We start from the raw sequence: 57,671 nt of genomic DNA, 5'->3' as shown, positions 1-57,671 counted from the left end.
GTGCCCATGAGGCAGGAATTGAAAAATCAATTAATCCGTTCGTTAATACAGACATTTCTAGTTGTGTCTTTTTATCTGCAAATGTTGCGAGAATCGTTGACCCTTGTTCTTGTATCATCCAAAAAGCAACAGATGTAATATACAAGGGTATGTAACTATATACACGTGAACGTTCATCTTTCGTAACGTCTTTATGTAAAATCATATTAATAAACAAGTAGATTGGTAATACGATACCTAAAATGGTAATTAAAAAGCTGAAGTTTTCTAAGCTTAAGGCATTATTTAAATGTAGAATTAATAAATATGCTAAAAATAATACAATAATACCTGAACTAAATAACACGAACTTTTTGATTTCTGGTTTAGTTAAAGGATTCGGCACGTTACGACCAGCCAAACCTAAATTCACCTTACGTTTTAGTGCATATACTACTAAGCCACAGAACATGCCGATAGCAGCTACTAAGAAACCTGCATGGAAACTTACTCTAGTTTGTAAATAACCTGTAAGTAATGGCGCAAACAAACTACCAAAATTAATCCCCATATAGAATAAAGTAAATGCAGCATCTCGTCTTACATCATTACGATCATACAGTTCACCAACAGTTGATGAAATATTTGGTTTTAATAGACCAGTACCTGCAATGATGACTGCGAGCGCAACCATTACTAATGTTAAATTATTAGGTAATGACAATAAAATATGCCCGATCATGATTAGGAATCCACCGTAGAAGACAGCGCTTTGTGTCCCGGTTATCCGATCTGCAATCCATGCCCCAATAACACCTGACATATAAATTAAAGTTCCGTAAATTGCGACAATTTGCATTGCCACGGCTTGGCTTAAACCAAAACCACCCTCAGCCACACTATAATAAAGATAAAATATTAGTATCGCTTTCATACCATAATAACTGAATCTCTCCCAAAATTCAGTGAAAAACAGTGTTCCTAGTCCTTTTGGATGTCCGAAGAACCCCTTTCTCGGAGTACTTTTCATAATTTCCTCGTGCGTGTAACTTATCTGTTTCATAATTTCCCTCCCCTAAATGGTTGGATTTATTTTATAATGTTTTCACATAAATAACAAGTGTATATATCAATAGTACAAAATTATATAAGTAAGCGTTTTAATATCTAAGTGAAATAAATAAAAAAATAATCCACACGAATTATTTTTAGTTCGTGTGGATTATTCATAGTAGGAATGAATTAAAGATTATCTATTTTTTCTGGATAGAGGTCATGATTCATTAAACGATGTTCAGCCATTTTTTCATATTTACTGTCAGGGCGGCCATAATTTGTATAAGGGTCTATAGATATACCACCACGAGGCGTGAATTTGCCCCAAACTTCTATATAATGTGGGTCCATTAAGTCGATGAGATCATTCATAATAATATTCATACAGTCCTCATGAAAGTCGCCATGATTTCTAAAGCTAAATAAATATAGTTTTAATGATTTAGATTCGAGCATTTTAATATTTGGGATATAAGAAATATAAATTGTAGCAAAATCAGGTTGACCTGTAATAGGGCATAAAGATGTGAACTCAGGGCAATTAAATTTAACAAAATAATCACGGCCTGGATGTTTATTATCAAATGATTCTAATACATCTGGTCGATAATCAAAATCATACTTATTGTTTTGGTTTCCTAGTAAAGTAATGTCATTTAAATCTTCTTGTTTACGTCCTTCAGACATTGTAATTGCTCCTTTAATATTTAGATTTTTGTTCCTTTTTCTGAATTGTTAGCGGTTGGCGTCTGGCTTTTTCAAACATATAATAACTTGCACCAATGATAATGATGTAACCTAAAATGGCATAGAAATCTGGTGATTCGCCAAATAAAATAAAACCAAATAACGCAGTGAAAATAATAGATGCGTACGTAAATATTGAAATATCTTTAGCTGGTGCAAAACTATATGCTAAAGTAATACCTATTTGACCAGCAGCTGCAGCTAAGCCAGCACCGATTAAATAAACAACTTGCATGACAGACATTGGTTCGAATGTAAAAATCGTAAATGGAATGAGAACTATTATAGAAAAGAAAGAAAAATAAAAAACAATCGTATAAGGTGCTTCTCTACTACTTAATGCTCTAACACAAGTGTAGGCACTTGCCGCGAAGATACCTGATAACAATCCACCAATCGCTGGTATCATTGATGAGGAAAACTCAGGTTTTACAACGAACAACATACCAAAAATGGCTACAATCATAGCAACAAATTGATAGTTGCGTACTCTTTCATTTAAGAAAATTAAACTAAGTAGTATCGTCCAAAAGGGATTCAATTTCATTAATGTGTCTGCATCACTGAGTATCATATGGTCGATGGCATATATATTTAATAATACGCCAATCAAACCAAGTGCAGAACGAGATATTAATAAAGGCTGACTACTTAATTTACCAAAAAGTGGTTGCTTATATTTAAATATAAAATACAAAGGTATAAACATCGCTACTAGGTTTCTTGCCAATGATTTTTGAAAGACAGGGAGATCTCCAGCTAATCTAAAAAAGACAGACATAAAGCTAAAGCCAACTGCAGAAATTAGAATAGCAATAATACCTTTTATTTTTGGATTCACATACATCGCCTCAATTTTAAAATTTTAACGTATCTATATTAGCATAGTTAATTAGAAAATGTATATATGCTTGAAATTAAAGTAGAAATATATTAAGATAATATACGAACAAACGTTCTGTTTAGGAGCATATAATCGAGAAAATTTAAAAGTAATTTAGAATAGTAATTAGTTCGAAAATATAATATATGAAGCGCAATATATATGAGGGTAGATTAAGTAATGCAGGTATATCAAGGCTTAAAAGAAAATTAAAAAAAGCAAGCATTGAGACTCTAAAAATGACAAAAATATTTTTTAAATTTTTAAAATTGATTTTAAAGTTGAATTGGTGCCATTTTCATACTGTTTTCATCGTTTTGTCATAAATTAAAGACTTTTAATAAGGCGATGAGTTATGTATAATGAAACACATAATATAGTATTTCTGACCAGGACAAAACACAATATATTGTGTTTTGATACGTGGTCAATTTATTTATAATAAATCAAATTTTAAGTAAAATCACACAGTTTTAGGCTTTGAATAATGACAAATAAGGCATTAATACTTAAATGTTGAGTTTTTACATACCTACTTATAGATTTACAAGTTACTATATATAGTGGTTACTTCAATCATTTAAAACACATTCAAATAATAACACCTCGAAAGCCTTACATTTTTTGATTTTCCAACTTACGTATATCTATTAGAAAGAAGGTGATCCAATGAAAGTGGTATATTTTTCGTTTTCCGGCAATGTGCGCAGATTTATAAAAAAAACCGAACTGACAAATGTTATGGAAATCACGCAAAATAATTGTTCAGAGAGAATAGAGGAGCCATTCGTTTTGGTCACTGGAACAATAGGATTTGGTGAGGTACCCCAACCAGTTCAAGCGTTTTTAGATGTGAATGATGATTTGTTAAAAGCTGTTGCAGCGAGCGGAAATCGTAACTGGGGACAAAATTTCGCAAAAGCTGGACGATCAATTTCGGAACGATATCAAGTTCCACTATTATTGAAGTTTGAAGTACAGGGCACTGCAGACGATATAAATGAATTTAAAGATAAGGTGGGAAATTTCAATGAAGATTATGGACGAGAAGAAATACAATCATATTGAATTAAATAATGAGGTTACAAAACGAAAAGATAATGGTTTCTTTAATTTGGAAAAAGACCAAGAAGCGCTAGCAGTTTATTTAGAAGAGATTCAAGATAAGACAATCTATTTTGATACTGAAATTGAACGTTTACGCTATCTTGTAGATAACGATTTTTATTTTGATGTTTTTGAAAAATATTCAGAAGCGGATTTACAAGAAATTACAGATTATGCTAAAAGTATAGACTTTCGTTTTGCCAGTTATATGTCAGCTAGTAAATTCTTTAAAGATTATGCGCTAAAGACAAATGATAAAACACAATTCTTAGAAGATTATAAGCAACATGTTGTGATTGTTGCACTTTATTTAGCAAATGGTCATAAACCGACAGCTAGACAACTTATTTCAGCTATGATTGAACAACGTTACCAACCAGCAACGCCAACGTTTTTAAATGCAGGACGTGCGCGTCGTGGTGAGCTCGTGTCATGTTTCTTATTAGAAGTAGACGACAGTTTGAATTCAATCAATTTTATAGATTCTACAGCGAAACAGTTAAGTAAAATTGGTGGCGGTGTTGCTATTAACCTATCTAAATTGCGTGCAAGAGGAGAAGCGATTAAAGGCATTAAAGGTGTAGCAAAAGGCGTATTACCTGTTGCTAAATCTCTTGAAGGCGGATTTAGCTATGCAGACCAATTAGGACAACGTCCTGGTGCTGGTGCGGTGTACTTAAATATTTTCCATTACGATGTAGAAGAATTTTTAGATACAAAGAAAGTTAACGCAGATGAAGATTTACGTTTATCTACCATTTCTACTGGATTAATTGTACCTTCAAAATTCTTTGAATTGGCGAAAGAGGGTAAAGACTTTTATATGTTTGCACCACATACAGTTTATAATGAATATGGTGTAACGTTAGATGATATTAATTTAGATGAATACTATGAAAGTTTAGTAGCCAATCCAAATGTTGATAAAAAGAAAAAAGACGCTCGTGAAATGCTAAATATGATTGCTCAAACACAACTACAATCTGGTTATCCTTATCTAATGTTTAAAGATAATGCGAATAAAGTACATCCTAACTCTAATATTGGTCAAATTAAAATGAGTAACTTATGTACAGAAATCTTCCAATTACAAGAAACGTCTATTATTAATGACTACGGTACAGAAGACGAAATCAAGCGCGATATATCTTGTAACTTAGGATCTTTAAATATTGTTAATGTTATGGAATCAGGAAAATTCAAAGATTCAGTGCATACAGGTATGGATGCATTGACAGTGGTTAGTGATGAAGCAAATATTCAAAATGCCCCAGGTGTTAGAAAAGCTAATAGTGAGTTACATTCAGTTGGATTAGGCGTTATGAATTTACATGGTTATCTTGCTAAAAATAAAATTGGTTATGAATCTGAAGAAGCAAAAGATTTTGCTAACATATTCTTCATGATGATGAACTACTATTCAATTGAAAGATCCATGGAAATTGCAAAAGATAGACAAGAAACATTTAAAGACTTTGATAAGTCAGATTATGCCAATGGTAAATATTTTGAGTTTTACACTTCGCAAACATTTGCACCAAAATATGAAAAAGTACGTAAATTATTTGAAGGCTTAGAAATTCCTACACCTGAAGATTGGAAAGCATTACAAAAAGAAGTTGAAACTCACGGTTTATTCCATGCATATCGTTTAGCGATCGCACCAACACAAAGTATTTCTTATGTACAAAATGCGACAAGTTCAGTTATGCCGATAGTTGATCAAATTGAACGTCGTACTTATGGTAATGCAGAAACATTTTACCCAATGCCTTTCTTATCACCTGAAACAATGTGGTACTACAAATCTGCATTTAATACTGATCAAATGAAATTAATTGATTTAATAGCTACGATTCAAACACATGTGGACCAAGGTATTTCTACAATTCTTTATGTAAATTCAGAGATATCAACACGTGAATTATCTAGATTATATGTTTATGCACATCATAAAGGATTGAAATCTTTATATTACACTAGAAATAAATTATTAAGTGTTGAAGAATGTACAAGCTGTGCAATATAAAACGAAACTTTTTAATTAATGAAAAAGATATATGAATCTTGAAATAACGCATATGTTTTAAATGCAAAAAGGTGAGGCATTAAGTGAATGTCATTTAAATCAAAGTGTATCGACATTATAGAAATATAGTCACTTATGCAAAGGGATAGAAAATCTAAAAATATATTTAGATTTCTGTCCCACTTTCTGTGTTTTATAAATTAAACAAATATTTACTAGATAGGGGAATTATCTAAATGAAAGCAGTCAATTGGAATACTCAAGAAGATATGACAAATATGTTTTGGCGACAAAATATTTCGCAAATGTGGGTAGAAACTGAATTTAAAGTTTCAAAAGATATTGCAAGTTGGAAAACATTATCTGATGAAGAAAAAAATGCATTTAAAAAGGCATTGGCAGGTTTAACTGGTTTGGATACACACCAAGCAGATGATGGTATGCCATTAATTATGTTACATACAACAGATTTACGTAAAAAAGCGGTATATTCCTTTATGGCGATGATGGAACAAATTCATGCTAAAAGTTATTCTCACATCTTTACAACATTATTACCATCTAGCGAAACAAACTATTTATTAGATAAATGGGTCCTAGAAGAACCACATTTGAAATTTAAATCGGATAAAATTGTAAATAATTATCATAAATTATGGGGTAAAGAAGCATCTATTTATGATCAATATATTGCACGTGTATCAAGTGTTTTTCTAGAAACATTTTTATTCTATTCTGGTTTCTATTATCCTTTATATTTAGCTGGACAAGGTAAAATGACGACTTCAGGAGAAATTATTCGTAAAATTTTATTAGATGAATCTATTCATGGTGTATTTACTGGTATGGACGCACAAAGTTTACGCAATGAATTGTCTGAAAGTGAAAAACAGCAAGCAGACCAAGAAATGTATAAATTATTAGATGAACTATATAAAAACGAAGTTTCTTATACACAATCTTTATATGATGATATCGGTTTAACTGAAGATGTGCTTAACTATGTAAGATATAATGGTAACAAAGCACTATCAAACCTTGGATTTGACCCGTACTTTGAAGAAAGAGAATTTAATCCAATCATCGAAAATGCATTAGACACATCTACAAAAAACCATGATTTCTTCTCTGTTAAAGGCGATGGTTATACTTTAGCGCTAAATGTTGAAGCATTACAAGATGAAGATTTTATTTTTGAAGACTAAATTACAACTGTTTAACTATCATAATGTAAAAGTTGTTGATAGCAGATGTATGAAATATAAGTAAATTTTAAGCACCAACAAACGTCAATTTCTATTGGAATTATATAGAGATTGACGTTTTTTATTTATTAAAGTTTTGTTCGTTGCACTAATATTTTACACATTTTGTGCCAATACAATTAATTTAAGCACGTGCTTAAATTTATTTAGTATTTGCATTAGTTAGCCAACTGAAATGTCAAAAATTTTTATAAATACATAAATTCAAAAGAATACATTTGACTAAAAGGTTTTGTTTTTATTTTGAAAATTTTGACATAAATAGAGAATTGTTTTGATAATCTCTGTTATAGCTATTGAATTTACATGCAAAGATGATAAAATTTAACTTATAGGTATTGATAATGATTATCACATTCAATAAAACATGACGTTTATGAAAGGATTAATTACTCACTATGAAATTTTTACTCAATGGTGTTGTCTTAGCTATTATTTTATTCTTTTTAACTATCCTTTCTTTATTTATAGGCGTTAGCAAAGTATCAATTACTGATATTTTTCATTTAACGCATGAACAATTAAATATCATCGTGTCTAGTAGGATACCCAGAACAATAAGTATATTAATATCTGGAAGTACTTTAGCACTTTCTGGACTAATTATGCAGCAGATGATGCAAAATAAATTTGTGAGCCCAACGACAGCAGGGACTATGGAATGGGCAAAGTTAGGTATTTTAATATCAATGATATTTTTTCCGCAAGAAAACATTATTATTAAATTAATATTTGCGGTGATATTAAGTATTGGTGGCACATTTTTATTTGTTAAATTAGTTCAATACATACGATTCACTGATGTTATTTTTATTCCGCTTTTAGGTATTATGCTTGGTGGTATTGTGTCTAGCTTAGCAACTTTTCTTGCTCTAAGAACCAATACTGTACAAAGTGTAGGCAACTGGCTCAATGGAAACTTTGCCGTCATTACGAGCGGTAGATATGAAATATTATACTTAAGCATTCCTTTATTGATACTTACATATATATTTGCCAATCATTTCACGATTGCAGGGATGGGGAAAGATTTTAGTAATAACTTAGGCGTCAACTATGAAAAAATAATAAATATTGGTTTATTTATAACTGCAACTATAACAGCACTTGTAGTTGTTACAGTAGGAACGCTGCCATTTTTAGGTCTAATTGTTCCGAATATTGTGTCAATATTCAGAGGTGACCACTTAAAGCAAGCATTACCTCACACAGCAATGTTAGGGGCGGTATTTGTTATGTTTTCTGACATAATTGGTAGGATTATTGTCTATCCATATGAAATAAATATTGGTTTAACAATTGGTGTCTTTGGCACGATTATTTTCTTGATCTTATTGATGAAAGGAAGACACAATTATGCAAATTAGTGCTAAATCAAAGTTAATGATATTAATTGCTGTCACTTTAATTGCTGCTTTAATATATCTTTTCATCGGTATTGATTTTGAAATTTTTAGATACCAGTTTATCAGTCGTTTTCGAAAGCTTGTGCTCATGATATTGGTAGGTGGAGCAATTGCAGCTTCAGTAGTCATCTTTCAAGCAATTACAACGAATCGTTTATTGACTCCATCAATTATGGGACTTGATGCTGTATATATGTTTGTGAAAGTATTGCTAGTATTTGTGTTTGGCGTACAGTCTGCATTTGTAACTAATATATATTTAAGTTTTGCTACTTCGCTGTTGGTTATGATTGTATTTTCATTATTATTATTTCAAGGTATCTTTAGAATTGGCGATGTGTCGATATATTTAATTTTACTCATTGGTGTTATATTAGGTACTTTCTTTAGAAGTATAACTGGATTTTTAGAACTGATTATTAATCCTGAAGATTTTTTAGCAGTTCAGAGTTCAATGTTTGCCAATTTTGATGCTTCCAATAGTAAATTGGTAATGTTGTGCGGCATTATATTAATTATTTTAATCATTATTACAGTGATTGCGATACCATATTTAGATGTGCTTTTATTAGGAAAAGACCAAGCAATTAATTTAGGTTTGTCCTATAAAATGATTACAAGATTATTGCTCATACTTGTTGCGATATTAGTATCTGTCTCTACTTCATTGGTAGGTCCGATTACATTTTTAGGATTGTTAACAGTTAATCTAGCGCATGAATTGATGAAAACCTATGAACATAAATATATATTACCCGCAACAATCTGTTTAAGTTGGTTGAGTTTATTTATTGCACAAGGTGTAGTAGAAAATTTATTTGAAGCGACGACGCAAGTAAGTATCATTATTGACTTAGTAGGTGGAACGTACTTTATCTATCTATTAATTAAAAGGAGACATGCGAATTGATACGTGTTCAAGGATTAAATAAAACCATTCAAGATAAAACGATTTTAAATGACATTAATGTAGATATAAGTAAAGGGCGTTTAACTTCAATGATAGGACCAAATGGTGCAGGTAAGAGTACTTTACTTTCAGCAATTACACGACTGATCGATTTTGATAAAGGGACAATTGAGATTGAAGGGAAAGCTATTTCTGAATTTAAGAGTAATGAATTGTCTAAAAAATTATCAATTTTGAAACAGGCTAATCATACTGAGTTAAATATTACTGTTGAGCAACTCGTAAATTTTGGAAGATTCCCATATTCAAAAGGCCGTTTAAATGAAGCAGATCGGGCGCAAGTTGAGTATGCACTTGAGTTATTGAATCTTAAAGAAATAAGACATCGTTACCTAAAAACACTATCAGGTGGCCAACGACAACGTGCATATGTAGCTATGACGATAGCGCAGGACACAGAGTATATATTGCTGGATGAGCCATTAAATAATTTAGATATGAAACATTCAGTTCAAATCATGAAAACGTTACGTCAACTCGCAAAATCACTCAATAAAACAATTGTTGTTGTGATTCATGATATTAATTTTGCTTCGTGTTATTCGGATGACATCATTGCATTGAAAGATGGAGAAATGGTCAAAGCCAGTACTAAAGATGAAGTTATACAAGAAAATACGCTCAAAACATTGTACGATATGGACGTTAAAATTGAAGAAATTCGCGGACAACGCATTTGTGTATATTTTGATGAAGAAACAGCAGATTATGAATTATCTATATTACAATCCGTTTAAAATGGAATGATTTATATTGAAGGGAGTGATGCAGCTGCAACGTTGCTCATTTTAAACGGCATATTGAAATGGTGATTAACTTTAGTATTCCAGGAGGATTAAACATATGAAGAAATTTGCTTTGTTTATGGTAATAGGTTTAATGTTTTTATTAGTAGCATGTAGTAATGGTGGCTCAGACGATAAAAAGTCATCGGATACAAAATCAGATAGCAATGAATCAAATAAAACAGTTAAGATAGAAAATGATTATAAAGCTAATGGAGAAAAACGTGATGGAAGCGATGCTAAATCTGTAAAAGAGACAGTTGAGGTTCCAGTAAATCCTAAAAACGCAGTTGTGTTTGATTATGGTGCATTAGATACATTAAAAGAATTAGGACTTGAAGATAAAGTTAAAGCAGTTCCTAAAGGTGAAGATGCTAAATCATTACCAGATTTTTTAAGTGAATTTAAAAATGATAAGTATTTAAATACTGGTAGTTTAAAAGAAGTTAATTTTGACAAGGTTGCAGAAGCAAAACCAGAAGTGATATTCATATCTGGACGTACAGCAAACCAAAAAAACTTAGATGAATTTAAAAAAGCTGCACCAGATGCTAAAGTTGTTTACATAGGTGTAGATAATAAAGATGAAGTTAAGTCGCTTAAAGCAAATGCTGAAAAAATAGGTAAAATTTATCAAAAAGAAGACAAAGTTAAGTCTCTTAATAAAAAATTAGAAGATAAAATAGCAAGTATGAAAGAAAAAACAAAAGATTTAAAAGACCAAAAAGCGTTATATTTGTTAGTAAATGAAGGTGAATTATCAACATTTGGTCCTGGAGAACGTTTCGGTTCTATGATTTTTAATACAATGGGCTTTACACCAGCAGATAAAGAAATTAAAGAAAGTAATCATGGCCAAAATGTTACAAATGAATATGTTGCAGAAAAAAATCCTAGCATTATTTTTGCGATGGACCGAGGTCAAGCTGTAGCAGGTAAATCTACTGCTAAAAAAGCATTGAGTAATGATGTCATCAAAGATGTTGATGCGATTAAGCATGATAAAGTATATGAATTAGATCCAAAACTTTGGTACTTCTCAAGTGGTTCGACAACAACTGCGATTAAACAAATTGAAGAAGTCGAAAAAGCAATAGATAAAAAATAATAATAGACATGAGTGGGGATTGTCTTAATAATGCATACTCAAAGCAGTGAAAATCACTTTAATCGTGAATTCACTGCTTTTTTGATATGGATGATGCGTTCTGCTTACAAGATGATATAAAATGTAACTGTGCTAATCTCAATTGTTTTTTGGTTGGCTCAATACTAGAATGGAATTGAGCACTTAAGTAATAAATTGATTTAAAAACTTGTATAATGAATAAAAATAGTAAAAGAAGGTGACATAAAAATGATTTTAGATAATGTAAACCCAAATGATTTATTTCCAACAGAAAAGAAAGGTCCTAGTGTACTAGGTACGATAGAGTATTCTGTACAAGGTTCTACAGAATTTGAAGGTGCATTTATTGCTACAAATGAACGTATTATTTTAAATGTAGATATGAATGGAGAATTCTATTATAGAAGTATTGGTTATGATGAAGTAGAGAAAATTACATACGAAGACGGTCGCATTCATTTCACGTTTAATATTGGGCCTATGCCGATGAAAAATATACAAAAAGGTGATACAGAAGCGTTTGTACAATTTGTAAAGGACAAAATAAACGCACAATAGGAAGATAGTGTTTGAATGAACTTGTGTATGTCATGTTTATGTTTATTTTTACAATGGTTTAAATAGATAAAAGAGCGACGTAGAAACTTGATTAGAAAATAAATTTCTGCGTCGCTCTTTTTGTTTAGCGTTAATTATATAGAAAAGTAAGTGCTGTAATGATATTTACAACGATTATTAAAATGTGCATCACAGTTTGGACACGCTTCAATCAGCATATATTCATTGATTGTCATTTCGTGTCTGCATACACCACATAAAATAGCTTTTGTATTAAATTCATCAGCATCCCATCTTTGTATTGAATGAGAGGTGTCCTCATTATGACATTTATAACATGGATAGTATTTATTACAGCATTTGAATTTAATTGCTATTACATCTAATGGTGTGTGGTAGTGTGTACAACGTGTTTCATTATCTACAGTTGCACCGTATACTTTCGGCATCTTATAACACTCCTAACGTTCAATAGGATGTTCACCAATTATTCTAACTTCTGGATGAAGTTCAACATCAAATTTTGCTTTAACCGTTTTTTGCACGTGATGGATTAAATCTTCGTAGTCAGTTGCAGTACCTTTATCAACGTTTACCATAAAACCTGCATGTTTCTTAGATACTTCTACGCCACCTATACGATAGCCTTGTAGGTTTGAATCTTGTATTAATTTACCAGCAAAATGTCCTGGTGGTCTTTGGAAGACGCTACCACAAGATGGGTATTCTAAAGGTTGTTTCGTTTCTCTTCTATCAGTCAAATCATCCATTTTCTCTTGGATATCTTGTAAATTGCCAGGCGCTAATGTAAATGCAGCTTCTAATACAACTAAGTGTTCTTTTTGGACGATACTATTACGATAATCTAACTCCAGTTCTTTGTTTGTCAGTGTGATTAGATCTCCCTTTTCATTAACACATAGTGCATAATCAATACAATCTTTGACTTCACCACCATAAGCACCTGCATTCATAAATACAGCGCCACCAATTGAACCTGGGATACCACAGGCAAATTCTAATCCAGTAAGCGCATTATCACGTGCAGTACGTGACACATCAATAATTGCAGCACCGCTTCCTGAGATGATTGCATCATCAGAAACATCAATATAATTTAACTGAAGTAAACTGATAACGATTCCTCTGATGCCACCTTCACGGATGATGATGTTTGAACCATTACCTAGATATGTGACGGGTATATCATTTGTGTAGGCAAAATGGACGATAGCTTGGACATGCTCATTTTGGGTTGGAGATAAATAATAATCGGCTTGACCTCCCGTCTCAGTGTATGTATAGCGCTTTAGTGGTTCGTCAACTTTTATAATATCTTTTGGAACTATTGCTTCTAATTCTTTTAAGATGTCATCTTTATGCAATTATAGAACATCCTTTCCTGTTGAATTCATTTATATATTATACCAATGATTTAACATGTTTGCTAAATAGTATATCGTTTTATTGAAAACGATTAAGTTAATTTATTATTTTAGTGATTAAAGATTAGTTGTGTGTGTTCGATAAATCTTTATTAATTTTTCGGAGTAGTTGTTTGAAAAGTAATTGTTTTTGATTTTCATATTCACGAATTAGTACTGCATCTGTCGCTAAATTATACTTTTGCTTTCCAAAGTTGGTTGCTGGAGATGAGTTAATTGTTAAGTAATGATTTGTCTTCAGATAATCATTATAAAGTTGTGAATCTATTTGAACAATATGTAATCGAGCAATTTGTTTTAAATCAATGAGATTATTAAATTGAGCCATTACTACTTTTTTGTGATATGGATGGTGAAGTCTATAAAACCCTTCATAATTTAATCTTTTTTCATCTAAAGCAGTTATATCATGTAAATTATTGACGCCAACTAAAACATCTAAAATAGGTTCAGTAGGGTAGTTGAAGTGACTCGTTCCTCCAATATGATGTGTTGTTTTTACAGGAGTATTTAAGAGTGTCAATAATTTATGACGTAGCATCTGATATTGTTTAATAAAAGTTTGTTGTATATCTTCATTGATAAAAGGTTGAACATCCGAATGCATTGAATTAAATCACTCCTTTAAATGATCAAAATAAATTGTTAAACTGTAAATTCTGGAATAATATATCATATATTATTTTCAAGTTAAATAAGTTTCTGTATAATACGTAATGATAAGGAGTGCAGAAATGAAAAAATTAATGTGCTTTGTTTTATTAGTTTGTTTTGCCGTAGTACTTGTCGCTTGCGGACATGAAGGTGCCAACGAATTTAAAGATTTCGATAGTACATTAACTGACGTAAAGCAAAAAGAAAAGGAATTTAATAAAGTAATGGATTCTATTGATTTAGAAAACATTAATGATTTAAGTAAAACAGATATGACTGATAAAAACAAAAAAGAATTCAATCAATTGCAAAATAACTTGAATAGCAAGTTAACACCTAAACTTGAAGCATATGAGAAATCTACCAAACATCTGCCAGCAAATTCTGAGGAAACCAAGGAATTAAAATCAAAATATTTAGCATCTGTCAAAAAGAAAAAAGCTGCCATCGAGGAAGTTAAAACATTTGTAGATTTATACAATCAAGCAGTTAAAGCGAATGAAGATATTTTAGATTATACAAAACTTTTTGAAAAGAATAGATCAGAAGTAGAAGAAAACATGAAAAAAGCTAATAATGCTGGTGAAAGTGTTAAAGGCTTTAAAGAGAAATTGGAACAAAATAACAAAGATTTAAAAAATACAGCGGAAAAAGAATCCAATTCTACAAATGCTAAATCAGAGAAGCAAGTCATTGAAACTCAAATTATGCCATTAATAAAAAAACAAATTAAAGACTTGAACAAGGCAGAAATAACAGATGGCTATGTGAATGATGCGCGTAAAAACACGATTGAGATGTACTATAGCTTACAAAATTATTATGAAACAAGAGAAGAAACAATTGAAATTGGTGAAGCAATCGCTAAAATAGACATCAATAAATTACCTAAAGAAAGTGAAGATTTAAAACATTATGATAAGGATTTTAATAAACGCTATGCCGAATTAAAAGAAAAATATCAATAATAAATTAATCGGGTAAGTTATGAGATTTGTAATAAACTGTTAACAATAAAAAGGGAATTGTGTATAATTGGAAACAATGATATGTGAATATCATTGGAATTTCACACTTTTAGAGACAATGTGGTGTGTTAAATATTTTTAGAGGTGAATAGAATGGCTATAAAGCTGAGTTCGATTGACCAGTTTGAGCAAGTTTTAGAAGAAAATAAATATGTATTTGTGCTGAAGCATAGTGAAACATGTCCAATTTCAGCAAATGCTATTGATCAATTCAACAAATTTTTATATGAAAGAGATATGGATGGTTATTATTTAATCGTACAACAAGAGAGAGCTTTATCAGATTATATAGAAGAAAAAACAAATGTTAAACATGAATCGCCACAAGCATTTTATTTTGTGAAGGGACAAGCGATTTGGAATGCAAGTCACGATCATATTAATGTAAAATCTTTGGCAGGCGCTGAAGAATAAAAAATAAATATTTAATAAAGAAACGCTTGTTAAGCTTTAAGTTATATTAAAAGGTTTAACAAGCGTTTCTTATAATGTGAAAAAATGTGTTTTGACATGTATAATATAAAGTTGAATTAGTAATGCATATATGTGCATAGATGTATATTATTTATGTAACTATTGTATTTATCATCAATACGATGTTTGAACGTGATTACCAACCTTAAGTGTGATGATATTTTTACCAGCGGTTTAGTAGCATATGATTTGTGCTAATTTTAACACAAAGTGAAATGATACTTAGTTTGATTTCTGTACAGTTGAATTAAATATATCAATTAATCACAGCTATTTAAAATTTATAAGGTGTGGAAATCACGTTAACTTAAAAATAAAGCTATGAAAATTACAATGTAATATTAATATTAGAGGTGACAAAATGAAAGTATTAGTAGCAATGGATGAATTTAATGGTATTATATCTAGCTATCAAGCCAATCGGTATGTAGAAGAAGCGGTTGCTAGTCAAATAGAGAAGGCTGATATTGTTCAAGTACCGTTGTTTAATGGTCGGCATGAACTGATGGATTCTGTCTTTTTATGGCAGTCAGGTACCAAATACAGAGTGGTTGCACATGATGCAGATATGAATGAAGTAGAAGCTATTTATGGTATTACTGATAATGGTATGACAATTATTGAAGGTAATCTATTTTTAAAAGGTCAACGTCCAATTATAGAAAGAACAAGTTATGGTTTAGGTGAAATTATACTTGATGCAATAGAAAATGGTGCTGAACATTTAATTATTTCGCTAGGTGCTATTGGTAGTTTTGATGGTGGTGCTGGCATGCTTCAAGCACTCGGTGCTAAATTTTATGATGACGAGGCTCAAGAAATCGATGTTACACAAGGCAGTCGTGTTTTAAAATATATTCGTCGTATAGATGTATCTCAAGTTGATCCTAAGTTGAAAGATATTAGAATCCAACTTATGTCAGATTTTGATAGTAAATTATATGGTAAAAATAGTGAAATCATGCAAACATTTGAAACGCATCAAATTTCGCATCAAGAAGCAAGTGAGATAGATAATTTAATATGGTATTTAAGTGAGATGTTTAAAGCTGAATTAAAAATCGCACTAGGGCCTATTCAAAGAGGCGGCGCTGGTGGGGGTATAGCTGCAATGTTAAATGGTTTATATAGTGCTGAGATTATGACGAGTCATGAACTGGTAGACCAAATTACGCATTTAGAGTCATTAATTCAACAAGCAGATTTAATAATTTTTGGTGAAGGTGTGAACGAGCAAGATCAAATTTTAGAAACGACTACCGTTCGCTTAGCCGAGCTAGCTACAAAATATGACAAACCGTCAATCGCAATTTGCGCAACAGATGATAAGTTTGATTTGTTTGAATCGATGGGTGTAACAGCAATGTTTAATACATTTATAGAAATGCCTCAATCTTTTACAGATTTTAAAATGGGAATTCAAATTAGACATTATACAGTTCAAGCGATTAAGCTATTAAAAACACAGTTTGATGTTAATAAATAAAATATAAATGCAAAACCGTCAATTTCTATTGTAATTATATAGAAATTGACGGTTTTTTAAATTCTACAAAAATCAGCAGTTGTTCGAAGTTACAATTATAAGACATAAATTTAATAAAAATTATTTTTAATACACATACGTATGATAAGAAACAATACTACCATAATGTTGGCACCCAGTGGTATCGTCTGATTAACAAATACAAGTTTGAGGTTTATACGAAATATGTGTTGGACTAGCATGCACAATCCAAATTGTAAGGTACAAAAATAAAAAAAGGGAGTAGGACAGAAATCTAATCTTTGAAAAGATTTCGTTGTCCTACTCCGACAAGGATGATGAGCATTGAAAAAGTACAAAATGACCTCTATATCCGAGTCATTTCTATTTAATCATTCTTTTGATAAGTTTGTACGACTTCTTGAGCGATACCTACTATGACATCTACAGCTTTTTCTATGACATCGATAGAAGCATATTCGAAAGGTCCATGGAAGTTATCACAGCCAGTAAAAATGTTAGGTGTTGGTAATCCCATAAATGATAGTTGTGAACCATCTGTGCCACCACGAATCGGTTCAGTATTAGCTGGAATATCTAACTTGTCAAAGACATGTTTAGGAATGTCTATAACATGTGGTTTTGGCTTAATTTTTTCTCCCATATTGTAATATTGGTCGTTTATTTCAACTTCGATCGGTTCATCTTCAAAATGACTATTGATATCATTTTTAATTTCTACTAAACGTTTTTTACGTAAATCAAATTCATGCTTATCATGATCACGAATAATATAGTAAAGTTTCGCTTTCTCAACATCACCATCAAATTTCATTAAATGATAAAAACCTTCATAACCCTCTGTACGTTCAGGCACTTCATTTTGAGGTAAAAGAGCGTTGAATTGTTGACCTAATAGCACAGCATTAACCATCGCATCTTTAGCAGATCCTGGATGAACATTAACACCGTGACAAGTTACAATCGCTTCTGCAGCATTAAAACTTTCATATTGTAACTCACCAAATTGGCTGCCATCCATTGTATATGCAAAGTCAGCATTAAAACGTTCAACGTCAAATGCATGTGGTCCTTTACCAATTTCTTCATCAGGTGTAAAAGCTACTCTGATGCGACCGTGTTTGATTTCTGGATGCGATGTTAAATATTTTAAAGCTTCCATAATTTCAACGACACCAGCTTTATCATCTGCACCTAATAATGATGTGCCATCTGTAACCATTAAAGTATGTCCCTCTACTTGTTTCATAGCAGGAAAGACATCTTGACTTAAAACTCGATTTGTATCGCCGAGCTGAATCGGTTTCCCATCATACTGCTCAATAATTTGTGGATTGACATTTGTAGCATTAAAATCGGGTGAAGTATCAACATGCGCAAGAAAACCAACAGTTGGAATAGCTTCGTTAACATTACTTTCTAATGTTGCAAACAAGTATCCATTTTCATCAACATCAGTTTCTAGTCCTAAATCTGTTAATTCATCATTCAATAAATTCAATAAATCCCACTGTTTATTAGTGGAAGGTGTTGAATTTGAATGTGGATCAGATTGTGTATCAATTTTGACATATCTTGTAAGTCGCTCAATAATATCATTTTTCATAAAAACACCCCTTATGCTCTGTTATTCATATTATATGATTTCTTATATATTTTACCATTCATTTTACCAATGTGTTGTTTTATGCGTGTATAAAGATAATAAATAATCTCTGCACATAAAATACCAAAGGCAATTGCACCTGAAATAAGTGTTACTTCGAGAAATGTATTGACGGCATGTGTATATTCGTTGCTCACTAAATAGCGTGTTGCCTCATAGGCAAGTCCACCAGGAACGAGTGGGATGATGCCAGGCACAATAAAGATGATGACTGGTCTTTTATAACGTCTACTCATGGTATGACTCATAATTGCCAATATAAAACTTCCTAGGAACGAAGCCATTACCTTTCCTAGTTCTACATCAAGTGTCACTTTATATATAATCCATCCCATAGCACCAACGAAACCGCAAGCTAAAAGGAGACGTCGAGGTGCATTAAAAATAACAGAAAATAGCATTGTCGCTAAATAACTAACAATAAATTGTAAAACATAGTAGCCAATGACCATTTGAGCACTCCTTTTTAAAATATTAATAAAACGATTGCGACACCAGCACCTATAGCAAATGATGTTAAGGCCGCTTCGACACCACGAGACATACCAGCGATGAGTTCGCCTGCCATGAGGTCTCGGATAGCATTGGTAATTAAAATACCAGGGACTAGCGGCATGACGCCTGCAATGGTAATAATATCTTGGTTTGCTGCCATGCCTAATTTTGAAAATGTAGCTGCTATTGTAATAACAACCGCAGCACTAATAAATTCCGAAAAGAACTTTATTTGTATATAACGTTGAACAAAATCAAAAGTTAAAAATGCACCAGCTCCTGCAAGAATTGCAAAAAAGAAGTCATTCATAACACCGCCAAACATAAATAAGAAAAAACCACATGCAATGGCAGCAGCAAAAAATTTAGTGATAGATGAAAACTGTAATGATGCATGGTGTAAATGAATAAGTTCAGATTTTGCTTCATCTATACTTAACTGATTATTAGAAATCTTTCTAGATAAACTATTGGTTAATGCAATTTTTTCTAGATCAGTCGTCCGCTCACGTATACGGATAAGTCTCGTGTTTGTTCGATTATTGAGTGAAAAAATAATCGCTGTAGATGTAACAAAACTATATGTATCATCTAAGCCGAAACTTGCTGAAATTCTATTCATCGTATCTTCAACACGATAAGTTTCAGCACCGCTTTCAAGCAATATTCTGCCTGCAATGAGCACAACGTCAATCACTTTATCTTCATCAATGATAGTGATCGAATCAGACATAGCTGGGCACCTCCTAAATTTTTCATAAATCAATTGAAAGTTTACCGTGTACTAAGGTAACTTTCAATAATATTTATTTCAGTATAGATTGTTTTTATAATTACCTCCTATATTGTAACAAACTTAAATTTGTAAATGATATGTTTTATTTTAAAAATATTGAAGGAATGCTTATGCATTGTTAAATCTTACGAGTGTTTTTATGTTTTCAATAATATTTTTAGAGTTTTACTTTCAAAAGAACTATGCGATGAAATACATTAATGTAGATGTTTAAATAGCCGCTTTCATAATATAAATTAAAAAAGCTTGAGATATAAATAACCATTCTCAAATCAAAAAGGATTAATCCACTTTATATGGATTGGTCCTCTTTATATTTAAAATATTACGATTTTGATCGTGCATGCTTGCCTGGGGATATGGCTCGAGCCTGTAGTCTCTCGCTCATATCATTTCCCCCGGGCGTCAGCACGATGCAAAATCGGTACAATATATATTAATATTCAAAAAACAAGGCACTTTCATATAATTTAATAAACATTCACTCGAATATCAGTTCGAGGATTAAATAAACTTAAACAAGAACTTGGTTTTGTATTAATGGCATTGAATATAAGAAAGATGGTAGCTCAACGAGCTACAAAATTTCATAAAACTAAAGAAAACGTCAATCTCTATATCTTCTCAATAGAAATTGACGCTTATTTTTTAGTCAGAGATATTTATGTCCTAGACTCTTGAAAATGGCTTCATTTTATTTAGTTATAATTTAACAATAGGGTTAAACATGACTTGATTACGTCCTTCATTTTTAGCCATATGCAACATATCATCTGCGACTTTAAAGACGGTACGTTGAGATTTATAATCATCTTTAGTTAAGTATCCAACACCAATAGAAACTGATAATTTAATAATTTCTTTATTTGGTAAATGGAAAGTAGATTGTTCCACGCCTTTACGGATACTTTCACTTAATTTAACGCATTGATCTAACGTATAGTCATATAATACTACAGAAAACTCTTCGCCACCGTTACGGTAAATACTAAATTGTTCTGGCACGTAGTTTTTCAGTAATTGTGCGATTTGTCGTAATACAGCATCACCTGAATCATGTGAATACATATCATTAACATCTTTAAACCCATCAATATCGATGAGTAGTAAACCTAAACTTTCATCATTTTCTTCTGCAATACGTGTTGTTTCATTCAAATGTCTATCGAATTCTTTAACATTGCCTAAACCCGTCAAATAATCAAATTTATCTTCATTCTCATAGCGGTTTACTAAAGAGAAGAAATGCCAAATATCTACGAATGTAATCGAAGAAGTGATTGTTAAAATGAACGATAACGGTATCATATATAATACTTCTTTAAATTCATAATATGGACTGATAAATGACAAGAGGACAAAAATGACTAGCGTAATTAAGTTGAGTATTTGTAATGAGATGATGTCATTTTGTTTTAAAAATGGTCCTATTGCTCCGACAATGATGGCTATTACAATTAAGATCATTGCAGTTATAATCGTATAATCGCCAATTAATACATTAACTAAAGACACGATAAACGCTGCTAAAACTGTATAAACCATATTTGTATATCTACCTAAAAATAAAATCGGCACAAAAGATAAATAGAGTACATATTCATTGAAGATAGGGACAGGCTTTACAGATAATAATAAGGCTACAATGGTCATTAAAACCGTGACGTATTCTTTTGAAAACACCATATTTTTATTTTCAGAGTACTGTAATCGGTGGAATAAATAAATTCCTGCGACAGTAACCGCAATATTGTAAATAATAGCTTCAAACATTTTTCTTACGCTCCTTTAAATACACACTTAGTCATTGTAAGTGAAAAGTTACATTTTGTCATCATTGATATTTAGAAATTAATAACATTTGTTTAAAATTCATGTTAGAATACTTATTTGAGTGATTGTAAAATAAATAAATTGTTTATTCTATAAAAAAGAAAGTGAATTTCTGCGTTGAATCTTACTAATGATTACATTACTATTTGTATTACTAAAAGTACATCGTGTATTATAGACTTAATTGAATCATTTATAGAATTACTCGAAATATATAAAGTTAATTATGTTTTAAAAACACACATGTGTATATCCATTCCAAATATGATTTCATATTTGGAATATTTATAGAGATTTTAAATTCAAATTCAAAAATATAAAGACTTAAAATAATGAAGGTGAACTGATGTATACGTTATTATTAATCATTTTTTCAATGATTGTCAGTTTAATACTTACTCCCATTGTCATAAAGGTTTCCCATAAATTGGGTGTTGTTGATCAACCTAATTTTAGGAAAGTACATAAAAAACCAACTTCTGTCTTAGGTGGTACCGTGATACTACTTTCCTTTTTATTAGGGATTTGGTTAGGACATCCAATTGAAACAGAGGTGAAGCCACTCGTCATTGGGGCAGTATTAATCTACTTAGTAGGATTGATAGATGATATCTATGATTTAACGCCAATCGTAAAATTATTAGGCCAGGTGGTTGCAGCACTGGTTGTCGTTTATTATGGTGTAACCATTGATTTCATCTCTTTACCGATTGGACCAACAATACATTTTGGTATATTAGGTATCCCTATTACAGTGATTTGGATTGTTGCGATTACCAATGCAATCAACTTAATTGATGGTTTGGATGGTTTGGCTTCTGGTGTAGCAACAATCGCATTGATGACTATTGGGTTTATCGCAATATTACAAGCAAATATATTTATAATTATGATCTGTAGTGTGCTTATCGGTGCGTTATTAGGTTTCTTATGTTTTAATTTTCATCCTGCTAAAATATTTTTAGGGGATAGCGGCGCATTACTTGTTGGCTTTATTGTTGGTTTTCTTTCACTCTTAGGTTTTAAAAATATTACATTTGTGTCTTTATTCTTCCCGATTGTTATTTTAGCAGTACCGTTTATAGACACTTTATTTGCTATGATACGACGTGTGAAAAAGGGCCAACGTATTATGCAAGCGGATAAGTCACATCTACATCATAAATTACTAGAGTTAGGTTATTCACATCGTCAAACAGTTATTCTGATATATTCAATCGCATTGTTATTTAGTCTTTCAAGTATTATTTTATATTTATCGCAACCATGGGGCGTACTCATGATGCTTGTACTCATACTCATTACAATTGAACTCATTGTTGAATTTACAGGATTAATAGATGACGATTATAGACCACTCTTAAAATTAATTGAAAATAAAGAACGACATAAAAAAGATGAATAGTTAGACTACTAATTAGAACCTGAGATATTAATATCTCAGGTTCTAATTTTGTTTTATGAACAGCGATAAATTAAAGCAAAGACTGATATACTTACTTTTTTAAATTTTACTTTAATTACAAATATCAATGCATATCAGTAAGGTTTTTTCATTCTTTTAACTTTGTAGCAGGATAGATATTATTTATGATGGATGGTGCATATAAATAACTTGAAATAGCTATACTTCAGGTTGTTGGTATGTCAAATGGTAACATAATGATATCTTGCTCAACTAAATCATAGTTACCAGAAGTAATTTTATTTAGAAAAGCAATAAAATCATCATATTCCGCTTCTACCACATCTATTTGATAACTCACTTTGTCTGTGTAATTTGTGTTTCTTAAGAAGAAAGATGTTTGCGCTAATTCATATTCAAATTTACCAGTAAGATCATAATCAATAGTGATTGTAGTTGGTATTGCTGAGCGTAAAGCAACACGACCCACTTCATAAATGACATCTCTCACGGCGCCACTGTAGGCTCTTATTAAACCGCCGCCACCCAATTTTATACCACCGAAATAACGCGTAACTACGACACAAACATTGTGAACTTCTAGTTTTTTTAATATTTCTAGCATTGGTACACCTGCAGTTCCACTTGGTTCTCCATCATCATTTGCTTTTTGAATATTCATTTGTGCTCCAACCGTATAGGCAGAACAATTATGTGTTGCTTCTCGATGTTCTGATTTCACCAAGTTTATAAAGTCTTTAGCTTCTGCTTCAGAGTCAACAGGTTTGATATGGGCAATAAAGCGTGATTTGCTAATTACATTTTCTATCATATGTTCTTGCTTTATTGTTATGATTGATTCATCCATATTTAAACACTCCAGTCATAGTTTCAATCAATACATATTATTATACACGGTTCTGAATTCAAGTTTAATGTAAAAATAAATTTTCTTTTAATATAAAATAATGTATCATAGTTGTGAGTATAATTGAGGAGGATTATGATGAAAATTGCTGTATTAACAGATTCAACGAGTTATCTATCTCAAACATTAATTGATAAATATAATATAAATATTGCGCCACTAAGTGTAACTTTTGATAACGGTGAAAATTTTGTAGAAAATGCATCTATTTCAGCAGATGAATTTTATGAAAGAATGAAAACATCTAAAACAATTCCTACGACAAGCCAGCCGGCAATTGGTGAATTTATAACAAAATACGAGCAATTACGCGATGAAGGATATACAGATGTCATAGGCGTTTTCCTATCTTCAGGTATCAGTGGTACTTATCAAACAGCTACACAAGCGGGAGAAATGGTTGAAGGGATTAATGTGCATACATTTGATTCAAAAATTTCAGCGATGGCAATGGGGATTTACGTATTACGTGCAATTGAATTAATTGAACAAAACGATGAACCTCAGGCAATCATTAAAGAGCTTGAAGCAATGCGAGAAGTCACAGGTGCGAGATTGATGGTAGACGATTTGAAAAACTTGCAAAAAAGTGGTCGTATTACTGGTGCTCAAGCGTGGGTTGGTACGATGTTGAAAATGAAACCAGTTTTAAAATTTGAAGATGGTTTAATTTTACCTGATGAAAAAATACGTACTAAAAAACGAGCACTTAAAGAAATTATCAATAAAGTGATTGAAATCGTTAAAGATTATGAAGAGGTTACTTTATTAGTGATAGGTGGAGATGTTCGAGAAGATGCAGACTGGATGTACAATGAATTACAAAACAACTATCCACAATATAAATTATATCGTTCTTATTTAGGTCCTGTAGTCGCAGCTCATTTAGGCTCAGGGGGTATGGGATTAGGTTTCACAGGTAGGTCCGTACGTACAGACTAAATGGCAGGGCAGATTTGAAAATACTTTTATCATGTGTTAAGTAAAGTAGCGTTTTGCGAGAGATACTTGTTATAAATATAACTGTTCATTCAGTCATTAATACCAACAATAAGATGACAAATGAGTTGTTTAGTGTTTAAATTTCTGTATGATAAATCAATGAATCAATTATTTTATAGCGGGTCTTGAAATTAAAGTAAAGTTTAATTTTTGACTCGCTTTTTAGTTTGGAGGAAATAAACGATTAAATACTACGGAAGAATGATTAATGATAAGTCATTATTAACTGATGAACGTATAAGACAAACGACGAAAGGTGTTATATTAGATAACGGCTATTGGACGTGTTCGCAATGTCATTCACACCGACCAACGCATTTTTATAAATATCAATCTATGGTATTAAATAAGCCAATCGTCTACTGTAGAAATTGTATCAATATGGGGAGAATGGATAATACTACCGAGGTTTATATCATAGAAAGTCACAATGTAGTGACGCCTTGCCATTATCAATTATCATTCAAATTATCAGAGCAACAGCAATTTGCATCCGACAAAATTGTATCAGCGATTGCAAGCTTCCACTCTCTATTACTTCATGCTGTCACAGGTGCAGGTAAGACTGAGATGATATTTGAAGGAATTAAATATGCGAGGAACAGGTTATAATGTCGCAATCGTATCTCCACGGGTTGATGTCGTTTTAGAAGTGAGCATGAGGATTAAAGCAGCATTCCGCGAAGAAGAAATAGATGTATTACATCAATCATCACAGCAACAGTTTAATGGTCATTTTATTATTGCCACAGTTCATCAACTTTATCGTTTCAAACAACATTTTGATGTAATTATTGTAGATGAAGTTGATGCCTTTCCATTACCCACAGAACCAACGTTGATAAAAGCATTACAGCGAGCCTCGAAATTAAAACACTGTCATATATTAATGACTGCTACACCCACAAAATCATTAATTAGACAAATTAGCAATTTAGAAATCATTCAATTACCCGCGCGTTTTCATAGACATCCTTTACCAGTGCCTCAATTTAAATTTCTGAGAATTAATCCCAATAAAAAGCAATATCAATTATTACGATTTTTACAACATCAAGTCAGTCAACAACGATATACGCTCGTCTTTTTTAACGACATTATTTTAATGAAACAATTGTATCAATTATATAAAGATGCGTTACCATCTTTAATATATGTTTACAGTAATGATGTGTTTCGATTTGATAAAGTAAAGCGTTTGAGAGATGGCGAACACGCCATTGTTTTCACCACTACTATTCTAGAAAGAGGCTTTACTATGGCAAAACTCGATGTTGTGATCATAAATAGCCACCAGTTTGAGACGAGTGCCATCATTCAAATATCAGGAAGAGTTGGAAGAAAAGCGGAAGCACCAACAGGAAGCGTATTTTGTATGCATGAAGGCATCACGCTGTCTATGCTTCAAGCTCAATATCAGATAAAGAAAATGAATAAACTTGCAAAAAAAGAGGGTGGATAGACTGACAGCGATATGTTTATATTGTCACACTTATTATTCAGAACCGTTAAATGCATTTACCTTTTATAAAAAAGCTTCAAAATTGTGCCATATTTGTAATCATCAATGGGATATAATGAAATTAAATGCGACGAATCGCTGCCCAACATGTATGAAGTTACTTAATGAAACAGAAAAATTATGCTCAGATTGTACCGAATTATCTTTGAAATTTAAATTAATGAATAAATTATATTGTTTTTACCGATACGACGGTATTGTAAAAGAAATGATTCAACAATATAAATTTAAAAGAGATGTTGCAATAGCAGAAATAATTGCAGAAAGAGTTAAATTGCCTCATTACAAATATGATTACATTATCCCCATACCGTCTCCTCTATATAGAGATAGGGAAAGAACGTTTAATCCTATACAATCAGTATTAGACTTAAAAAAGGTTAAATATCATTGTCTGCTTGCCACACACTCATGTATAAAACAATCAGAATTAAGTAAACAAAAACGCATGCAATGACCGAATCCTTTTGAAATAACACGATATGTAGATTTAAAAGAAAAAAATATTTTGTTGATAGATGACATATATACTACAGGCTTAACGGTTCATAATGCAGGACAATTGTTATTTGATAGAAAAATCAGAAAATTCGATGTGTTTACGTTTGCACGGTAAGCTATTCGTGGTATTATAGATATAAGCACTATTACCAATATAGAGGTTTTAAAGGAGTCGATTACTATGATCAGATTTGAAATTCACGGAGAGAACCTCACTATTACTGATGCGATTCGCAACTATATTGAGGAGAAAATTGGTAAATTAGAACGTTACTTTAACAATGTGCCAAATGCAACTGCACACGTTAAAGTTAAAACGTACCAAAACTCAGCAACTAAAATAGAAGTAACTATTCCATTGAAAAATGTTACGCTTAGAGCGGAAGAACGTCATGATGATTTATACGCTGGTATTGATTTAATTAATAGCAAATTAGAAAGACAAGTTAGAAAATATAAAACGCGTGTAAACCGTAAAAATAGAAAGAATGACGAACCAGAAGCATTCGCATCATTACCTGAAGAACAAGAGGCAGAAAAACTACAAAATGATGACAATGATAGTGAAATTGAGATTATTCGTTCAAAAAATTTCAGCTTAAAACCTATGGATTCTGAAGAAGCGGTATTGCAAATGGATTTATTAGGCCATGATTTCTTCATTTTTACAGATCGCGAAACAGATGGTACAAGTATTGTCTATAAAAGAAAAGATGGCAAATATGGACTGATTGAAACAACTGAATAATTCAATTGCATTAGTATCATATTTGTAAAAGTAGTAGCGTCCATGATTGAGTGAAATCATGGACGCTCATTTTTTGCTATGTTATTATGTAATAATTTGAAAGTGAACATGTATGTTGTGTATATTTTTATTGAGGCAGTATTTCAATATGTATTCCGAAACATGTAAGCAAAATATAGCGTAGGTAGTACGATAAACGTAATAAGTGTAAATTTAAGCTTATAAATGATATTATAAATTGTTGTAAACGAAGAGTTATAATGAGTTATAAAGCTAAAGGAGCGAACAGAATGGGTTTTTTATCAAAAATTGCAGATGGCAATAAAAGAGAAATAAAACGCCTTGGTAAATTAGCCGACAAAGTCCTCGCATTAGAAGAGGATATGTCGATATTAACTGATGAAGAAATTAAAGAAAAAACGAAAAATTTTCAAGCGCAAGTTCAAGAAGAAGAAGATATTAAAAAGCAAAATAAAATTTTAGATGATATTTTACCAGAAGCATTTGCTTTAGTTAGAGAAGGATCAAAACGTGTGTTTAACATGATTCCTTATAAAGTACAAGTTATGGGTGGTATAGCGATCCACGGCGGCGATATTTCTGAAATGAGAACCGGTGAAGGTAAAACATTGACGGCGACAATGCCAGTTTATTTAAATGCTTTATCAGGACGCGGTGTACATGTTATTACAGTCAATGAATATTTATCTAGCATACAGAGTGAAGAAATGGCTGAATTATACGAATTTCTTGGATTAAGTGTTGGTTTGAACTTAAATAGTAAAACGACCGCAGAGAAAAGAGAAGCTTACGCAAGTGATATCACTTATAGTACCAACAACGAATTAGGATTTGATTACTTACGTGATAACATGGTGAATTATGCGGAAGAACGCGTGATGCGATCACTTAATTTTGCGATTATTGATGAGGTAGACTCAATTTTAATTGATGAAGCACGTACGCCATTGATTATTTCAGGTGAAGCAGAGAAATCAACTTCACTTTATACTCAAGCAAATGTTTTTGCTAAAATGCTTAAAAGCGAAGATGATTATAATTATGATGAAAAAACAAAAGCAGTCCAATTAACCGAGCAGGGTATTGATAAAGCAGAACGCATGTTTAAAATTGATAACCTTTACGATGTGAAAAATGTTGATATTATCAGTCATATCAATACTGCGTTACGTGCACATGTTACTTTACAAAGAGATGTAGATTATATGGTGAATAACGGTGAAGTATTGATTGTTGACCAATTTACAGGACGTACAATGCCTGGACGTCGTTTTTCAGAAGGATTACACCAAGCAATTGAAGCTAAAGAAGGTGTGAAAATTCAAAACGAATCAAAAACGATGGCTTCAATTACATTCCAAAACTATTTTAGAATGTATAATAAATTATCCGGTATGACAGGTACTGCAAAAACAGAAGAAGAAGAGTTTAGAAATATTTACAATATGACAGTTACGCAAATTCCTACCAACAGACCAGTACAACGTATTGATAAACCTGATTTAATTTATATCAGTCAAAAAGGTAAATTTGATGCAGTTGTAGAAGATGTCATTCAAAAGCATAAACAAGGTCAACCAGTCTTGTTGGGGACTGTTGCTGTTGAAACAAGTGAATATATTTCTAATTTATTGAAAAAACACGGTGTACGTCATGATGTTTTAAATGCGAAAAATCACGAACGTGAAGCGGACATTATTGCAAGTGCTGGCCAGCGTGGTGCAGTGACAATTGCTACCAACATGGCCGGTCGTGGTACGGACATCAAATTAGGCGATGGTGTTGAAGAAATAGGCGGCTTAGCAGTAATTGGTACAGAACGTCATGAATCTCGTCGTATAGATGACCAATTACGTGGTCGTTCAGGTCGTCAAGGAGATAAAGGTGATAGCCGTTTCTATTTATCGCTACAAGATGAGTTAATGGTGCGCTTTGGTTCGGAACGTTTACAAAATATGATGAACCGATTGGGCATGGATGATTCAACGCCGATCGAATCTAAAATGGTTTCACGTGCTGTTGAATCAGCTCAAAAACGTGTTGAAGGTAATAACTTTGATGCTCGTAAACGTGTCCTTGAGTATGACGATGTACTGCGTAAGCAGCGTGAAATTATCTATAGTGAACGTAATGATATTATTGACAGCGACGAAAGTGGCGAATTAATCAATGCAATGCTACGCTCTACGTTAGAAAGAAGTATTCATTATTATGTAAATGAAGAAGATGACGAACCTGACTATGAGCCATTCATCAATTATGTAGAAGATGTTTTCTTAAATGAAGGCGAATTAAAAGTTGAAGATATTAATGGAAAAGATAGTGACGATATTTTTGAGGTTGTATGGTCAAAAATAGAAATAGCCTTAAAAGATCAAAAAGAGAAAATAGGTACTCAGTTTGATGAATTTGAGCGTATGATTTTACTCCGTTCCATTGACACGCATTGGACAGACCATATTGATACTATGGATCAACTACGTCAGGGTATTCATCTACGTTCATATGGTCAACAAAATCCATTACGTGACTATCAGAATGAAGGTCACCAATTATTTGATACTATGATGCAAAACATTGAAGAAGATGTGAGTAAATATATTCTCAAATCAGTAATTTCAGTAGAAGATGATGTAGAACGTGATAAAACAACTGATTTTGGTAAAGCTGAGCATGTATCAGCAGAAGATGGAAAAGAAAAAGCGAAAGCAGAGCCTTATGTCAAAGATGAACATATAGGCAGAAATGACCCATGTCCTTGTGGTAGCGGTAAGAAATATAAAAACTGTCATGGCGCTTAAACTTATCTAAATGATAAACGTGTGAGACAGGATTTATTACTTTTTGTATATCAAGCATCTTTTGCAGTTAAATTGTGGCGTTTAACTGTGAAAGATGTTTTTTTTAATAATTTAAGGATAGAGGCTAGTGCTTAAGTTGAAATTGGCAGTTTATATTTTGTATCATATGTATGATAGTGTAGTAATTGATATATCAAATATATTTCATTCGTAAAAATTAGGAGAGATGCACAATGGAATTATCTGAAATTAAGCGTAATTTAGATGCTTATAATGAAAAGTTAGAACAACTTAGGGGGTCTCTTTGACTTAGAAGAAAAAGAGACAAACATACAAGAATACGAAGAAATGATGACAGATCCTTCATTTTGGGATGATCAAGATAAAGCTCAAGAAATTATAGATAAGAATAATGCTTTAAAATCGGTTGTTAATGCCTACAGAGATTTAGAAGCAAACATTGAAGATATGGAAACAACACGAGAATTATTGTTAGAAGAAGACGATACATCGATGAAAGATGATTTAGAAGCAAGTGTCATCCATTTTCAAAACGAGCTAAACCAATTTGAGTTACAATTATTGTTAGATGGGCCTTATGATGCGAATGATGCAATTATTGAATTGCATCCTGGTGCAGGTGGTACAGAATCTCAAGATTGGACAAATATGCTGTTGAGAATGTACCAACGTTACTGTGAACAAAAAGGCTTTAAAGTTGAAATTGCAGACTATTTGCCTGGGGATGAAGCGGGTGTTAAGAGTGTAACAATGATTGTGAAAGGTCATAATGCATATGGCTATTTAAAAGCTGAGAAAGGTGTGCATCGACTTGTACGTATATCACCATTTGACTCATCTGGTCGCCGACATACATCTTTTGCTTCTTGTGATGTCATACCACAGTTTAATAACACTGAAATAGAAGTGGAGATAAATTCTGATGATATTACCGTTGATACATTTAGAGCTTCAGGTGCAGGTGGTCAACATATCAATAAAACAGAATCAGCTATTAGAATTACCCACCATCCAACGGGTATTGTGGTAAATAACCAGAATGAACGTTCACAAATCAAAAACAGAGAAGCTGCAATGAAAACATTGAAGTCTAAACTCTATCAATTAAAAATAGAAGAACAAGAACAAGAAATGGCCGAAATCCGTGGTGAACAAAAAGAAATTGGATGGGGAAGCCAAATTAGATCTTATGTATTCCATCCATATGCGATGGTTAAAGATCACAGAACAAACGAAGAAACAGGTAAAGTAGATGCAGTTATGGATGGTGATTTAGGACCGTTTATTGAAGCGTATTTACGAAATCAAATGAATCTAAATCATTCAGCAAAAGATTAATACTTAAATAGATGTTAATATTATACTAACTTTATGAGTGAGCAGGGAACCAATTTATAAATAATTGTTTTCTAGCTCACTCATATTTTTATAGAGTAATATAGTATGTAAGATGAGCTATTCAATTAAAATGATTGCTTAAATTTTATTAGTAATTTTTAATAAATAGCTTCTTATATGTAAAATACAAATTGAAATATTACAGTTGAATTTAACCGATGTGTTACTATGATTAAAATTATTGTGATAAAAGTAAGAAAGGCTTGATTAAAGGCCAATGAGGCGTTCAGTTAATAATTATCTTTTGCATTACAAAATGATAACAATGCTAAAAGTATTAAGCGGATATGCTATATTATGATTGATTAAATATCGAATAAATTTAGACAGCAAAGGATTGAAACACATAATGAAGAAAGGCTTAACTTTTTCTCTAACTTCTGCAGCACTGTTTTTTGGCGTGAATGGTCTAGCATCAGCTGATCAAGTACATACAGTGAAAGAAGATACTGATTTATCAAATATAGCGCAAGCATTCGCAACAACGACTAATACAATACAATCATTAAATCATATGGAGCTTGTACAGTCGGTTAAATCTGGACAAACGCTAGTACTCCCTGACGAAGATATTGTGGAAGTGAAAGAAGGCGATACACTACAAGGTATTGCGAATAAACATCAAATAAGTTTAAATGAACTTTATCAATTGAATCCGTATATTACAGAGACAATTCATCCTGGGCAGCTCATTGCTGTTTCTGAAAAAGGTTCATCACATTTAAATAACCAATTTCAAAGCACATACACACAAAGTAATTCAGAAAGTTACACACAAAATGACTTAGAAAATAATTCGAATAGTGATCAATTCACAATAGGTGTAACAACTGAAAACAATAATACGTTCACAAAATTAGCGAACCATTCTTTACCAGTAAAGCAGCAATCTTGGTCAAATGATAGTATTGATGAACGCGATACTACATCAAACGTTGACAGTATTCATAACAATGGTTATCAACCGAAATACTACACAGCTCAAGAGCAGAAACACTACGCATCCGGTGGGCAGAATTATTATGATTGGGGTCAGTGCACATACTACGCTTTTGATAGACGTCAACAATTAGGTAAATCTGTAGGAACACTTTGGGGCAATGCGAATAACTGGGCTTCAGCTGCACGTCAAAATGGTTATGTTGTTAATTCTACACCTGAAGTAGGCGCTATCTTACAAAGTAATGCTGGAAATTATGGTCATGTAGGCATAGTAGAACGTCAAAATAGTGACGGATCCATTTTGGTTTCGGAAATGAACTGGCAAGGTGTAGGACAAAAATCTTATAGAACCATTCATAATTCGGGACAATATAACTATATTCATTAAAAAGATAAAAACGTATACTTAGAAATTTCACTAGCAATTGAACAAATATATTTAAACTAATAGCCCGAGACATAAATAGTGTCTCGGGCTTATTATCATAATGGGCATTGGTGTAGGCATTATATATCAGAGGTGTCATTTTTTACGCTCAGTACTTTTTCAATAAAATTTGTTATGGGCGCATCATTTTTTGAAATGATGTAAAATGAATAAAACTTGAAAGACAAATAAATAGGTTATATTTTGAAAATAGAACGATTCGATGATATTTAACGGCATTAAAAAGACATTTTACATGTGGAATGATATTATAAAATCAAGTATAATCATTCATTAAATAAATGAGGAGGCGCTATCATGGGAGTACATCAATATTTTAAACGTTTATCAGACTTAGAAAAATTAATACGATTGCCTGGGAAATTTAAATATTTTGAGCATAATGTTGCTGCACATTCCTTTAAAGTGACTAAAATTGCTCAATATTTAGGTACAGTAGAAGAATATCACGGCAATAAAGTAGATTGGAAAAGCTTATACGAAAAAGCCTTAAACCATGATTTCGCCGAAATTTTTACAGGAGATATTAAAACGCCAGTCAAATATGCGAGTGGAGAATTAAAAAAATTATTCTCACAAGTAGAAGAAGAAATGGTAGATCATTTTATAAACGAAGAAATACCAGAACAATATCAATCCATATATCGAGAACGACTGCAAGAAGGAAAAGATGATTCACTAGAAGGTCAAATTTTATCTGTTGCTGATAAAATTGATTTGTTATATGAAACATTTGGTGAAATTCAAAAACGTAATCCTGAGCCACTATTTTTTGAAATATACGAAATGTCATTAGAAACAATTATGCAATTTGACCATTTGAATTCAGTGCAAGATTTTATAGAAAATATTATTCCTGAAATGCTTACAGAGAGATTTATACCAAAATCGGAATTACGAGAAACAACGATGTCTATTTTAAATAATAGGAACGGGTGACATGAATGATCTGGTATATACTAGCATCTTTTTTCCCCTGCATACTTGTCGTATTGTTTAGCGTACTGACAAGAAGTAAATGGGTAGGTACTATTTTAACTTTGATTTTAATAGGAACTTCAATTGAAAAAGGTTTTTTTCATGATGAATGGATTATTTTTATAGATGTTGCTTCATTATTAGCAGGTTACTTAATTATCGATCAATTAGAACTCCATAAAAAAGAAGATGATTAGGTAATAAGTGTTAAGCAACTTAATTGATACAACATGACAAAAAGTATATAATTATTTAACTTCATTTTATCAGAATAAAAATTTATTAACGCAAACAAACATGGTCATGTACTGTGTTTGTTTTTATATAGTGAAACACTAATTTACGAACAAATGTTTGTGTTGAAGGTTATAAATCTGTTAAAATATAAACTGTTAATAACATACGTATGTAAAATATAGTTATATCAACTAAAATAAGTCGCGTGTTAAATGAGATATTTAAATTACGTTCGAGCAGATAGAAATATAATAGGAGGCATGTGTCATTATGGAACACTACCCATTTAAATTACAATCGGATTTTGATCCTAAAGGGGACCAACCAGAAGCGATTCGACAAATTGTAGATGGTGTGAATGCAGGGAAGAGACATCAGACATTACTAGGAGCTACGGGTACTGGGAAGACATTTACAATGAGTAATGTGATTCAACAAGTTGGTAAGCCAACTTTAATTATCGCCCATAATAAAACGTTAGCGGGTCAATTATATAGTGAATTTAAAGAATTCTTTCCTGAGAATAGAGTCGAGTACTTCGTCAGTTACTACGATTATTATCAACCAGAGGCCTATGTACCATCAACTGACACATTTATTGAAAAAGATGCGTCAATTAATGACGAAATTGACCAATTACGTCACTCTGCGACAAGCGCATTATTTGAACGAGATGACGTCATTATCATTGCTAGTGTGAGCTGTATCTATGGTTTAGGTAATCCAGAAGAATATCGTGACTTAGTTGTCAGTGTCCGCGTAGGTATGGAAATGGACAGAAGCGAGTTACTTAAAAAATTAGTAGATGTGCAATACACAAGAAATGATATTGATTTTAGACGTGGTACATTTCGTGTTAGAGGCGATGTTGTAGAAATCTTCCCAGCTTCTCGTGAAGAAATGTGCATTCGTGTTGAATTTTTCGGGGATGAAATTGATAGAATACGTGAAGTTAATTATTTAACTGGAGAAGTGTTGAGAGAGCGCGATCACTTTGCAATTTTCCCAGCTTCCCACTTCGTTACCCGAGAAGAAAAAATGAAATCTGCCATCCAACGTATTGAAAATGAACTTGAAGAACGTTTGTCAGAGTTGCGTTCCGAGAATAAATTGCTTGAAGCTCAACGCCTAGAACAAAGAACAAATTATGATTTGGAAATGATGAGAGAGATGGGATTTTGTTCAGGTATCGAAAACTATTCTGTACATTTGACACTAAGACCTATGGGTTCAACACCTTATACATTGCTCGACTATTTTGGAGATGATTGGCTTGTGATGATTGATGAGTCACATGTGACATTACCACAAGTCAGAGGTATGTATAACGGCGACCGTGCGCGTAAGCAAGTACTTGTTGATCATGGTTTTAGGTTACCAAGTGCTTTAGACAATAGACCGTTAAAATTTGAAGAATTTGAAGAAAAAACGAAACAACTTGTATATGTGTCTGCAACACCAGGACCTTATGAATTAGAACATACAGATGAAATGGTGGAACAAATTATTCGCCCAACAGGATTATTAGATCCTAAGATAGAAGTTAGACCGACAGAAAATCAAATTGATGACTTGCTTAGTGAAATACAAGAACGTATTAATCGAAATGAACGTGTATTAGTAACAACATTGACTAAAAAGATGAGTGAAGACTTGACCACGTATTTGAAAGAAGCAGGCATTAATGTGAATTATTTACATTCAGAAATTAAAACTTTAGAACGTATTGAAATTATTCGAGATTTACGTGTGGGTACCTATGATGTGATTGTTGGTATTAACTTGTTAAGAGAGGGTATTGATATACCAGAAGTATCTCTTGTTGTCATATTAGATGCAGATAAAGAAGGCTTCTTACGCTCGCAAAGATCACTTGTCCAAACAGTAGGTCGTGCAGCGCGTAATAGTGGCGGTGAAGTTATTATGTATGGAGATAAAATTACAGATTCAATGCGTTACGCACTAGATGAAACAGAGCGTCGTAGATCGATTCAACAAGCATATAATGAAAAATATAATATTACGCCTACCACAATTAATAAAAAAATTCATGATGTTATCAGTGCTACTGTTGAAACAGATGAAACAAACGAAGCGCAACGTACGGAAGTACCTAAAAAAATGACGAAAAAAGAGCGTGAAAAAACCATTAGTAATATAGAAAAAGAAATGAAACAAGCAGCTAAAGATTTAGACTTTGAAAAAGCAACTGAACTCAGAGATATGTTGTTTGAATTAAAAGCAGAAGGGTGACGAAAATGAAGCAACCATCCATTGTAGTTAAAGGGGCACGTGCCCACAATTTAAAAGATGTTGATATTGAAATACCTAAAAATGAACTTATAGTAATGACGGGGCTATCTGGCTCAGGCAAATCTTCATTAGCTTTTGATACGATTTATGCAGAAGGGCAACGTAGATATGTAGAATCATTAAGTGCTTATGCAAGACAGTTTTTAGGACAAATGGATAAGCCAGATGTTGATACTATTGAAGGTTTGTCTCCTGCGATTTCAATAGACCAAAAAACAACGAGTAAAAATCCAAGATCTACGGTTGCCACTGTTACTGAAATATATGATTATATTCGTCTATTATATGCACGTATTGGAAAGCCATATTGCCCAAATCATGGTATAGAAATTGAATCTCAAACTGTACAACAAATGGTCGATCAAGTTTTACAACTTGAAGAACGCAGTAAGATTCAATTATTGGCGCCTGTTGTAAATCATAGAAAAGGTGCGCATGAAAAGTTAATTGATGACATTAGTAAAAAAGGATACGTACGTGTGCGCGTTGATGGCGAAATTACGGATGTAAATGAAGTGCCAAATTTAGATAAAAATAAGAACCATACGATAGAAGTTGTTGTAGACCGCCTTGTAATCAAAGAAGGTATTGAAACACGTCTAGCTGATTCTATAGAAACGGCGTTACAATTAGCTGAAGGTAATTTAATCGTAGATATCATTGGTGATGATGAACTAAAATTTTCTGAAAATCATGCTTGTCCTATTTGTGGATTTTCAATCGGAGAATTAGAGCCACGCATGTTTAGTTTTAACAGCCCATTTGGAGCTTGTCCAACTTGTGATGGTTTAGGACAAAAACTAATGGTAGATTTAGACTTAGTTGTTCCTGATAAGGAGAAATCATTGAATGAAGGTGCAATTGTTGCTTGGGAATCTTCAAGTTCAGACTTTTATCCAACATTATTAAATCGTGTCTGTGAAGTATATAAAATAAATATGGATAAACCATTCAAAAAATTAACAGAACGCCAAAAAGATATTATTCTTTATGGTTCCAAAGATAAAGAAATTGAATTTACATTCAAACAGCGCAACGGCCAAACAAGAAAACGTACGATGGCGTTTGAAGGTGTTATAAATAATATCAATAGACGTTATCATGATTCACCGTCAGAACTCGTAAGAGAAATGATGAGTAAATACATGACAGAACTTACTTGTGAAACATGTCATGGCAAACGTTTAAGTCGCGAAGCTTTGTCTGTGTATGTGGACGGGAAAAATATCGGTGAAGTGGTAGAACACTCTATTAAAGATGCACTGTATAACTATGAACATATCACATTATCAGAGCAAGACAGAAAAATTGCTAATCAAATTTTAAAAGAGATTAATTCTAGATTAGAATTTTTATATAATGTAGGATTAGAGTATTTAACACTAAATCGTGCTTCTGGTTCTTTGTCAGGTGGTGAGGCGCAACGTATACGTTTAGCAACTCAGATTGGTTCAAGACTATCTGGTGTATTATATGTTTTAGACGAGCCTTCTATAGGATTACATCAGCGTGATAATGATCGGTTAATTAGCACATTAAAAGAAATGCGAGATTTAGGTAACACTTTAATCGTTGTTGAACATGACGATGATACGATGCGTGCTGCAGATTATTTAGTAGATGTAGGACCAGGTGCTGGTGACCACGGCGGTGAAATTGTTGCTAGTGGTACGCCAAAACAAGTTATGGCAAATACAAAGTCTTTAACTGGTCAATATTTGAGTGGTAAGAAGAAAATTCAGGTGCCAGAATCACGTCGTGAAGTTACGGATAGAAAGATTAGTGTCAAAGGCGCACGCAGTAATAATTTGAAAGATGTTAATGTAGACTTTCCACTTTCAACGATGAACGTTGTTACGGGTGTGTCTGGTTCCGGTAAGAGTACATTAGTCAATGAAGTACTTTATAAATCATTAGCTAAAAAGATAAATAAATCTAAAGTTAAACCAGGTGATTATGATGAAATTAACGGTATAGATCAACTTGATCGTATTATCGATATTGATCAATCGCCAATTGGTAGGACACCACGTTCTAATCCGGCAACGTATACGGGTGTTTTTGATAACATACGAGATATCTTTGCTCAAACAAACGAAGCAAAAGTCAGAGGTTATTCTAAAGGTCGCTTTAGTTTTAATGTTAAAGGTGGTCGCTGTGAAGCATGTAAAGGTGACGGTATCATTAAAATAGAAATGCACTTTTTACCGGATGTCTATGTTCCTTGTGAAGTTTGTGGCGGCTCGAGATATAACCGTGAAACACTAGAAGTAACATACAAAGGTAAAAACATTGCGGACGTCTTGGCTATGACTGCCGAAGAAGCAACAAACTTTTTTGAAAATGTCCCTAAAATACATCGAAAATTGAAAACTTTAGTAGATGTTGGTTTAGGTTATGTTACTTTAGGACAACCGGCTACGACATTATCTGGTGGTGAAGCACAACGTGTTAAACTTGCTTCAGAATTGCATAAACGCTCTACTGGCCGTTCAATATATATATTAGATGAGCCAACAACTGGTTTGCATGTTGATGATATTAGCCGATTATTAAAAGTGTTAAATAAATTGGTTGATAACGGTGACACAGTTGTCATCATTGAACACAATTTAGACGTTATTAAAATGGCTGATTATATTATTGATTTAGGTCCAGAAGGCGGTGACGGTGGTGGTACCATCGTTGCGACAGGTACACCAGAGGATATTGCAAAAGTGAAAGGAAGCTACACTGGACAATATTTAAAACCAGTATTAGAAAGAGATACAGTTCAAGCATAATAGTTTATTGATTAACCTCTGTAAAAATATATAAAATATTAGCTACTCCATACAAGAAGACATTTTCATGTGTCTGGAATGTATGGAGTAGTTTTTTCGATATCTAACATTTTATTCCATTCAAGCTTATCCAACCTTGCTGGATTGTAACGACGTAATCATTTAAAATAAATGAGATTACTGAACCATTTTTAGTAATTTTATTCAAAAATAATATAGGGTATGATAAAAACGATAGGATTTATTTTAGACTTCTGTACTTTTTTATATAGATTATCAGTCCTTTTTGATATGATAATGACATATGAAATTTCAGGAGAAATATTAATAGAGGTGAACCTATGTTAACAACAAAGAGTTTAATTGAACGCTTTAACCTTGAGCTTATAGCTGGGGAGTCAGGCTTAAATAAACAAATAAAAAATACAGATATATCAAGACCAGGATTAGAAATGGCTGGATATTTTTCGCACTATGCCTCTGACCGCATTCAATTGTTAGGAACAACAGAATTATCATTTTATAATCTACTACCGGATGAAGAGCGCAAAGGACGCATGAAAAAATTATGTCGACCAGAAACACCAGCAATTATTGTGACAAGAGATTTAGAGCCACCAGAAGAGCTTGTAGCATCAGCGAAAGAATTTGATACACCACTTATCACGTCAACAATTGCAACAACACAATTAATGAGTCGTTTAACGACTTTCTTAGAACATGAACTTGCACGAACAACTTCGTTGCATGGTGTTCTAGTAGATGTGTATGGTGTTGGTGTACTTATAACAGGAGACTCAGGTATCGGTAAAAGTGAAACGGCACTTGAACTAATTAAACGTGGTCACAGACTTGTCGCGGATGACAATGTAGAGATTAGAGAAATTAGTAAAGATGAACTGATTGGTAGACCCCCTAAATTAATAGAACATTTATTAGAAATTAGAGGTTTAGGTATTATAAATGTAATGACACTCTTTGGTGCAGGTTCCATTTTGACCGAAAAGCGTTTACGTTTAAATATTCATTTAGAAAATTGGCATAAAGATAAATTGTATGATCGCGTTGGTTTGAATGAAGAAACATTGCGCATTTTAGACACTGAGATTACTAAAAAGACAATACCAGTTAGACCAGGTCGTAACGTAGCAGTTATCATTGAAGTTGCAGCGATGAACTATAGACTTAATATTATGGGGATTAACACTGCAGAAGAATTCAATGATCGCTTAAATGCTGAAATTATGCGTAATGGTAGCAACAATAAGGAGAATAAATGATGATATTGAATTACATTGATCCAATTGCATTTGAGCTTGGTCCAATATCGGTTCATTGGTATGGCATTATCATCGCCGCGGGTATACTATTAGGTTATTTTATCGCTCAAGAAAGTATTAAACGCATAGGTTTTGATAAAGATATATTGATTGATATCATCTTTTGGAGTGCAATTTTTGGTTTTATCGTAGCTAGAATTTATTTTGTTATTTTCCAATGGCCTTATTATGCACAACATCCTATAGAAATACCTATGATTTGGTATGGAGGAATCGCGATTCATGGTGGTCTGATTGGCGGTTTTATCACAGGTATCATTGTATGCAGACAAAAAAATATCAATCCATTTCAAATTGGTGATGTGATTGCACCGAGTTTGATTTTAGGACAAGGTATTGGCAGATGGGGTAACTTTATGAATCATGAAGCCCATGGTGGTCCTGTATCTAAATCATTTTTAGAAAATATGCATATACCGGACTTTATTATTAACAATATGTACATTGATGGTCAATATTATCACCCAACGTTTTTATACGAATCTATATGGGATATTCTAGGATTTGTTATATTAATTACATTGAGAAAGCATTTACGTATAGGTGATACTTTTGCACTATATCTTATCTGGTATTCTATAGGTAGATTCTTTGTAGAAGGTTTGCGTACAGATAGTTTGATGCTCACGAGTGATATACGTGTTGCGCAACTCATGTCTGTCTTACTTATTGTTGCGGGCATTGTCCTTATGATAATTAGAAGAGTGAGATATAATGCACCAAGATATAAAGATGTTGGCCCTTTAACATGGTCAAAGCAAAAGGTGAAGTGATAGAATATAATGCGTGACTTAAAAAAGCTAAAAGTTAATGGTAAAAATCCGTTGTGGCATATGTATCGCTACATAAGCCGTGTCAAAATGTTTAAACAAACAGTGATTATAGAAGTTTGCCGCTACTTACCTAATGTGAAATTAAAACATTGGATGTATCGCAATTTATTAAAAATGAATATAGGTGCACATACAGCATTTGCATTTAAAGTTGTACCTGATTTATTACATCCTGAGTATATAACGGTTGGTGAAAACTGTGTCATAGGTTATAACACAACTATTTTAACGCATGAGTTTTTAGTAGGTGAATTTCGAACAGGGCATGTTTATATTGGAAATCACACGTTAATCGGAGCTAATGTAACAATTTTGCCTGGAGTAAAAATAGGAGATTATGTGAAGGTTGGCGCAGGTACTGTTGTATCTAAGGACATCCCGAACCACACGTTAGCATATGGGAATCCAATGCAACTGAAGCAATGACTAAATACAGGAGGTGAACATGGATGGCGCAAAACAGCAATAAAATTATTTCAATGAAACTTGATAGTCCTTTTTATAAAAAATTAGCTGATCAAAAATATCAACAGCAAGATTATAAAAAGGCAGTAGAATACTATGAAAAAGTGCTTGAAATGTCACCCCAAGAATTTGATGTTTTTGAAATTAAAGTAAAATTATCAGAATGTCTAGCACATCTTGGTTATAACAATAGAGCAGAACATATTTTTTATGAAATGATTGCTAAACAAGAATCGGTAGTGGATAGTTACTATCAACTCAGCCAATTAAATATTACGCTCAATGAAGCAAACAAAGCCTTTTTATTCGGAATGAATTATGTCATTTTAGCAGATGATGACGACTACCAAGAAGAATTAGAAGAAATGTTTGAGGTTACTTATAACTCTGAAGAAAAGATTGAAGTTGAGTGCCAATTATTTGCGGTTCAGCTCATTTTTCAATATTTATTTTCACAAGGTAGACTGCCCGAGGCAAGAAACTTTGTTTTAAATCAAAATGAAGCGATTCAAGATCATCGAGTAGTTAGAAATTTATTAGCCATGTGTTATCTATACCTCAATGAATATGATACTGCTAAAGTAATGTTTGAACGTTTGCTAAATGAGGACAATACTGATGTACATGCACTTTGTCATTACACTTTATTGTTATATAACACCAATGAAAAAGAAAAGTATCAACGTTATTTGAATATTTTAAGTAAAGTCGTACCTATGAATGATGATGAATCGTTCAAGCTAGGTATTGTACTTTGTTATTTAAAGCAATATGAAGCTTCTCAAAAATTGCTGCAACCACTTTATAGAAAAGGGAAATTTCTCTCTATACAAATGTATAATGCATTGAGCCACAACAATTATCATCTCAATCATATCGAAGATAGCAAATATTTTTGGTCTAAGTTACAAGAAATATCTAAGGTTGATGTAGGTTATGCGCCTTGGGTAATTGAGCAAAGTAAGGCGTATTTCAACCAACAAGTATTGCCACTATTATTGAGTGATGATAGTCATCGTAGGTTATACGGGATTTTCTTATTAAATCAATTAAAAGGTCGAGAAGTCTTATTGACACAAGACATATGGGCTGTTTTAGAAGATATGAATGATTATGAAAAATTATATTTAACTTATCTCATTCAAGGTTTACAGTTAAATAAGTTAGATTTTATTCATAGAGGCATGTTAATGTTGTATAATATTGAATATTTGAAAAATAACTCAGAATTATTTATTGTATGGATTGATAAAGCAGAGGCGATTATAGCAGAACAAGCAGATTTAACTAATGTAGATGATTATGTGGCTGCTTTTGTTTATATGTATTATCGGAGTATGGACACTAAGATTACCAAACAACAAGTATTAGAATGGTTTGATATAACGGCTTATCGTTTAAATAAAACAATAGACTATTTAGTAAGCATATAATTTTATGAAATGCAAGAAATCATATATAATGCGTATAATGAATTAATAAACAGGAGGCAATTTAAATGGCTGAACAAGTGGATTTTGATGTTGCGATTGTAGGTGCAGGGCCAGCTGGTATGACTGCTGCCGTGTATGCATCACGTGCAAACTTAAGTACTGTAATGATTGAACGTGGTATGCCAGGTGGACAAATGGCAAATACAGAAGAGGTTGAAAACTTCCCAGGTTTTGAAATGATTACTGGACCAGATTTATCAACTAAAATGTTTGAACACGCTAAAAAGTTTGGCGCAAAATATCAATATGGTGATATCAAATCAATTGAAGACAAAGGTCAATATAAAGTTATAAATCTTGGCAACAGTGAGATTACTGCGCGAGCTGTGATTATATCTACTGGTGCTGAATATAAAAAAATTGGTGTGCCCGGTGAACAAGAATTAGGTGGCCGCGGTGTGAGTTATTGCGCAGTATGTGATGGTGCATTCTTCAAAAACAAAAAATTATTTGTTATCGGTGGTGGAGATTCTGCAGTTGAGGAAGGTACATTCCTTACAAAATTCGCTGACAGTGTAACAATCGTTCACCGTAGAGATGAACTACGTGCGCAAAAAATCTTACAAGATCGTGCATTTAAAAATGATAAAATCGACTTTATTTGGAGTCATACTCTTAAAACAATCAACGAAAAAGACGGTAAAGTTGGTTCAGTTACTTTAGAATCCACAAAAGATGGTGCTGAACAAACTTTCGATGCTGACGGTGTTTTCGTATACATTGGTATGAAACCATTAACAGCACCATTTGAAAATTTAGGCATTACAAATGAAGTAGGCTATATTGTCACTAATGAAGATATGAGTACGAAAATCCCAGGTGTTTATGCTGCTGGCGACGTACGTGCAAAAGGCCTACGCCAAATCGTAACTGCAACAGGTGACGGCAGTATCGCAGCACAAAGTGCAATTTCTTATATTGAAGAATTAAAAGATACCATAGAAGCATAAGATTAAAACATATTATTTATAGAATTTAATTGAATAATAACGAGATTCAGACAGGCTAGAATGTATCAACCTTACATTAATCATGTAGGTTTAACATTCTAGCTTTTTTACATAATTGTACTTTAAATGTAAGTGTGCAGTGTTAGCTCAATGAATCGCTTGTGTGAGGTATAAACCTACTATATATGTGTATTTCAGGAGCTATATAATAAATAGATCATACAGAAGCTAATTTATTATAAATTATGCTAATTGAAAAAATGAAAAGGACTCAATTACATTTGTGGACACAAATTTATTTCATTTAAGTCAGTCTACGATAGTACTTAGGGTCAATTAAGTGATAAAACTACTACCAAAGTCGTTTTTCATGTAAAATATAATGTGATAGCATAGTGGTCATAAACTGACTAAGTTAAAATGATTGCTTGTATTGATAATAAAATTCCAGAACAATAAATGGAATGTCTAAAAATAATCTTTGGATGGTGTAAAGTAATGCTACGAGAAGAAAAAGAAGTGACTAAAAGTGAATTATTAGTTGTGACGGGTTTGTCTGGCGCAGGTAAGTCGGTTGTAATACAAAGTTTAGAAGATATCGGTTATTTTTGTGTAGATAATTTACCTCCAATACTGTTGCCGAAATTTGTAGAATTAATGGGTCAAGGAAATCCTTCGTTGCAAAAGGTAGCCATTGCCATTGATTTAAGAGGGAAAGAACTTTTCAAATCATTGATTAAAGAAATCGACCAAATCAAAAGTAACTCAGATATTATCGTTGATATGATGTTCTTAGAAGCATCCAACGAAAAGTTGATCTCACGTTATAAAGAGACGCGACGTGCACATCCATTAAATGAACAAGGACAACGCTCGTTAATTGAAGCGATTGAAGAAGAACGCAGTCTACTCGCTGAGATTCAAAGTTTAGCAAACTACACGATTGATACATCATTTATGAAACCCAAAGAGCTTCGTAAGCGAATCGGAGATTACTTTAATCAAAGTAATTATCAAACATTCAATATTAATGTAACCAGTTTTGGTTTTAAACATGGGATTCAGATGGATGCGGATTTAGTGTTTGATGTGAGATTTTTACCGAACCCGCATTATGTGGATGAACTAAGACCTTTAACTGGAGAAGATGAAGCAGTATATAATTACGTTATGAAATGGAAAACAACAAATATTTTTTATGAGAAATTGATGGATTTATTAAAATTTATGATTCCAGGATATAAAAAAGAAGGTAAATCACAACTTGTGATTGCTATTGGTTGTACCGGAGGCCAACATCGTTCTGTAGCTCTAGCTAAACGCATTGGTGCAGAGCTTAACGAAAATTTTGACTATAATGTATATGTGCATCATAGAGATGCTCAAATTGAAAGTGGCGTGAAGCAAAAAAATGAAAAGAATTAAACTTGTACTTATTGGTGGTGGTACAGGTTTATCTGTTTTAGCACGTGGTTTAAAAGACTTTCCGATAGATATTACGACCATTGTCACAGTTGCTGATGATGGAGGTAGTACTGGGAAAATCAGAAATGAAATGGATATTCCTGCACCTGGTGACATACGAAATGTAATTTCAGCACTCAGCGATTCAGAATCAACAATTGAAAGATTGTTCCAATATCGTTTTAAAGAAAATCAAGTTGAAGGTCATTCTTTAGGCAACTTGTTAATAGCTGCATTAACGAATATGAATGATGATTTTGGACATGCGGTAAAAGAATTAAGTAAAATTTTAAATATAAGAGGTCGAGTGATACCATCTACAAATTCCAGTGTACGCTTAAATGCAGTGATGGAAGACGGTGAAATTGTTTATGGCGAATCAAAAATTCCTAAAAAAAATAAAAAGATAGAACGTGTATTTTTAGAACCAGAAAATGTAGAACCCATGGAAGAAGCTGTTGAAGCGATAGAAGATGCTGACTTAATCGTTTTAGGACCAGGTTCGCTATATACAAGTGTAATTTCTAATCTATGCGTTAAAGGTATTGCGGATTCATTATTAAAATGCGATGCGCCAAAGTTATATGTATCAAATGTTATGACACAACCTGGTGAGACTAATCATTACACTGCTTTAGATCATGTTGATGCAATACATAATCACATGGGACGTCATTGTATAAACTATGCTATATGTAGTACTCAGACGTTTAACGCCGATGTTTTACGTCGTTATAAAGAAGATGGCGCAGATCCAGTTAAATGCAACATGAAAGATATGGAAGCAGAAAAGATAAAAGTTTTTACACACGAAAATCTGGTAGAAGTATCACAAGAGAATTATGTTAGACATAATACAGAGGTCTTGTCTAAAATGATTTACGAGATTGCTATGAGAGAAACAGAAACGATTGAATTTAACCGAGATAAATAAAATCGTAAAACAAACTAAGTATTAAACTTAGATAAGAAGGGACTGAAGATGTATGAGCTTTGCATCAGAAATGAAAAATGAACTTACTAGAATAGAAGTAGATGAAACAAATGCAAAAGCAGAGCTCAGTGCACTCATACGAATGAATGGTGCACTCAGTCTTTCCAATCAACAATTTGTGATAAATGTTCAAACTGAAAATGCTACGACAGCAAGACGTATATATTCCTTAATAAAAAAAGTGTTTAATGTTGAAGTAGAGCTACTTGTAAGGAAAAAAATGAAATTAAAAAAGAACAATATTTATATTTGTAGAATTAAAGCGCGTGCCAAAGAAATTTTAGATGAATTAGGTATTTTGAAAAATGGTGTTTTTACGCATGAAATAGATGAAACGATGCTTCATGAAGATGAAATGAAAAGAAGTTATTTACGTGGTGCTTTTCTAGCAGGTGGATCAGTGAATAATCCTGAAACATCTTCCTATCATTTAGAAATATTTTCATTGTATGAAGATCATTCAGAAGGCATTACGAATTTAATGAATGAATATGAACTCAATGCGAAACATCTAGAACGTAAAAAAGGAAGCATCGCTTATTTAAAAGAAGCTGAAAAAATTTCTGATTTCTTGAGTTTAATCGGTGGTTATCAAGCGTTGCTTAAATTTGAAGATGTGCGTATTGTCAGAGACATGAGAAATTCTGTAAATAGATTAGTTAATTGTGAAACAGCTAATTTAAACAAAACCGTTAGTGCAGCGATGAAGCAGGTTGAAAGCATTCAATTAATAGACCAAGAAATTGGGTTAGATAACTTACCTGATCGCTTACGTGAAATAGCGAAATTACGAATAGAACATCAAGATATTTCCTTAAAAGAATTAGGCGAAATGATGTCTTCAGGTACAATTTCAAAATCTGGTGTCAATCATCGTTTAAGAAAATTAAACCAAATGGCTGACAAAATCCGAAGCGGTGAAACAATCGAACTTTAATTAGTTTTTCTTAAAAGAATATGGCATTTATTACAAATGATAAGACTAAATTTAAAAATATATTAAAATGTTATTGAAAAAAACTACGTTTTGATATTATAATATTCTAATTAGATTTATAGATGACGCCTCATTAGAGGTGTCTTTTTTAATAAGATTGTATTTTCTGAGGATCTTACGATGCCTTATTAATTCTAAATTAAGTTTTGTCACTTAAATGTGTTGTTATTGAAATTTAAGTTCAAAAATAGCTAAGTCAATTATTTAGGCATGGATTGAATGCATATAACATATGACGTGATGATAATTTAGATTAAATCGAACAGAATGGGAGTGAATAAATGTCAGCATTAATAAAAAATCATTATAAAAGTATCATCTTGTGTTTAATTGGAACGTTTATCAACGCTATAGGTGTAAATTGCTTTTTACTAGGATCGAATTTAGGTGATGGTGGTACAGTGGGTATCGCACTAGCCTTGAAGTATACTTTAGGATTTTCTCCAGCTTGGTCTTCTTTAATTATTAATACAATCGTTGTTTTTATCGGTTGGAAGTATTTAAGCAAAACAATCGCTGTTTATACTGTCATCTCAAACACGGCACTCTCATTCTTTTTAAGAGTAACTGAAAATATTAATTTAGGCATAGATGATTTTGTTATTAATTCTGTATTTGGTGGTGCAATTATAGGCATCGGTGCTGGACTAGTAATCTCTACAGGGAGTACACTTGGAGGTACATCTGTAATTGCTAAAATCATAAGTAAGTATTCAGAAATGAAAACATCACAAGGTATTTTTATTTTAGATGGTATTGTCGTCTTATCTTTCTTAATGGTGTTACCATTAAAAAATGTGTTATTTACGATTATCATGTTATTCATTACAGAAAGAGCGACTTCATTTATCATTGAAGGCTTTAATCCTAAAAAAGGTGTTACGGTCATTTCTACTAAGAATGAAATTATCAGTGACAAAATTAATTCCTTTACCGGTCGGGGCTCGACATTATTAAACGGAAAAGGCGGGTATGCTAAAACTGAAACGTTAATGTTATATGTTGTTGTACCTCAGTCTCAGGTGACAAGAGTTAAAAAATTAGTCAATGAAGTAGATGAAAATGCCTTTTTAGTTATTCACGATGTGAGAGATGTTTTAGGCAGCACGTTTATCAATGTGAAATAATGGAGATATATTTAAGCGGTTAAATGTTTTAAAAGAACTATAAAATAATTTTCAAGAAACTTTAAACGCTTAAATCGCAATAGTTAAGCCATTTAAACGTTATAAATGACAGAGCTTTGTTTTTAAATCCTCTGGATAGTTGTTTTTATATTTTGCTAGGTATAGAAATATAAAAAGGACTTTCAACGACTGAAAACAAAAGTCAATGAAAGCCCGATAAATCACTATTTAATGGAATGTCTTATAACGAAGAACATTCAAATTATCCCCTCGAAGGGCATATTATAAAGTTATTAAACGTTGTTATATAAGCTTTTTCTTTACTTTGTGGGGACTATTTGGGGACTGAAAAATAAATTATAGTAAAAAACCACCTAATATTTATAATTAAGTGGCTTAAATAGTTTCTAGTAATTTCATTGCTTTTTCATCTTCACGCTCATAAGTTTCTTGAAGTAAGTGGGAGTAAATCGATTGTGTCGTGGCTGGATTGGAATGCCCTAAATGTTTTGATATATATAGTATTGAAAAGCCATGATGTATGAGTATAGAACAGAAACTGTGTCTTAGCGAGTGAATAGTTATCTCTTTTATATTTAGATTAGCACATGCTTTTCTCAGTACTTTGTTTACAGCAGCGTTAGTTATCGTTTTACCATCAACAGTAAAGATGTAACCACTGATATTAGTAGGTCGTGAATCAATAAATGATTGAATACGTTTCATAGTTACTGTATCAATACTTATTATTCTGTCTGATGTTTCGGTTTTGGTACCTCTTAAATGAATTTTATTATTTTTAATATCCAGATCTTCACGTTTCAATTTAGCAATTTCTGAAAATCTACCACCTGTTGCAAGTGCTACTAATAGCACAAGTGATGAGGTGGTATTTTTTTGTTCAAAATAATGTTTAAGTTTTTTGAATTCTGATTCATTAATAAACTTCATTTCTTCTGTTTTGGCTGGAATAGATGCGTGTAATTCTGCTTTGTATGTAGGGTTTTTAATAACATAACCTTCATGTATAGCATCATCGAATGCATTACGTATATAACTATTTAACTTTCTAATCGTTTCATAACTATGCGTTAAACCGTACTCATTGAGAAACTTTTGGTATTCAGTACGTTTAATATCTTTTAATAACTTGTGTCTGAAATGGTCTTTAATATGCTTGTATGCAGATTCATAATGTCTTTTAGTTGATTCTGACACGTGTGGTAGTTTATTAACTTCATACCATTGATAAAAGTAATCTGCAAATGTTATATCATTACTTACAGCATAACCATTTCTCATTTTATATTCTAAATCTTCTGCAATTCGTTTAGCTTCTTGTTTAGTGCGATAACCACCTTTTTGAACTTTTTTACGGTTACCTTCATCATCTACATATGAGATTGAATATCTCCATGTTTTACCTCGCTTTTCAATGTATGCCACTTAATCACCTCGGTTTATATTAAGATATTTTTTTAAAAATTTATTGAATTCAAAACTTAGGTCTTCGTAAACATTTTCATTTTCACATTTTTTGTTTTTATTTAACATTAAAAGGAGAATACCAACGAATCTGATATCGTCTTCATCCGAATCATTTAAAAACTCTAAAGAATTAGCTAAAAATCGTGATTGATTTGATGAAATGTCATTATTGATAATATTTTGTAGAGTTTTCTTAACATTTTTGTTCGATAAGTTCTGGTGTTCTTCAAACTTTGAAAACATTTTTTGTGCTTGAATCTTTTTCTGTTCTTCAGGTAAATCATTAAGTGAAACAAAAACATTTGCTAAATCAACTAAATCGCTAAATTCATAATTATAGTAAATTGAAATTTTGCTTATAACATCTATGGTTGGTTTTCTTTCCTTACCAGTTCGGGGATCGTAGCCTTTTTCCAAACTATCCAAATAAGTATGACTTATTCCAATGCCTCTGGCTGCTTCACGAATAGATTTTTCACCGCGTAACTTTTTTATTTTTTTTCCGAATTCGTTCATCGTAGACACTCCTATAAGTTACTGAAATTTATGTCAATAATATTATTGTACTTCAAGATTAACAGGATTAACAAAATTAGCCAAATATTTTTTTGTTATTCATGGTTGACATGTTGTTTGGAATTTTGTATTCTGTGTATAGGAGGTGTTAATCATGAATAACAAATTAGAAGAAATAAGAAAATCTAAGGGAATTTCAATTACTCAACTAAGTGTTAAATCAGGTATTAGTAGAACTACAATATATAAATTAGAGGATCAAAAAACTAATCCGAGTTTAGAAACAATAAGTAAAATCGCTTCAGGTTTAAATGAAAAGCCGGAAAAAATTTTTAACTTTAATGTTATTCAAGAATTACAAATATAGGAGGAATTAAATGATTACTCAATTTTTTGACGGTAAAGAAATTCGTTTTATTGAAAAAGACGGGGAGTATTGGGCAATAGCAGGTGATGTTGCAAATGTATTAGGATACAGTGTCACAACTAATATGAATCGTATGATTGATGAAGATGAAAAGGGGGTTCACATTGTGAGTACCCTTGGAGGACAACAAAAAACAACGATACTTTCAGAATTTGGTATTTACGAAGCTATTTGGAATAGCAGACGTGATGAAGCAAAAGAATTTAAAAAGTGGGTTAAGCAAGTTATTAGAGAGTTAAGACAATCAATCGGATTAAAGCAACATGAAGTATTCCACTTAATGGATAAGCAACATCAACGAAAAGCTATGGACGTTTTGCAACAAGGTTTATCTAATCCCCAAAAAATTAGCTATATAAAATGTGCGACTGTAGTTAATAAATGTGTTTCAACATTGTTTGGTTATGATAAAGCCTTAAAAAAAGATCAAATGAGTGAAGATATGTTAATTATTCGTCAACAAATTTTAGATGACACAGTCGATTTAATGACTTCTATTAACAAATTTGGTTTAGATATTTCAGTCAGTAAAACCATTTACAATAAATACTTAAATACACAAGCTACTGCTTAATAAGGAGGTGAAAATAATGCAAGAACAACTACAAGAAAGTGAAGGTATTGTAATTATCAATGAACCTAAACTTGTGTGGTCATTTAAAGATTTACAGTCACACATGCAATTATCAAGGAATTCAATTATGAAAAAACTATTGCTAAATCCAAAATTTAAAAAGGATATTGAAAGGTATGTACATGAGCCTAAATCACAAGCAGATCATTACAAGTTTTTAGCAGAACCAATGAAAGAGTATATCAAGAAAAATTTTAATGAAATATATAACTCTTAGGGGGACATTAAATGAAAAGATACATGTTATACATGCTTATATTATCAATAGGCACAGTTTTTATAGGTGTACTAAGTGATATATACGTAGCCTTTGCACTATTTATTGTCGCAACAGCATACGGACTTAAATTAGAAAATTTGGAGGAATCAAAATGAATAAAAAATTTGAAACAGTTAAAATTAATGATTTGAAAGTAGATTATAGTTATCGTTCCACAAATAATCCAAATGCTGATGGTATTGTGGAAAATTTCAACAGACTTGCTATAGGTTACATCACAGTCAGTGTAAGACAAGATGGCTTATATATTATTGACGGAATCCGTCGTGTTGAAGCGTTAAAACAATTAGGTTATGAAGAATGTCTCGCTGAATTGCTATATGGCCTAACTGTTGAAGATGAATCTAGAATTTTTGTTAGTAAAAATGAATTTCATGGTGAATTCGACGATGAGTATGACGTATACCTAGATGATGAAGAAATGATGGAGGAAAATTAATATGAAAATTAAAGAATTTAAAAGCAAATATGGCAGAGAGATTACACTAATGCTAATAAGCGAGCGTATCAATAATAGAAATTTAAGTAAAGATGATAGAGAAGTACATGAGATGGAACTAATTCAAGAATACATGAAACATCAAAGCGTAAACGATAAATACATTGGTGAATTAGATATTTTAGATATGATTCAAGACTTTGAAACGATGGCTCAAATGTCAGTATATGCAACAAACATCTTAAAGAAAATGCGAGTTAAAAATTATGATATAGCAAATGAAATTAGTTACTTCTCACGAGAAGACGACTTAAACAATCTTTATCTTGCTAAGCTAGAAATTGAAAAGTTAATCAAAGTGATCGAGAGAAATAGACCAAATTATATCAATTTTTATAAATAAAGGAGTTTTACGATGAATTGGAATCAGAAAGATTTAATATGCGAATTTGAATTATTGAAAGAAAAAATTGATGATGTTGTAACAGCACACGTGTGGCATGGTGATGAAATGTTCACCAAAAGAGATTTAACAACTAAAGATGAAATGATGACTTACGCAATTGGTTATAACGAATCTCGTATACAACATGAACATACAACTGAGTTAATGGAGTCTTATCTCAAACAATTCGATAAATTAATCGAAAATTTTAAAACATTAGACATAGAAAAAAGCGCATCTGTACAGTCGGCAAACTCAACAGATAACGCCTAATGCAATTTGGAATATTAACAAAAACAAGCATGGAACGGCTTATTTATATATTAATTATACCATTTCATGCCTTGTTTTTACAGTAGGAGGGGCAAAATAAATGGGCTTTGAACAAATAAAATTGCAGCATGATTTTAAATTAAAAATTATCGAGTACAAAAATTTATATTCCGATTCATTTTCTCAAAATAACGAAGTAATGTGGTCGGAATGGCTTAATAGAATACAAACGCCAATGAATAACGATGATAAATATAAACGTGGTTTAGTCGTTTATGGAGATGTAAAAGACATGGAAAAAGACGGCAAACTCATTCAAAAGTACCGTAATGATGAAAACATTATAAACAGAAATACACTAGCACTTGATTATGATGATATTACTGATTTCAAAGGGTTATACAGTGCTATTTGTAAGCAATTAGAGGGCTATTCTTGGGCATTCCATACAACCTATAACCATACTTCAGAAAAACCACGTATTCGCCTTATGACGCCTATAAGTGAGCCTGTGAGTGCAGATGATTATAGGAAGTATACGCAAGCATTAGCTCAGAAAATTGGCTACAAAATTGATGAAGGCAGTTTCCAACCTTCAAGAGCTATGGCGCTACCTGTAAAGCCAGATAAGAATATACCATATATATTTAAATATAATGATGCACCTGCAATCACTATAGGTGATTTAAATGAGTTGTCCAGAAATATCAATAGCCAAAAAAATAAACCAATTACTATTAATTACTCAAGTCAATATAAGAAACGTGATTCATCATATTGGCGTGATATAGCCTTCGGTGTAGGAGAAGGTGAACGTAATCAAACATTAGCATCATTAATTGGGTACTTATTGCGTAGGTATGTAGATGTAAATTTAGTTTACGGTTTAGCGATAGCTTGGGCACAGCAGTGTACACCAGCGATTGATGATAAAGAAGTAAACAACACATTTAGATCAATATTGAAAAAGGACTTAAATAGATAAAGGGGGCATTGCATGGTAGATATTTATAACTTCGTAGAAGAAGAGACCGACAAATTAATAGAAGAGTATCAACATCAATTACAAACTGTGCAAAAAGAAAAAGGTAATATTAAATATTTTCTTAAACAATTACGCAAAGAAGAATTGGATCATATGCGCCAACAATGGGAACAAGCTAAAGAAAAAGGTGAAGCATCAGGCGCACCGCCGAAAACAATTAGCCCAAATAGATGCGCTGTGCTATTAAACGAGCATCTTACCTTTATATTATTTGATATCGAAGAAGGTACCAGACTAGCGTTTTATAGGCAAGATGAAGGTATATACACACAAAATTATACGTATATCAAGCGTGTCATAAGTTGGTTAGAACCTAGTCATAATCAGAGAAGGGCTGAAGATGTGATATTTCATTTAACTAATATGGTAAATGTTGTACCTCGAACAAATGAACCACACTTAATACCAGTGAATAACGGTGTATTTAATAAAGAAACTAAAAAACTTGAACCATTTACACCAGATTATGTATTTACGACTAAAATAACAACCAATTATATTGAAGGTGCTGTACAGCCAACAATTAGTGGTTGGAGTTTTGATAACTGGTTAGATGAAGTCGCATGTGGTGATAGAGAAGTATTCACATTGTTGTGGCAAGTTATTAATGATTCGTTGAACGGAAACTATACACGTAAAAAAGCAATATTTCTTGTTGGTGATGGTAATAACGGCAAAGGTACATTTCAAACATTGTTATCTAATCTTATAGGTTTTGATAATATTGCAAGTCTAAAAGTAAACGAATTTGACCACGAATTTAAGCCAAGTGTATTAGAAGGAAAAACATTAGTCATTGGTGATGATGTGCCTGTAGGTGTGAACATTGAGGATAGTTCAAATTTTAATAGTGTTGTAACTGGAGATTCTATTTTAGTGAACGTAAAGAAAAAGCAGCCATATAGAGCAGTTTTTAGATGTACAGTAATTCAATCAACAAATGGTATGCCTAGGTTTAAAAATAAAACAGGTGGTACAAATAGACGACTATTAATAGTACCATTCAATGCTGATTTCAATGGTACAAAAGAGAATCCAGACATTAAAGAAAAGTATTTAAATAATAAAGAGGTGCTTGAATATGTTTTATACAAAGCTATTAACCTAGACTTCGGGAAATTTATAGTGCCTAAAGTATCAGCAGACATGTTAGAAGAATATAAACAGGATAACGACCCTGCATATGATTTTAAAGTTACTGAATTCGATACATGGAAAATTGATAAAGTACCTAAATCGGTCGTTTATTATAGATATAAAGTTTTCTGTGAGAATAGTGGTTATCATGCACTATCGGAAAGAAAATTCTACAAAACGTTTAACCAATATCTAAGCAAGAACTGGGAAGAGGAAAGAGCTAGATTTTATTCAGTAGCAGACATGCAAAAGAAAGTTGGTTATTTTGAGCCAACACTTGTACCTAATGGAGAATTAAAACGATCATATATAAATAACAAATTAAAAGTAGTGTGACAGAAACTGTGACTGAACTGGTAAAAATATTTTTATTTCGGTCACACCTACAAACACTGATATGACAAGCTTAAAACAAAATTCTCCATATTTACTGTGACTGAACCAAATTATTTCGATCACACCTATAAACACTGATATATCAACGTTTATAGCTAAAAGTGTGACTGAAATCATAATAATTACTAACTTCAAACATAATTAAATAAAATATAGCCTACTAATTAATGTGTAAGTAACTTGGGATATTTCGGTCACTCCGTCACACTTTTACGGTCTATCCCTTGTGGCAGTAAGAAAAATAGGTGTGACTGAACTGTGACTAGTGTGACTGAACTGGGGTTTTTAGAAAAATTCGGTCACACCTAACATAAAAAAAGGAGATTAAGAAAATGAGATACCTATACAACAGTGGCAATAGATATGGAACAGTAGTAACTAAAAATAATGTAAATCGTGTGATTATAGAATTAACTTATTAAACATATTTCAAAATAGGAGGACTCATAAACTGTGTTAATGCATTCAATACCAACTGATCCATTCAAATTAAATAATAAGAAACTCAACTTTAATGATATTAAGAATTTAGAAATTGCTAACAAACCCATTTGTCACATTTATAAAACACAGGGCAAGTATCAGTATTTAGAAATAGACTTTATAACATGTGATTGGTGTTTGTCGAGTTTAGGACAGGCAACGCTGCAATCAAGGTTAAATACTGAATCAATTTTCTTGTGGTTAAGAGGATACAATTTGAAACTCAACTATAACAGTGTAGGGCATATGACAATATATTTACGTGGTGATCATTTAGCGATTAATTATTTACTAGATGAAATTAATAAACTCACTGCAGATGCTACGTATTGGCAAAAATATAGAGATGGTAAGCGTATGTTAGAAATTGATAGAAATAGTCACTATATAATGCCTACGCACCATATTAAAGGTAATACACAGAAAATAAGTTAAGGGAGTGTTTCCATGAATCACAAACGGATAGCACATCAGATTCTAGCTCGATTACCTACCCATGTGAACAATGTATCTGTTAGGTATATTGATTCACTGGTAAGGCAATATGCTAGAAATAAGAAAGATTTTAGTGCAATAAAGCGAATA

Annotated in this window: 56 protein-coding genes and 1 pseudogene (1 of these 57 running past the window's edge); 44 read left to right on the top strand and 13 right to left on the bottom strand. The window is 32.2% G+C overall.

Annotated features, from left to right (window positions below):
- From KA856_RS11110 to KA856_RS11100, 3 genes are all read right to left on the bottom strand, one after another.
- A protein-coding gene (locus KA856_RS11110) for a peptide MFS transporter (RefSeq protein WP_107505191.1) crosses the window boundary here: on the bottom strand, window positions 1-1,042 show its 5' portion. It extends 473 nt beyond the left edge of the window; the window shows 1,042 of its 1,515 coding nt (coding positions 1-1,042); the start codon lies at window positions 1,040-1,042; its stop codon lies off the left edge, out of view.
- A gap of 179 nt (window positions 1,043-1,221) precedes the next feature.
- Entirely contained in the window at window positions 1,222-1,722 is a 501-nt protein-coding gene (gene queF, locus KA856_RS11105; protein ID WP_210138682.1) for a preQ(1) synthase, read from the bottom strand.
- A 13-nt stretch (window positions 1,723-1,735) separates the two neighbouring features.
- On the bottom strand, window positions 1,736-2,623 hold the full coding sequence (locus KA856_RS11100; RefSeq protein WP_107505192.1) for a DMT family transporter: 888 nt from the start codon (window positions 2,621-2,623) through the stop codon (window positions 1,736-1,738).
- A 711-nt stretch (window positions 2,624-3,334) separates the two neighbouring features.
- Here KA856_RS11100 and nrdI point away from each other — a divergent pair.
- The 8 genes from nrdI to KA856_RS11060 all read left to right on the top strand — a co-directional run bounded on the left by nrdI (window position 3,335) and on the right by KA856_RS11060 (window position 11,914).
- A complete protein-coding gene (gene nrdI, locus KA856_RS11095) occupies window positions 3,335-3,733 on the top strand; it encodes a class Ib ribonucleoside-diphosphate reductase assembly flavoprotein NrdI (protein ID WP_107385216.1) in 399 nt (132 codons plus the stop codon).
- Entirely contained in the window at window positions 3,696-5,801 is a 2,106-nt protein-coding gene (gene nrdE, locus KA856_RS11090; protein ID WP_107521312.1) for a class 1b ribonucleoside-diphosphate reductase subunit alpha, read from the top strand. The genes nrdI and nrdE overlap by 38 nt, the downstream gene beginning before the upstream one ends.
- A 236-nt stretch (window positions 5,802-6,037) precedes the next feature.
- Window positions 6,038-7,006, top strand: coding sequence for a class 1b ribonucleoside-diphosphate reductase subunit beta (gene nrdF / locus KA856_RS11085; protein WP_019469517.1), 969 nt, complete (start codon window positions 6,038-6,040; stop codon window positions 7,004-7,006).
- Between the two features lie 458 nt (window positions 7,007-7,464).
- Entirely contained in the window at window positions 7,465-8,433 is a 969-nt protein-coding gene (locus tag KA856_RS11080; RefSeq protein ID WP_181187434.1) for an ABC transporter permease, read from the top strand.
- Window positions 8,423-9,382 (top strand): iron chelate uptake ABC transporter family permease subunit, encoded by a 960-nt coding sequence (locus KA856_RS11075; protein WP_107385213.1) that lies wholly within the window; start codon window positions 8,423-8,425, stop codon window positions 9,380-9,382. Before KA856_RS11080 ends, KA856_RS11075 begins: the two co-directional genes overlap by 11 nt.
- Entirely contained in the window at window positions 9,379-10,179 is an 801-nt protein-coding gene (locus tag KA856_RS11070; RefSeq protein ID WP_040030228.1) for an iron ABC transporter ATP-binding protein, read from the top strand. The genes KA856_RS11075 and KA856_RS11070 overlap by 4 nt, the downstream gene beginning before the upstream one ends.
- A 106-nt stretch (window positions 10,180-10,285) precedes the next feature.
- Window positions 10,286-11,335 (top strand): ferrated catecholamine ABC transporter substrate-binding lipoprotein SstD, encoded by a 1,050-nt coding sequence (locus KA856_RS11065; protein WP_107385212.1) that lies wholly within the window; start codon window positions 10,286-10,288, stop codon window positions 11,333-11,335.
- A 249-nt stretch (window positions 11,336-11,584) separates the two neighbouring features.
- Window positions 11,585-11,914: a PH domain-containing protein gene (locus tag KA856_RS11060; RefSeq protein WP_181187435.1), complete on the top strand. Its 330-nt coding sequence runs from the start codon at window positions 11,585-11,587 to the stop codon at window positions 11,912-11,914.
- Between the two features lie 134 nt (window positions 11,915-12,048).
- Here KA856_RS11060 and KA856_RS11055 read toward each other — a convergent pair whose 3' ends face one another.
- The 3 genes from KA856_RS11055 to KA856_RS11045 all read right to left on the bottom strand — a co-directional run bounded on the left by KA856_RS11055 (window position 12,049) and on the right by KA856_RS11045 (window position 13,966).
- A complete protein-coding gene (locus tag KA856_RS11055) occupies window positions 12,049-12,363 on the bottom strand; it encodes a CHY zinc finger protein (protein ID WP_107385210.1) in 315 nt (104 codons plus the stop codon).
- Between the two features lie 12 nt (window positions 12,364-12,375).
- A complete protein-coding gene (gene murB, locus KA856_RS11050; RefSeq protein WP_107385209.1) occupies window positions 12,376-13,299 on the bottom strand; it encodes a UDP-N-acetylmuramate dehydrogenase in 924 nt (307 codons plus the stop codon).
- Window positions 13,300-13,423: 124 nt separating this feature from the next.
- The gene (locus KA856_RS11045; RefSeq protein ID WP_210138681.1) at window positions 13,424-13,966 is read right to left on the bottom strand and encodes a GrpB family protein; all 543 of its coding nucleotides are present in this window, start codon (window positions 13,964-13,966) and stop codon (window positions 13,424-13,426) included.
- A gap of 127 nt (window positions 13,967-14,093) precedes the next feature.
- On the opposite strand from KA856_RS11045, the gene KA856_RS11040 reads away from it, so the two are divergent.
- The 3 genes from KA856_RS11040 (at window position 14,094) to KA856_RS11030 (ending at window position 17,001) form a co-directional block, all read left to right on the top strand.
- The gene (locus KA856_RS11040; RefSeq protein WP_119517880.1) at window positions 14,094-14,981 is read left to right on the top strand and encodes an EMYY motif lipoprotein; all 888 of its coding nucleotides are present in this window, start codon (window positions 14,094-14,096) and stop codon (window positions 14,979-14,981) included.
- 153 nt (window positions 14,982-15,134) lie between these two features.
- Window positions 15,135-15,455, top strand: a complete 321-nt coding sequence (ytxJ, locus tag KA856_RS11035) for a bacillithiol system redox-active protein YtxJ (protein ID WP_019469507.1) — start codon at window positions 15,135-15,137, stop codon at window positions 15,453-15,455.
- A gap of 421 nt (window positions 15,456-15,876) precedes the next feature.
- Window positions 15,877-17,001: a glycerate kinase gene (locus KA856_RS11030; RefSeq protein WP_192945169.1), complete on the top strand. Its 1,125-nt coding sequence runs from the start codon at window positions 15,877-15,879 to the stop codon at window positions 16,999-17,001.
- Window positions 17,002-17,389: 388 nt separating this feature from the next.
- On the opposite strand, the gene pepT is transcribed toward KA856_RS11030, so the two are convergent.
- The 3 genes from pepT to KA856_RS11015 are packed head-to-tail and all read right to left on the bottom strand — an operon-like array spanning window position 17,390 to window position 19,916.
- Window positions 17,390-18,628 carry a peptidase T gene (pepT, locus tag KA856_RS11025; protein WP_210138680.1) on the bottom strand — a complete coding sequence of 413 codons (1,239 nt, stop codon included), beginning with the start codon at window positions 18,626-18,628 and terminating at the stop codon, window positions 17,390-17,392.
- 11 nt (window positions 18,629-18,639) lie between these two features.
- Window positions 18,640-19,140 carry a threonine/serine exporter family protein gene (locus tag KA856_RS11020; protein WP_219912734.1) on the bottom strand — a complete coding sequence of 167 codons (501 nt, stop codon included), beginning with the start codon at window positions 19,138-19,140 and terminating at the stop codon, window positions 18,640-18,642.
- A gap of 14 nt (window positions 19,141-19,154) precedes the next feature.
- A complete protein-coding gene (locus KA856_RS11015; protein ID WP_019469503.1) occupies window positions 19,155-19,916 on the bottom strand; it encodes a threonine/serine exporter family protein in 762 nt (253 codons plus the stop codon).
- Window positions 19,917-20,459: 543 nt separating this feature from the next.
- Between KA856_RS11015 and KA856_RS13930 the strand changes: the two are divergent.
- A pseudogene (locus tag KA856_RS13930) lies at window positions 20,460-20,660 on the top strand (IS5/IS1182 family transposase); the annotation flags it as partial.
- 21 nt (window positions 20,661-20,681) lie between these two features.
- Here the strand turns inward: KA856_RS13930 and gdpS are convergent.
- Window positions 20,682-21,752, bottom strand: coding sequence for a GGDEF domain-containing protein GdpS (gene gdpS / locus KA856_RS11010; RefSeq protein ID WP_107383666.1), 1,071 nt, complete (start codon window positions 21,750-21,752; stop codon window positions 20,682-20,684).
- A 406-nt stretch (window positions 21,753-22,158) separates the two neighbouring features.
- Between gdpS and KA856_RS11005 the strand changes: the two genes are divergently transcribed.
- Window positions 22,159-23,217, top strand: coding sequence for a glycosyltransferase family 4 protein (locus KA856_RS11005; RefSeq protein ID WP_019469500.1), 1,059 nt, complete (start codon window positions 22,159-22,161; stop codon window positions 23,215-23,217).
- 226 nt (window positions 23,218-23,443) lie between these two features.
- On the opposite strand, the gene KA856_RS11000 is transcribed toward KA856_RS11005, so the two are convergent.
- Window positions 23,444-24,085 carry a YigZ family protein gene (locus KA856_RS11000; protein WP_107504630.1) on the bottom strand — a complete coding sequence of 214 codons (642 nt, stop codon included), beginning with the start codon at window positions 24,083-24,085 and terminating at the stop codon, window positions 23,444-23,446.
- A gap of 138 nt (window positions 24,086-24,223) precedes the next feature.
- On the opposite strand from KA856_RS11000, the gene fakB1 reads away from it, so the two are divergent.
- From fakB1 to KA856_RS10900, 21 genes are all read left to right on the top strand, one after another.
- Window positions 24,224-25,087 carry a fatty acid kinase binding subunit FakB1 gene (fakB1, locus tag KA856_RS10995; RefSeq protein WP_107383668.1) on the top strand — a complete coding sequence of 288 codons (864 nt, stop codon included), beginning with the start codon at window positions 24,224-24,226 and terminating at the stop codon, window positions 25,085-25,087.
- Window positions 25,088-25,348: 261 nt separating this feature from the next.
- Window positions 25,349-25,759: a hypothetical protein gene (locus KA856_RS14060; RefSeq protein WP_348634521.1), complete on the top strand. Its 411-nt coding sequence runs from the start codon at window positions 25,349-25,351 to the stop codon at window positions 25,757-25,759.
- Window positions 25,740-26,609, top strand: coding sequence for a helicase-related protein (locus KA856_RS10990; protein ID WP_348634520.1), 870 nt, complete (start codon window positions 25,740-25,742; stop codon window positions 26,607-26,609). Before KA856_RS14060 ends, KA856_RS10990 begins: the two co-directional genes overlap by 20 nt.
- 115 nt (window positions 26,610-26,724) lie before the next feature.
- Complete coding sequence (locus KA856_RS13925; protein ID WP_245344315.1) at window positions 26,725-27,126, top strand: ComF family protein; 402 nt, start codon at window positions 26,725-26,727, stop codon at window positions 27,124-27,126.
- Between the two features lie 225 nt (window positions 27,127-27,351).
- The gene (gene hpf, locus KA856_RS10980) at window positions 27,352-27,918 is read left to right on the top strand and encodes a ribosome hibernation-promoting factor, HPF/YfiA family (protein ID WP_019469495.1); all 567 of its coding nucleotides are present in this window, start codon (window positions 27,352-27,354) and stop codon (window positions 27,916-27,918) included.
- 290 nt (window positions 27,919-28,208) lie between these two features.
- Window positions 28,209-30,740: a preprotein translocase subunit SecA gene (gene secA / locus KA856_RS10975; RefSeq protein WP_107383670.1), complete on the top strand. Its 2,532-nt coding sequence runs from the start codon at window positions 28,209-28,211 to the stop codon at window positions 30,738-30,740.
- Between the two features lie 233 nt (window positions 30,741-30,973).
- A protein-coding gene (prfB, locus tag KA856_RS10970; RefSeq protein WP_107383671.1) for a peptide chain release factor 2 occupies window positions 30,974-32,099 on the top strand; the annotation gives its coding sequence in 2 pieces (ribosomal slippage) (window positions 30,974-31,045 and window positions 31,047-32,099; 1,125 coding nt in all).
- A 409-nt stretch (window positions 32,100-32,508) separates the two neighbouring features.
- A complete protein-coding gene (locus KA856_RS10965) occupies window positions 32,509-33,489 on the top strand; it encodes a COG3942 and LysM peptidoglycan-binding domain-containing protein (protein WP_107386212.1) in 981 nt (326 codons plus the stop codon).
- Between the two features lie 357 nt (window positions 33,490-33,846).
- Window positions 33,847-34,488 (top strand): YfbR-like 5'-deoxynucleotidase, encoded by a 642-nt coding sequence (locus KA856_RS10960; RefSeq protein ID WP_019469491.1) that lies wholly within the window; start codon window positions 33,847-33,849, stop codon window positions 34,486-34,488.
- Between the two features lie 5 nt (window positions 34,489-34,493).
- The gene (locus KA856_RS10955; RefSeq protein WP_019469490.1) at window positions 34,494-34,724 is read left to right on the top strand and encodes a CsbA family protein; all 231 of its coding nucleotides are present in this window, start codon (window positions 34,494-34,496) and stop codon (window positions 34,722-34,724) included.
- Between the two features lie 307 nt (window positions 34,725-35,031).
- A complete protein-coding gene (uvrB, locus tag KA856_RS10950) occupies window positions 35,032-37,017 on the top strand; it encodes an excinuclease ABC subunit UvrB (RefSeq protein WP_181187461.1) in 1,986 nt (661 codons plus the stop codon).
- A gap of 5 nt (window positions 37,018-37,022) precedes the next feature.
- Window positions 37,023-39,860: an excinuclease ABC subunit UvrA gene (uvrA, locus tag KA856_RS10945; protein ID WP_107383674.1), complete on the top strand. Its 2,838-nt coding sequence runs from the start codon at window positions 37,023-37,025 to the stop codon at window positions 39,858-39,860.
- Between the two features lie 341 nt (window positions 39,861-40,201).
- Window positions 40,202-41,140, top strand: coding sequence for an HPr(Ser) kinase/phosphatase (hprK, locus tag KA856_RS10940; protein ID WP_107383675.1), 939 nt, complete (start codon window positions 40,202-40,204; stop codon window positions 41,138-41,140).
- Window positions 41,137-41,973: a prolipoprotein diacylglyceryl transferase gene (lgt, locus tag KA856_RS10935; RefSeq protein WP_107386211.1), complete on the top strand. Its 837-nt coding sequence runs from the start codon at window positions 41,137-41,139 to the stop codon at window positions 41,971-41,973. The genes hprK and lgt overlap by 4 nt, the downstream gene beginning before the upstream one ends.
- Window positions 41,974-41,982: 9 nt before the next feature.
- A complete protein-coding gene (locus KA856_RS10930; protein ID WP_107383677.1) occupies window positions 41,983-42,459 on the top strand; it encodes an acyltransferase in 477 nt (158 codons plus the stop codon).
- Between the two features lie 23 nt (window positions 42,460-42,482).
- Window positions 42,483-43,931, top strand: a complete 1,449-nt coding sequence (locus KA856_RS10925; protein WP_107383678.1) for a tetratricopeptide repeat protein — start codon at window positions 42,483-42,485, stop codon at window positions 43,929-43,931.
- A 65-nt stretch (window positions 43,932-43,996) separates the two neighbouring features.
- Window positions 43,997-44,941, top strand: a complete 945-nt coding sequence (gene trxB, locus KA856_RS10920; protein ID WP_107383679.1) for a thioredoxin-disulfide reductase — start codon at window positions 43,997-43,999, stop codon at window positions 44,939-44,941.
- A 498-nt stretch (window positions 44,942-45,439) separates the two neighbouring features.
- On the top strand, window positions 45,440-46,366 hold the full coding sequence (gene rapZ, locus KA856_RS10915) for an RNase adapter RapZ (RefSeq protein ID WP_210138679.1): 927 nt from the start codon (window positions 45,440-45,442) through the stop codon (window positions 46,364-46,366).
- Window positions 46,353-47,339 carry a gluconeogenesis factor YvcK family protein gene (locus KA856_RS10910; protein WP_107386210.1) on the top strand — a complete coding sequence of 329 codons (987 nt, stop codon included), beginning with the start codon at window positions 46,353-46,355 and terminating at the stop codon, window positions 47,337-47,339. Before rapZ ends, KA856_RS10910 begins: the two co-directional genes overlap by 14 nt.
- Before the next feature lie 52 nt (window positions 47,340-47,391).
- A complete protein-coding gene (gene whiA / locus KA856_RS10905) occupies window positions 47,392-48,336 on the top strand; it encodes a DNA-binding protein WhiA (protein WP_210138678.1) in 945 nt (314 codons plus the stop codon).
- Window positions 48,337-48,677: 341 nt separating this feature from the next.
- Complete coding sequence (locus KA856_RS10900) at window positions 48,678-49,523, top strand: YitT family protein (protein ID WP_107386651.1); 846 nt, start codon at window positions 48,678-48,680, stop codon at window positions 49,521-49,523.
- 396 nt (window positions 49,524-49,919) lie between these two features.
- On the opposite strand, the gene KA856_RS14055 is transcribed toward KA856_RS10900, so the two are convergent.
- Window positions 49,920-50,969 (bottom strand): tyrosine-type recombinase/integrase, encoded by a 1,050-nt coding sequence (locus KA856_RS14055; RefSeq protein WP_210129270.1) that lies wholly within the window; start codon window positions 50,967-50,969, stop codon window positions 49,920-49,922.
- Window positions 50,970-51,527: a helix-turn-helix domain-containing protein gene (locus tag KA856_RS10890; RefSeq protein ID WP_107523360.1), complete on the bottom strand. Its 558-nt coding sequence runs from the start codon at window positions 51,525-51,527 to the stop codon at window positions 50,970-50,972. It abuts the gene before it with no gap.
- A 154-nt stretch (window positions 51,528-51,681) separates the two neighbouring features.
- On the opposite strand from KA856_RS10890, the gene KA856_RS10885 reads away from it, so the two are divergent.
- From KA856_RS10885 to KA856_RS10840, 10 genes are all read left to right on the top strand, one after another.
- Complete coding sequence (locus KA856_RS10885; RefSeq protein WP_107523359.1) at window positions 51,682-51,894, top strand: helix-turn-helix transcriptional regulator; 213 nt, start codon at window positions 51,682-51,684, stop codon at window positions 51,892-51,894.
- A 10-nt stretch (window positions 51,895-51,904) separates the two neighbouring features.
- A complete protein-coding gene (locus KA856_RS10880) occupies window positions 51,905-52,528 on the top strand; it encodes a BRO-N domain-containing protein (RefSeq protein ID WP_107523358.1) in 624 nt (207 codons plus the stop codon).
- Between the two features lie 16 nt (window positions 52,529-52,544).
- Window positions 52,545-52,805, top strand: coding sequence for a DUF771 domain-containing protein (locus KA856_RS10875; RefSeq protein ID WP_064263808.1), 261 nt, complete (start codon window positions 52,545-52,547; stop codon window positions 52,803-52,805).
- A gap of 11 nt (window positions 52,806-52,816) precedes the next feature.
- Window positions 52,817-52,963, top strand: coding sequence for a hypothetical protein (locus tag KA856_RS10870; protein WP_154409531.1), 147 nt, complete (start codon window positions 52,817-52,819; stop codon window positions 52,961-52,963).
- Window positions 52,960-53,307, top strand: a complete 348-nt coding sequence (locus tag KA856_RS10865) for a hypothetical protein (RefSeq protein WP_229767955.1) — start codon at window positions 52,960-52,962, stop codon at window positions 53,305-53,307. Before KA856_RS10870 ends, KA856_RS10865 begins: the two co-directional genes overlap by 4 nt.
- 1 nt (window position 53,308) lies before the next feature.
- Window positions 53,309-53,710: a hypothetical protein gene (locus KA856_RS10860; RefSeq protein WP_210138677.1), complete on the top strand. Its 402-nt coding sequence runs from the start codon at window positions 53,309-53,311 to the stop codon at window positions 53,708-53,710.
- Window positions 53,711-53,722: 12 nt separating this feature from the next.
- Window positions 53,723-54,025, top strand: a complete 303-nt coding sequence (gene tscT, locus KA856_RS10855; RefSeq protein ID WP_119517848.1) for a type II toxin-antitoxin system toxin TscT — start codon at window positions 53,723-53,725, stop codon at window positions 54,023-54,025.
- Between the two features lie 100 nt (window positions 54,026-54,125).
- Entirely contained in the window at window positions 54,126-55,010 is an 885-nt protein-coding gene (locus KA856_RS10850) for a primase alpha helix C-terminal domain-containing protein (RefSeq protein WP_107391417.1), read from the top strand.
- Window positions 55,011-55,022: 12 nt separating this feature from the next.
- Complete coding sequence (locus tag KA856_RS10845) at window positions 55,023-56,543, top strand: phage/plasmid primase, P4 family (RefSeq protein ID WP_107391418.1); 1,521 nt, start codon at window positions 55,023-55,025, stop codon at window positions 56,541-56,543.
- A gap of 519 nt (window positions 56,544-57,062) precedes the next feature.
- Window positions 57,063-57,521, top strand: coding sequence for a hypothetical protein (locus KA856_RS10840; RefSeq protein WP_245344316.1), 459 nt, complete (start codon window positions 57,063-57,065; stop codon window positions 57,519-57,521).
- Window positions 57,522-57,671: the final 150 nt, after the last annotated feature.

Origin of the sequence: Staphylococcus sp. GDB9P120P, assembly GCF_017893435.1 — a bacterium.
GTDB lineage: Bacteria > Bacillota > Bacilli > Staphylococcales > Staphylococcaceae > Staphylococcus > Staphylococcus cohnii.
This window is presented reverse-complemented; position numbering and strand designations above follow the sequence as displayed.

What these genes read in the sequence shown, in the direction of transcription:
- queF (WP_210138682.1), bottom strand. Translation starts at nt 1,722, where the DNA reads ATGTCTGAAGGACGTAAACAAGAAGATTTAAATGACATTACTTTACTA.
- nrdI (WP_107385216.1), top strand. Translation starts at nt 3,335, where the DNA reads ATGAAAGTGGTATATTTTTCGTTTTCCGGCAATGTGCGCAGATTTATA.
- nrdE (WP_107521312.1), top strand. Translation starts at nt 3,696, where the DNA reads ATGAAGATTATGGACGAGAAGAAATACAATCATATTGAATTAAATAAT.
- nrdF (WP_019469517.1), top strand. Translation starts at nt 6,038, where the DNA reads ATGAAAGCAGTCAATTGGAATACTCAAGAAGATATGACAAATATGTTT.
- KA856_RS11080 (WP_181187434.1), top strand. Translation starts at nt 7,465, where the DNA reads ATGAAATTTTTACTCAATGGTGTTGTCTTAGCTATTATTTTATTCTTT.
- KA856_RS11075 (WP_107385213.1), top strand. Translation starts at nt 8,423, where the DNA reads ATGCAAATTAGTGCTAAATCAAAGTTAATGATATTAATTGCTGTCACT.
- KA856_RS11065 (WP_107385212.1), top strand. Translation starts at nt 10,286, where the DNA reads ATGAAGAAATTTGCTTTGTTTATGGTAATAGGTTTAATGTTTTTATTA.
- KA856_RS11060 (WP_181187435.1), top strand. Translation starts at nt 11,585, where the DNA reads ATGATTTTAGATAATGTAAACCCAAATGATTTATTTCCAACAGAAAAG.
- KA856_RS11055 (WP_107385210.1), bottom strand. Translation starts at nt 12,363, where the DNA reads ATGCCGAAAGTATACGGTGCAACTGTAGATAATGAAACACGTTGTACA.
- KA856_RS11045 (WP_210138681.1), bottom strand. Translation starts at nt 13,966, where the DNA reads ATGCATTCGGATGTTCAACCTTTTATCAATGAAGATATACAACAAACT.
- KA856_RS11040 (WP_119517880.1), top strand. Translation starts at nt 14,094, where the DNA reads ATGAAAAAATTAATGTGCTTTGTTTTATTAGTTTGTTTTGCCGTAGTA.
- ytxJ (WP_019469507.1), top strand. Translation starts at nt 15,135, where the DNA reads ATGGCTATAAAGCTGAGTTCGATTGACCAGTTTGAGCAAGTTTTAGAA.
- KA856_RS11030 (WP_192945169.1), top strand. Translation starts at nt 15,877, where the DNA reads ATGAAAGTATTAGTAGCAATGGATGAATTTAATGGTATTATATCTAGC.
- pepT (WP_210138680.1), bottom strand. Translation starts at nt 18,628, where the DNA reads ATGAAAAATGATATTATTGAGCGACTTACAAGATATGTCAAAATTGAT.
- KA856_RS11020 (WP_219912734.1), bottom strand. Translation starts at nt 19,140, where the DNA reads ATGGTCATTGGCTACTATGTTTTACAATTTATTGTTAGTTATTTAGCG.
- KA856_RS11015 (WP_019469503.1), bottom strand. Translation starts at nt 19,916, where the DNA reads ATGTCTGATTCGATCACTATCATTGATGAAGATAAAGTGATTGACGTT.
- gdpS (WP_107383666.1), bottom strand. Translation starts at nt 21,752, where the DNA reads ATGTTTGAAGCTATTATTTACAATATTGCGGTTACTGTCGCAGGAATT.
- KA856_RS11005 (WP_019469500.1), top strand. Translation starts at nt 22,159, where the DNA reads ATGTATACGTTATTATTAATCATTTTTTCAATGATTGTCAGTTTAATA.
- KA856_RS11000 (WP_107504630.1), bottom strand. Translation starts at nt 24,085, where the DNA reads ATGGATGAATCAATCATAACAATAAAGCAAGAACATATGATAGAAAAT.
- fakB1 (WP_107383668.1), top strand. Translation starts at nt 24,224, where the DNA reads ATGAAAATTGCTGTATTAACAGATTCAACGAGTTATCTATCTCAAACA.
- KA856_RS14060 (WP_348634521.1), top strand. Translation starts at nt 25,349, where the DNA reads ATGATTAATGATAAGTCATTATTAACTGATGAACGTATAAGACAAACG.
- KA856_RS10990 (WP_348634520.1), top strand. Translation starts at nt 25,740, where the DNA reads ATGCGAGGAACAGGTTATAATGTCGCAATCGTATCTCCACGGGTTGAT.
- KA856_RS13925 (WP_245344315.1), top strand. Translation starts at nt 26,725, where the DNA reads ATGAAATTAAATGCGACGAATCGCTGCCCAACATGTATGAAGTTACTT.
- hpf (WP_019469495.1), top strand. Translation starts at nt 27,352, where the DNA reads ATGATCAGATTTGAAATTCACGGAGAGAACCTCACTATTACTGATGCG.
- secA (WP_107383670.1), top strand. Translation starts at nt 28,209, where the DNA reads ATGGGTTTTTTATCAAAAATTGCAGATGGCAATAAAAGAGAAATAAAA.
- KA856_RS10965 (WP_107386212.1), top strand. Translation starts at nt 32,509, where the DNA reads ATGAAGAAAGGCTTAACTTTTTCTCTAACTTCTGCAGCACTGTTTTTT.
- KA856_RS10960 (WP_019469491.1), top strand. Translation starts at nt 33,847, where the DNA reads ATGGGAGTACATCAATATTTTAAACGTTTATCAGACTTAGAAAAATTA.
- KA856_RS10955 (WP_019469490.1), top strand. Translation starts at nt 34,494, where the DNA reads ATGATCTGGTATATACTAGCATCTTTTTTCCCCTGCATACTTGTCGTA.
- uvrA (WP_107383674.1), top strand. Translation starts at nt 37,023, where the DNA reads ATGAAGCAACCATCCATTGTAGTTAAAGGGGCACGTGCCCACAATTTA.
- hprK (WP_107383675.1), top strand. Translation starts at nt 40,202, where the DNA reads ATGTTAACAACAAAGAGTTTAATTGAACGCTTTAACCTTGAGCTTATA.
- lgt (WP_107386211.1), top strand. Translation starts at nt 41,137, where the DNA reads ATGATGATATTGAATTACATTGATCCAATTGCATTTGAGCTTGGTCCA.
- KA856_RS10930 (WP_107383677.1), top strand. Translation starts at nt 41,983, where the DNA reads ATGCGTGACTTAAAAAAGCTAAAAGTTAATGGTAAAAATCCGTTGTGG.
- KA856_RS10925 (WP_107383678.1), top strand. Translation starts at nt 42,483, where the DNA reads ATGGCGCAAAACAGCAATAAAATTATTTCAATGAAACTTGATAGTCCT.
- trxB (WP_107383679.1), top strand. Translation starts at nt 43,997, where the DNA reads ATGGCTGAACAAGTGGATTTTGATGTTGCGATTGTAGGTGCAGGGCCA.
- rapZ (WP_210138679.1), top strand. Translation starts at nt 45,440, where the DNA reads ATGCTACGAGAAGAAAAAGAAGTGACTAAAAGTGAATTATTAGTTGTG.
- KA856_RS10910 (WP_107386210.1), top strand. Translation starts at nt 46,353, where the DNA reads ATGAAAAGAATTAAACTTGTACTTATTGGTGGTGGTACAGGTTTATCT.
- whiA (WP_210138678.1), top strand. Translation starts at nt 47,392, where the DNA reads ATGAGCTTTGCATCAGAAATGAAAAATGAACTTACTAGAATAGAAGTA.
- KA856_RS10900 (WP_107386651.1), top strand. Translation starts at nt 48,678, where the DNA reads ATGTCAGCATTAATAAAAAATCATTATAAAAGTATCATCTTGTGTTTA.
- KA856_RS10890 (WP_107523360.1), bottom strand. Translation starts at nt 51,527, where the DNA reads ATGAACGAATTCGGAAAAAAAATAAAAAAGTTACGCGGTGAAAAATCT.
- KA856_RS10885 (WP_107523359.1), top strand. Translation starts at nt 51,682, where the DNA reads ATGAATAACAAATTAGAAGAAATAAGAAAATCTAAGGGAATTTCAATT.
- KA856_RS10880 (WP_107523358.1), top strand. Translation starts at nt 51,905, where the DNA reads ATGATTACTCAATTTTTTGACGGTAAAGAAATTCGTTTTATTGAAAAA.
- KA856_RS10875 (WP_064263808.1), top strand. Translation starts at nt 52,545, where the DNA reads ATGCAAGAACAACTACAAGAAAGTGAAGGTATTGTAATTATCAATGAA.
- KA856_RS10870 (WP_154409531.1), top strand. Translation starts at nt 52,817, where the DNA reads ATGAAAAGATACATGTTATACATGCTTATATTATCAATAGGCACAGTT.
- KA856_RS10865 (WP_229767955.1), top strand. Translation starts at nt 52,960, where the DNA reads ATGAATAAAAAATTTGAAACAGTTAAAATTAATGATTTGAAAGTAGAT.
- KA856_RS10860 (WP_210138677.1), top strand. Translation starts at nt 53,309, where the DNA reads ATGAAAATTAAAGAATTTAAAAGCAAATATGGCAGAGAGATTACACTA.
- tscT (WP_119517848.1), top strand. Translation starts at nt 53,723, where the DNA reads ATGAATTGGAATCAGAAAGATTTAATATGCGAATTTGAATTATTGAAA.
- KA856_RS10850 (WP_107391417.1), top strand. Translation starts at nt 54,126, where the DNA reads ATGGGCTTTGAACAAATAAAATTGCAGCATGATTTTAAATTAAAAATT.
- KA856_RS10845 (WP_107391418.1), top strand. Translation starts at nt 55,023, where the DNA reads ATGGTAGATATTTATAACTTCGTAGAAGAAGAGACCGACAAATTAATA.
- KA856_RS10840 (WP_245344316.1), top strand. Translation starts at nt 57,063, where the DNA reads ATGCATTCAATACCAACTGATCCATTCAAATTAAATAATAAGAAACTC.